This is a genomic window from Nocardiopsis codii, from assembly GCF_036327455.1.
In the GTDB taxonomy this organism is placed as follows: domain Bacteria; phylum Actinomycetota; class Actinomycetes; order Streptosporangiales; family Streptosporangiaceae; genus Nocardiopsis; species Nocardiopsis codii.
Genome location: NZ_JAUZMY010000020.1, coordinates 57672 through 115342 on the forward strand (window position 1 = coordinate 57672; position 57671 = coordinate 115342).

The 57671-nt window shown below is 71.5% G+C and carries 49 protein-coding genes (2 of these 49 cut by a window edge); 28 read left to right on the forward strand and 21 right to left on the reverse strand.

The window, feature by feature from the left end; genetic code table 11:
* From Q8791_RS19865 to Q8791_RS19890, 6 genes are all read right to left on the reverse strand, one after another.
* Positions 1 to 973: the beginning of a transglutaminase-like domain-containing protein gene (locus Q8791_RS19865; protein WP_330093254.1), read on the reverse strand. It extends 1292 nt beyond the left edge of the window; the window shows 973 of its 2265 coding nt (coding positions 1-973); it begins with the start codon at positions 971 to 973; the stop codon falls past the left edge of the window.
* On the reverse strand, positions 961 to 2088 hold the full coding sequence (locus tag Q8791_RS19870) for a DUF58 domain-containing protein (RefSeq protein WP_330093255.1): 1128 nt from the start codon (positions 2086 to 2088) through the stop codon (positions 961 to 963). Before Q8791_RS19870 ends, Q8791_RS19865 begins: the two co-directional genes overlap by 13 nt.
* Complete coding sequence (locus Q8791_RS19875; protein ID WP_330093256.1) at positions 2088 to 3101, reverse strand: AAA family ATPase; 1014 nt, start codon at positions 3099 to 3101, stop codon at positions 2088 to 2090. Before Q8791_RS19875 ends, Q8791_RS19870 begins: the two co-directional genes overlap by 1 nt.
* Before the next feature lie 194 nt (positions 3102 to 3295).
* Positions 3296 to 3697, reverse strand: coding sequence for a hypothetical protein (locus tag Q8791_RS19880; RefSeq protein ID WP_330093257.1), 402 nt, complete (start codon positions 3695 to 3697; stop codon positions 3296 to 3298).
* A 46-nt stretch (positions 3698 to 3743) separates the two neighbouring features.
* Positions 3744 to 5285, reverse strand: coding sequence for a C40 family peptidase (locus Q8791_RS19885; RefSeq protein ID WP_330093258.1), 1542 nt, complete (start codon positions 5283 to 5285; stop codon positions 3744 to 3746).
* Positions 5282 to 5890 carry a hypothetical protein gene (locus Q8791_RS19890; RefSeq protein ID WP_330093259.1) on the reverse strand — a complete coding sequence of 203 codons (609 nt, stop codon included), beginning with the start codon at positions 5888 to 5890 and terminating at the stop codon, positions 5282 to 5284. Before Q8791_RS19890 ends, Q8791_RS19885 begins: the two co-directional genes overlap by 4 nt.
* Positions 5891 to 6495: 605 nt before the next feature.
* Between Q8791_RS19890 and Q8791_RS19895 the strand changes: the two genes are divergently transcribed.
* The 12 genes from Q8791_RS19895 to Q8791_RS19950 all read left to right on the forward strand — a co-directional run bounded on the left by Q8791_RS19895 (position 6496) and on the right by Q8791_RS19950 (position 19472).
* Positions 6496 to 7029 carry a hypothetical protein gene (locus Q8791_RS19895; RefSeq protein WP_330093260.1) on the forward strand — a complete coding sequence of 178 codons (534 nt, stop codon included), beginning with the start codon at positions 6496 to 6498 and terminating at the stop codon, positions 7027 to 7029.
* A gap of 16 nt (positions 7030 to 7045) precedes the next feature.
* Positions 7046 to 7381: a hypothetical protein gene (locus Q8791_RS19900; protein ID WP_330093261.1), complete on the forward strand. Its 336-nt coding sequence runs from the start codon at positions 7046 to 7048 to the stop codon at positions 7379 to 7381.
* A gap of 2 nt (positions 7382 to 7383) precedes the next feature.
* The gene (locus Q8791_RS19905; protein WP_330093262.1) at positions 7384 to 7728 is read left to right on the forward strand and encodes a hypothetical protein; all 345 of its coding nucleotides are present in this window, start codon (positions 7384 to 7386) and stop codon (positions 7726 to 7728) included.
* A 32-nt stretch (positions 7729 to 7760) separates the two neighbouring features.
* Positions 7761 to 8603: a hypothetical protein gene (locus Q8791_RS19910; protein WP_330093263.1), complete on the forward strand. Its 843-nt coding sequence runs from the start codon at positions 7761 to 7763 to the stop codon at positions 8601 to 8603.
* Positions 8604 to 8657: 54 nt separating this feature from the next.
* Positions 8658 to 10229 (forward strand): hypothetical protein, encoded by a 1572-nt coding sequence (locus tag Q8791_RS19915; RefSeq protein WP_330093264.1) that lies wholly within the window; start codon positions 8658 to 8660, stop codon positions 10227 to 10229.
* Positions 10230 to 11699: an SCO6880 family protein gene (locus tag Q8791_RS19920; RefSeq protein ID WP_330093265.1), complete on the forward strand. Its 1470-nt coding sequence runs from the start codon at positions 10230 to 10232 to the stop codon at positions 11697 to 11699.
* A 12-nt stretch (positions 11700 to 11711) separates the two neighbouring features.
* Entirely contained in the window at positions 11712 to 13265 is a 1554-nt protein-coding gene (locus Q8791_RS19925; protein ID WP_330093266.1) for a hypothetical protein, read from the forward strand.
* 8 nt (positions 13266 to 13273) lie between these two features.
* On the forward strand, positions 13274 to 15088 hold the full coding sequence (locus Q8791_RS19930) for a type IV secretory system conjugative DNA transfer family protein (protein ID WP_330093267.1): 1815 nt from the start codon (positions 13274 to 13276) through the stop codon (positions 15086 to 15088).
* A 59-nt stretch (positions 15089 to 15147) separates the two neighbouring features.
* Positions 15148 to 15810, forward strand: coding sequence for a hypothetical protein (locus tag Q8791_RS19935; protein ID WP_330093268.1), 663 nt, complete (start codon positions 15148 to 15150; stop codon positions 15808 to 15810).
* Positions 15811 to 15870: 60 nt separating this feature from the next.
* On the forward strand, positions 15871 to 17256 hold the full coding sequence (locus Q8791_RS19940) for a hypothetical protein (RefSeq protein ID WP_330093269.1): 1386 nt from the start codon (positions 15871 to 15873) through the stop codon (positions 17254 to 17256).
* A 22-nt stretch (positions 17257 to 17278) separates the two neighbouring features.
* Positions 17279 to 18889 (forward strand): hypothetical protein, encoded by a 1611-nt coding sequence (locus tag Q8791_RS19945; protein WP_330093270.1) that lies wholly within the window; start codon positions 17279 to 17281, stop codon positions 18887 to 18889.
* Positions 18890 to 18977: 88 nt separating this feature from the next.
* Complete coding sequence (locus Q8791_RS19950; protein ID WP_330093271.1) at positions 18978 to 19472, forward strand: DUF4913 domain-containing protein; 495 nt, start codon at positions 18978 to 18980, stop codon at positions 19470 to 19472.
* A gap of 421 nt (positions 19473 to 19893) precedes the next feature.
* Here the strand turns inward: Q8791_RS19950 and Q8791_RS19955 are convergent, their stop codons facing one another.
* From Q8791_RS19955 to Q8791_RS19965, 3 genes are all read right to left on the reverse strand, one after another.
* A complete protein-coding gene (locus Q8791_RS19955) occupies positions 19894 to 21576 on the reverse strand; it encodes an alpha/beta fold hydrolase (protein ID WP_330093272.1) in 1683 nt (560 codons plus the stop codon).
* A gap of 241 nt (positions 21577 to 21817) precedes the next feature.
* On the reverse strand, positions 21818 to 22351 hold the full coding sequence (locus Q8791_RS19960; RefSeq protein ID WP_330093273.1) for a hypothetical protein: 534 nt from the start codon (positions 22349 to 22351) through the stop codon (positions 21818 to 21820).
* A gap of 256 nt (positions 22352 to 22607) precedes the next feature.
* Positions 22608 to 23198 carry a TetR/AcrR family transcriptional regulator gene (locus Q8791_RS19965; RefSeq protein ID WP_330093274.1) on the reverse strand — a complete coding sequence of 197 codons (591 nt, stop codon included), beginning with the start codon at positions 23196 to 23198 and terminating at the stop codon, positions 22608 to 22610.
* Positions 23199 to 23282: 84 nt separating this feature from the next.
* On the opposite strand from Q8791_RS19965, the gene Q8791_RS19970 reads away from it, so the two are divergent.
* Positions 23283 to 24296 (forward strand): Rossmann-fold NAD(P)-binding domain-containing protein, encoded by a 1014-nt coding sequence (locus Q8791_RS19970; RefSeq protein ID WP_330093275.1) that lies wholly within the window; start codon positions 23283 to 23285, stop codon positions 24294 to 24296.
* A 1192-nt stretch (positions 24297 to 25488) separates the two neighbouring features.
* Here the strand turns inward: Q8791_RS19970 and Q8791_RS19975 are convergent.
* Together Q8791_RS19975 and Q8791_RS19980 are read right to left on the reverse strand one after the other, a co-directional pair.
* Positions 25489 to 26298, reverse strand: coding sequence for a VanZ family protein (locus tag Q8791_RS19975; protein ID WP_330093276.1), 810 nt, complete (start codon positions 26296 to 26298; stop codon positions 25489 to 25491).
* A 272-nt stretch (positions 26299 to 26570) separates the two neighbouring features.
* Entirely contained in the window at positions 26571 to 28145 is a 1575-nt protein-coding gene (locus tag Q8791_RS19980; protein WP_330093277.1) for an MFS transporter, read from the reverse strand.
* Between the two features lie 114 nt (positions 28146 to 28259).
* Here Q8791_RS19980 and Q8791_RS19985 point away from each other — a divergent pair, with 114 nt between their 5' ends.
* Entirely contained in the window at positions 28260 to 28904 is a 645-nt protein-coding gene (locus tag Q8791_RS19985; protein WP_330093278.1) for a TetR/AcrR family transcriptional regulator, read from the forward strand.
* Positions 28905 to 29335: 431 nt separating this feature from the next.
* Positions 29336 to 30073 carry an SDR family NAD(P)-dependent oxidoreductase gene (locus tag Q8791_RS19990; protein WP_330093279.1) on the forward strand — a complete coding sequence of 246 codons (738 nt, stop codon included), beginning with the start codon at positions 29336 to 29338 and terminating at the stop codon, positions 30071 to 30073.
* Between the two features lie 304 nt (positions 30074 to 30377).
* Here the strand turns inward: Q8791_RS19990 and Q8791_RS19995 are convergent, their stop codons facing one another.
* A complete protein-coding gene (locus Q8791_RS19995) occupies positions 30378 to 30833 on the reverse strand; it encodes a hypothetical protein (RefSeq protein ID WP_330093280.1) in 456 nt (151 codons plus the stop codon).
* Positions 30834 to 31441: 608 nt separating this feature from the next.
* On the opposite strand from Q8791_RS19995, the gene Q8791_RS20000 reads away from it, so the two are divergent.
* Positions 31442 to 31657, forward strand: coding sequence for a hypothetical protein (locus tag Q8791_RS20000; protein WP_330093281.1), 216 nt, complete (start codon positions 31442 to 31444; stop codon positions 31655 to 31657).
* A 146-nt stretch (positions 31658 to 31803) separates the two neighbouring features.
* Here the strand turns inward: Q8791_RS20000 and Q8791_RS20005 are convergent, their stop codons facing one another.
* Positions 31804 to 32373 carry a TetR/AcrR family transcriptional regulator gene (locus Q8791_RS20005; protein WP_330093282.1) on the reverse strand — a complete coding sequence of 190 codons (570 nt, stop codon included), beginning with the start codon at positions 32371 to 32373 and terminating at the stop codon, positions 31804 to 31806.
* 106 nt (positions 32374 to 32479) lie between these two features.
* On the opposite strand from Q8791_RS20005, the gene Q8791_RS20010 reads away from it, so the two are divergent.
* Both Q8791_RS20010 and Q8791_RS20015 read left to right on the forward strand, forming a co-directional pair.
* Positions 32480 to 33313, forward strand: a complete 834-nt coding sequence (locus Q8791_RS20010) for an SDR family NAD(P)-dependent oxidoreductase (RefSeq protein ID WP_330093283.1) — start codon at positions 32480 to 32482, stop codon at positions 33311 to 33313.
* Between the two features lie 60 nt (positions 33314 to 33373).
* A complete protein-coding gene (locus tag Q8791_RS20015) occupies positions 33374 to 33529 on the forward strand; it encodes a hypothetical protein (protein ID WP_330093284.1) in 156 nt (51 codons plus the stop codon).
* 671 nt (positions 33530 to 34200) lie between these two features.
* On the opposite strand, the gene Q8791_RS20020 is transcribed toward Q8791_RS20015, so the two are convergent.
* The 5 genes from Q8791_RS20020 to Q8791_RS20040 all read right to left on the reverse strand — a co-directional run bounded on the left by Q8791_RS20020 (position 34201) and on the right by Q8791_RS20040 (position 39755).
* Positions 34201 to 34638 (reverse strand): hypothetical protein, encoded by a 438-nt coding sequence (locus Q8791_RS20020; RefSeq protein ID WP_330093285.1) that lies wholly within the window; start codon positions 34636 to 34638, stop codon positions 34201 to 34203.
* A gap of 12 nt (positions 34639 to 34650) precedes the next feature.
* A complete protein-coding gene (locus Q8791_RS20025) occupies positions 34651 to 35520 on the reverse strand; it encodes a hypothetical protein (protein WP_330093286.1) in 870 nt (289 codons plus the stop codon).
* Between the two features lie 18 nt (positions 35521 to 35538).
* Complete coding sequence (locus Q8791_RS20030) at positions 35539 to 35961, reverse strand: hypothetical protein (protein WP_330093287.1); 423 nt, start codon at positions 35959 to 35961, stop codon at positions 35539 to 35541.
* A 42-nt stretch (positions 35962 to 36003) separates the two neighbouring features.
* Complete coding sequence (locus Q8791_RS20035; protein WP_330093288.1) at positions 36004 to 36624, reverse strand: hypothetical protein; 621 nt, start codon at positions 36622 to 36624, stop codon at positions 36004 to 36006.
* Between the two features lie 758 nt (positions 36625 to 37382).
* On the reverse strand, positions 37383 to 39755 hold the full coding sequence (locus tag Q8791_RS20040) for a protein kinase domain-containing protein (RefSeq protein ID WP_330093289.1): 2373 nt from the start codon (positions 39753 to 39755) through the stop codon (positions 37383 to 37385).
* Positions 39756 to 40634: 879 nt separating this feature from the next.
* Between Q8791_RS20040 and Q8791_RS20045 the strand changes: the two genes are divergently transcribed.
* From Q8791_RS20045 to Q8791_RS20055, 3 genes are all read left to right on the forward strand, one after another.
* Positions 40635 to 40868 carry a hypothetical protein gene (locus Q8791_RS20045; protein ID WP_330093290.1) on the forward strand — a complete coding sequence of 78 codons (234 nt, stop codon included), beginning with the start codon at positions 40635 to 40637 and terminating at the stop codon, positions 40866 to 40868.
* 299 nt (positions 40869 to 41167) lie between these two features.
* On the forward strand, positions 41168 to 42814 hold the full coding sequence (locus tag Q8791_RS20050; protein WP_330093291.1) for a serine/threonine-protein kinase: 1647 nt from the start codon (positions 41168 to 41170) through the stop codon (positions 42812 to 42814).
* Between the two features lie 29 nt (positions 42815 to 42843).
* Complete coding sequence (locus tag Q8791_RS20055; protein WP_330093292.1) at positions 42844 to 43242, forward strand: spore-associated protein A; 399 nt, start codon at positions 42844 to 42846, stop codon at positions 43240 to 43242.
* 196 nt (positions 43243 to 43438) lie between these two features.
* Here Q8791_RS20055 and Q8791_RS20060 read toward each other — a convergent pair whose 3' ends face one another.
* Positions 43439 to 44185, reverse strand: coding sequence for a hypothetical protein (locus tag Q8791_RS20060; RefSeq protein ID WP_330093293.1), 747 nt, complete (start codon positions 44183 to 44185; stop codon positions 43439 to 43441).
* Positions 44186 to 44340: 155 nt separating this feature from the next.
* A complete protein-coding gene (locus Q8791_RS20065) occupies positions 44341 to 45177 on the reverse strand; it encodes a transporter substrate-binding domain-containing protein (RefSeq protein WP_330093294.1) in 837 nt (278 codons plus the stop codon).
* 325 nt (positions 45178 to 45502) lie between these two features.
* On the opposite strand from Q8791_RS20065, the gene Q8791_RS20070 reads away from it, so the two are divergent.
* The 7 genes from Q8791_RS20070 to Q8791_RS20100 all read left to right on the forward strand — a co-directional run bounded on the left by Q8791_RS20070 (position 45503) and on the right by Q8791_RS20100 (position 57167).
* Positions 45503 to 47392, forward strand: coding sequence for a S9 family peptidase (locus tag Q8791_RS20070; protein ID WP_330093295.1), 1890 nt, complete (start codon positions 45503 to 45505; stop codon positions 47390 to 47392).
* Positions 47393 to 47515: 123 nt separating this feature from the next.
* Complete coding sequence (locus Q8791_RS20075) at positions 47516 to 49441, forward strand: methylmalonyl-CoA mutase family protein (RefSeq protein WP_330093296.1); 1926 nt, start codon at positions 47516 to 47518, stop codon at positions 49439 to 49441.
* Entirely contained in the window at positions 49438 to 51672 is a 2235-nt protein-coding gene (gene scpA / locus Q8791_RS20080; RefSeq protein ID WP_330093297.1) for a methylmalonyl-CoA mutase, read from the forward strand. The genes Q8791_RS20075 and scpA overlap by 4 nt, the downstream gene beginning before the upstream one ends.
* Before the next feature lie 34 nt (positions 51673 to 51706).
* Entirely contained in the window at positions 51707 to 52750 is a 1044-nt protein-coding gene (gene meaB / locus Q8791_RS20085; RefSeq protein WP_330093298.1) for a methylmalonyl Co-A mutase-associated GTPase MeaB, read from the forward strand.
* A gap of 349 nt (positions 52751 to 53099) precedes the next feature.
* Positions 53100 to 53471, forward strand: a complete 372-nt coding sequence (locus Q8791_RS20090) for an STAS domain-containing protein (protein WP_330093299.1) — start codon at positions 53100 to 53102, stop codon at positions 53469 to 53471.
* Positions 53472 to 53482: 11 nt separating this feature from the next.
* Positions 53483 to 54214: a class I SAM-dependent methyltransferase gene (locus Q8791_RS20095; RefSeq protein ID WP_330093300.1), complete on the forward strand. Its 732-nt coding sequence runs from the start codon at positions 53483 to 53485 to the stop codon at positions 54212 to 54214.
* Between the two features lie 499 nt (positions 54215 to 54713).
* On the forward strand, positions 54714 to 57167 hold the full coding sequence (locus tag Q8791_RS20100) for a PEP/pyruvate-binding domain-containing protein (protein ID WP_330093301.1): 2454 nt from the start codon (positions 54714 to 54716) through the stop codon (positions 57165 to 57167).
* Between the two features lie 215 nt (positions 57168 to 57382).
* Here Q8791_RS20100 and Q8791_RS20105 read toward each other — a convergent pair whose 3' ends face one another.
* Positions 57383 to 57671 carry the 3' portion of a MerR family transcriptional regulator gene (locus Q8791_RS20105; protein WP_330093302.1) on the reverse strand. 464 nt of this gene lie beyond the right edge of the window, so only the last 289 of its 753 coding nucleotides appear in the window; the start codon falls outside the window, past its right edge; the stop codon is at positions 57383 to 57385.

Sequence of the window (57671 nt, forward strand, 5' to 3'; positions counted from 1 at the left end):
GCAGCCAGGTGGTCCCGGTGAACTCCGCGAGGGCGACCCACCGCAGGTCGACCGGTTCCTCGGACCGGACCGTGAGCAGCGGACCGTCCGGCTCGGCGGCCCAGGCCGAGAGGTAGCCGAGCGGGTTGAGGGCGGCCTCCGGCGCGAGGGGAGGCCGCACGGCCTCGCGGGGATCGCCCGGAGCCGCCTCCCAGGAGGCGAGCAGGACGGGACCGCCGAACACCGTGGCGGTGGCCGCCAGCGCCGCCGCGAGCGCGGTCACCAGGACCCGTCCGACCCGCCCGAGCGGGTGCGCGTCCGGGGTGTCGACCTCGACCCGCAGGTCCTCCGACCCGGCGCGCGCGTTCGCGGCCGACCGGTCGTCGGAGGAGGCGGCCATGAGCAGGATCGCGGCGACCGCGACCAGGCCGATGGAGGGGAACCCCGGCGGGGCGACCGGGCCGTTCAGGACGACGGCGCCGACGAGCGCCAGGAGGCCGGGGAGGACGGCCAGCGCCGGCCGGCTCCCCTGCCAGAGCAGCACCGAGGCGACACCGGTGATCCAGGTGGCCAGGAGCGGCAGCGTCAGGGTGTCCACGTTCAGGGGGGTGGGCGCCGCGCTGGTCAGGATGCGCGCCCCGGAGTGGAGGAGGGCCTCCGCCGTCCCCCCCAGCACACCCGTCCCCTGACCGGGCAGCCGGACCGCGCACACCACCACGCCCGCCAGGGGCAGGGGCAGCCCGACGAGGATCCCGGCGAGCGGCGACAGGCGGGCCCGCGCCGCCAGGGTCACGACGACGGAGAGCAGGGCGCAGAGCGGCAGCACCGCGTAGACCGGCCCAGGTACGGCGTAGCCGGGCGCGAGGGCCACGCCCCCCGCCGCGGCGGCCATGACGAGTCCGACGGGGGCCAGGACGGCGCGGAGCGGTGTGCCGGGCCCCCTCCCGTGGGCGGGCGCGGTCTCCGGGGGGCGCGGCGGGGTCAGCGTGACCATGGCGTCTCGTTCCAGCGTTCGACGAACCCCGCCGCGTCGCCTGCGGCGAGCAGGGTGACCGACGCGGGGGCGTTCGGCCGGTCCTCCGCGCCGACGGTCACCGCGATCAGGGCCGAGTAGTGGTGTCCGAGCTCGCCGAAGGACCGCAGGTCGGTGGTGGTGAGCGCACCGCTGATCAGGACGGCGGTGTCCCCGGCGGGTCGGGTCCGGGCCATGCGGAAGGCCCGTGCGAGGTCGGCGTCCGGGGTCGGCCGCGCCTCGGACAGGAGGTCGAGCAGCGGGGGCAGCCCTCCGCTGCTGTCGCGCCCCCGGCCGCTCACCAGGCTCGTCTCGCAGTGGAGCGACGCCTGCACACCGGTCGCCAGGACCGAGGCGGCCGCGCTCGCCACCTCGTCCAGGCGCTCCTCGCCCCCGGCGGTGGGCCGGTCGTCGACGATGACGTGGAGGCGAGGCTGCGAGGTGTCGATGTACTCGCGGACGACGAGCCTGTCCAACCGTGCGGAGCTGCGCCAGTGGACCAGCCGCAGGTCGTCGCCGGGCACGTAGTCCCGCAGCGAGTGGAAGGTCTGCGCACCCGCCGGGGCGCCGTCGGCCGTGCCCTCCGGGTCGGCCACCCGGCCGACCGGGACGGTGCGCAGCCGCTCCCAGCGCGGATGGACCCACACCTGGTCGGTGCCGCCGCACTCCCGGTACACCGCGGCGAGCCCCAGCGGGTCCGCGCGCCCGGCCCGGAGGGGGCCGAGGGTGACCACCCCGCGCCGGGTCGCCCGGACGCGGTACTCGGTCCCGCCCTCGGCGCGCGCTCCCAGCGACGGCAGCCGGACCGGCCGCTCGCCCCCGTGGCCGCGCACGGGTTCGACCACGCGGACGGAGCGCCGGCCCGGGTTGCGCGTCTCCACGCGGACGCGCAGGGCGGAGCCCGGCGAGGTGCGGGGGGAGGGGAGCGAACGCCGGACCGACACGGCGGCGGGACGCCCCACCACGAGCGAGGCCACGGCGACGGCGGTCACGGCCACGCCGCCGAGAAGCGCCAGCTCCTGGTACTGGGACACCACGCCCACCGCGAGGAGGACGAGGCCCGCCCCGACGACGAGCCATCCCCTGACGGTCGGCATCAGCGGCCCGCCGGGGCCCCGGACGCGCCCGGGGACGGCGCGGGGGTCTCGCGGAGGATCCCGTCCAGGACGTCGGCCCCGGTGCGGCCCCCGACCGAGGCCTCGGGGGACAGCACCAGGCGGTGGGCCCACACCGGCTGGGCCAGGAGCTTGACGTCCTCGGGCTCCACGAAGGGGCGGCCCGAGACGAGCGCGAGCATGCGGGCCGTCCTCGCCATGGCCACCGTCGACCTGGTCGACAGGCCCACGCTCAGCTCCCGGTGGTCGCGCGTGGCGTGGGCGACGCGGAGCACGTACTCGTAGATGGAGTCGTGGACGAACACCCGCCGTGCGTCGCCCCGCATGGTGGCCATCCGCTCGGCGTCGACGGTCGGCTTCAGGTCCTCGGGCGTGACCAGCCGGTCGCCCCGGATGATGGCGAGTTCGGACGCCGGATCGGCGTAGCCGAGGGTGAGGCGCACCAAGAACCGGTCCAGCTGGGCCTCGGGCAGCCGGTACGTCCCCGACATCTCCACGGGGTTCTGCGTCGCCACGACGAGGAACGGGGAGGGGACGCCGTGCTGGACGCCGTCCACGGTGACCGCCCGCTCCTCCATGACCTCCAGCAGGGCCGACTGGGTCTTGGGCGATGCCCGGTTGATCTCGTCGGCGATGACGACGTTGGCGAACACGGGGCCGGGGCGGAACTCGAACTCGCGGGTCCCCTGGTTGAAGATCGTGACGCCGCTGATGTCGGAGGGCAGGAGGTCCGGGGTGAACTGGATGCGACGCCAGTCGCCGTTCGCGCTCGCGGCGATGGCGCGGGCCAGGGTGGTCTTGCCCGTGCCGGGGACGTCCTCCAGCAGGATGTGGCCCTGGGTGAGCATCGCGACCAGCGCGAGCCGTACGACGTCGGACTTGCCCAGGACCGCGGCCTCGACGGAGGCGGCGATGCCGTCGAACTCGTCGGCGCGGATGACCGCGTCGTCGGAGGAGAGGGGGGCGTCCGAGGGGGGAGAGACGTGGGTGTTCATGGAGAGGGCGTCTTTCCGGGTGAAGTGCTGAGGGTGGAGCGCCGCCGCCGTTCCCGGCGGCGGAGGGGTGTGTCGTGGGAGCGCTCGGGGCAGGCGCTCACCGGCGTGGGGGCGGCGCGCTCGCGGCGAAGCCGCGCGAGTCGGCGCCGACGGGACGGACCGCTCCCGAGGGAGCGGTCCGGGGGGAGACGGGGTCAGGCGTGGAGCGGAGCGGCGCCTCTGCCCTTCCCCCGCAGCATCGGTCCGGACATACCGTAGCTCTGACCGGACCCCGCGGTCTCGAAGGCCCCCGCCAGGGCGGAGAGCAGGCCGGTGGCGCCGCCCACCGCGGCGCCGGCGGCTCCCAGGATGTCCGAGCCGGCGCTCATGGCCAGGCCGCCGAGAGCCCCGAGGCCCTTGAGCCCGGCCTTCGCGCCGAACTTGAGGGCGCCCAGGGAGAGGGCTCCGGCGCCCTTGGTCGCCCCCCAGGCGAGGCCCTTCCAGCCGCCCTTTCCGGCGAGCCAGGCCGCGCCCCGGCCGGCGACGGCACCGCCGAACCGCTGAATTCCCGCACGGAGCGCGGTGCCCCCGAGGGCAACGACGATAGGTGCGACCATGGTGGATCATCCTCCCGGGTTGGGTCTGGAGTACGGAGACGGGCGGTCACACCTGCGCGGTGCCCCCGCCGCCGGAGGAGTCGGGGGTGATCCGGACCGCTCCCACGAAGACGGTCTGGTAGTGGCTGCTCTCGATCGACACCTCGATGATGTGCTTGCCCGGAGCCGGAGCATGGATCATCTGCCCTCCACCGCTGTACATTCCGACATGGGAAGGGAACGGTGAACCTCCCGGATAGTGGAAGAAGACGAAGTCGCCCGGCTGTAGCACCGAGACGTCCAGGGCGTCGCCCTGAGCCTGGTCGAGTACCGTCTGCGCCGTCCCGTTGCCGTACCCGGGGCCCGGTTCGCCCAGGTTCCACTGGCTGTCCGTCACCCTGGGGACGGTGACCCCCATGGAGTTCCACGCGGCCAGGAGCAGGCCGGAGCAGTCGTAGCCGGACGGCCCCGTCCCACCCCAGATGTACGGCATCCCGATCTTGCTCCGCGCGAACTCCACCACGGTCCGGTGCTCCTCGCTGGCGTTTCCCAGGAACGCGGCCCGGGTCGCGTTGCCTCCCTGCTCTTCGCAGTCCTTCGCCCCGTCGGACACCATGGAGGCGGTCTGGATGTTCGCGGGGGGAGAGGTCGGGGCGATGTCGGAGTTGTTGTAGTACTCGATCACGTCCATGACCTGCGCGACGTACCAGCTCGCGTTGTTGTGGATGTAGAGCGTGCACTCCAGCGGGCTCACGTTCGGCCGGCTCGGACAGGCGGAGCCCGTCCCTTCCTTCCGGGCCTTCTCCGCGTAGTAGGCGAGCCGGAACGCCCCGGAGGTGATGTTGTCGTGCGGGTCCCAGACGTTGACCTGCCCGTCGTTGTTCCCATCGACGCCGAAGTAGGGGACGAGCGTCCCGGGATGCTTCGAATCCGGCCCCCTCCCCGGATTCGGATCGCCCAGTCTGTACGCGGGGCGCTCCGAGACGGCCTGGAGCGGTTCCCCGCCCCACGCGTTCGCCGCGGCGCCCATCCTGGCACCGGGTGACCGGTCGTCGCCCCGGCCGCGAAGGGGTTCGAGTACTCCGAACTGGACGATTCCGGCCGCGCCGTAGGGGTTGCGCTCCCCAGAGGTCAGACCGGAAGGCCAGGACGAGGTCCCGGGACCGTACTGGCCGTTCTGGGTCTCGATCGCGCCGACGGCGGCGACGACCTCCCACGGGATGTCATAGGTCTCGGCCGCGGTGCGGTGCATCCGAAGGATGTCCTCGGGGATGTCCACCCGTACGGTTTTCTCGCCAGAGGCCCCGCTCTCCCCGTGTGAGCTGATGGTGATCGTCGTGCCGGAGGACGAGGAGGACGCGGAAGCCTGGACGATGCCGGACGACGAGGGCGAGGAGTTGAACCCGCTCGCGGTGACGCCGCTGTCGGGGCCGCACATGGTGGCCGCGTACGCGATCCCCCCCATGACCGCGAGCGCTGTGGCCCCGCCCCCGACCCGCGCGGTCGCGCTACCACTGTCACCGGCGCGCCCGGGCTCGGACAGAAGGCGGTCGCGCACTCGCCGCAGGCCATCCCGCACGGTGAGGAGGACGTCGTTCGGGCTGCTCATACGCCTTCCCCGTCGTTTCCGAGGGACGCGTCCTGGAAGGCGTAGACGGCCCAGGCATCGTTCTCCAAGACCATGGTGACCGCGTAGGCGAGGGGCTCGTCGTCTCCCTCTTCGCCGGTATCGCTCAGGGTCCGCGCCTCCACCTCGAAGATGACCGCCGAGGTGCCGATGTTGCGAATCCCCGTGACGGACGCCGACGCGCTGGTCCGCTGTGCGTCCCTCGATGTCGCGCTGTTCGGCGCCGTGAGGATGAGGGCCTCCATGGTGCCGAAGAACTCCTCGGCCAGCATCGGGGAGAGGCGGGCGATGCGTTCTTCGCCGTTCTCCTCGGGGCGGACCTCGCTGTAGGCCGCGACGAAGGCCCGTGCGGTCTCCGCGCCGGCCTCCAGTTCGGCCTCCGAGTAGGGCATGAGCGCCATGACGTCGCCGACCCCCTCGCCCCCGCTCCCACCCGACTCGACGGACGCGTCCGGCGGGGGCGCGGCCTCCTCGTCGTCCGGGCCGGACAGCAGCTGCTGGGCCAGGACCACCAGGGCGACGACCAGGGCGGCGAGGATCCCGAACACGATCGTCTTCTCCCGCGAACCGCCGGTGAAGTCGCTCATGACGGACACGCTGTTCTGATCATGGGTACCCACTAGACGGGAGGGCGGACAGATTCACCCATGCGTACAGGGAGGGGACCGGAAGCGCAATGGGGCCGAGGAAACAAGCGTGTCACGAAGAGTGATATTCGGTAACGTTTCGGTTGACGACCTGCGGGTTCTGTTCCGGGAAAAGGCGTGGGGTCGGATGGTGGTCGTGCGCCGCAATGGCATTGATCAAGGCTTATCACGCAGGAGAGTGGAGTGGCTCTTTTGTGTTCGTGAAATCATCTCGGCCTCGTTCACTTTCCAGTGTTTCCAATCTCCGATCGGTCACGCAAAGTAGTGGTGATGAAAACGGTCACTTGATCGGATTCGTTCCTGTGCGGTATATATAGCCTGCTGTTCGGCCCCCGAACCCGGTTCGACGGCGCCACCGCATTCTCGCGTTCGCAGCGCGACACCCCCCACGGTGCGGAGAGGCCCGGGGCCTCCGGGGGCGGACGACCGCCCTCCGGACTCCCCCGGATCCCAGCCCTGCGCGGCACTCCACAGCCAGGCCGCGCGGGGAGCGCCCGACCCCGGCAGGGGGACGGCGCCTTCACGACACGGACGAGGGGACCCTTATGAGGAGGCGACAGACCGGCGGTGCGGACCAGGGCGAACCGGCGGGGCCGCCTCTGCCCGACTGGGCCAGGGAGATGGTCGTGCTCGGATGCCACGGCGGAGCGGGCACCACCACGCTGCGCGTACTGCTGAACACCCCCTGGGACCTCGGCGCCTACTCGTCCGACAGGGGCGGGATCGGCGCCTTCGGACGCCCCCTGGTCCTCGTCTCCCGGAACAGCGTCGCATCGACCGCGCGCGCCGCGGAGGTCATCAACGTCCTGGAGGGCGACGGCATCCGGCCCGCCGCGCTGGTGGTCGCGGCGGACGGCGCCGGCCCCGAGCCCGCGGAGTCCGCGGCCCGCCTGGGCCTGGTCCGCGACCGGGTCGGCCTCCTCGTCCGCTTCCCGTTCGTCCCGGCCCTGCGCTACGTGGACGCCGTCGAGGCGGACCGGGTGAAACTCCCCACGAGGGCGCGGCGGGCCCTGGACCAGATCAGGAACGCGTGCCACACGGCGGCGAGCGAGACCCTGACGCGGCAGGCCTCAGGGTAAGGAGAACTGGAAACGCATGGACGTTCTGAACGCCACCAACGACCTGGTCACCCACATGGCAGCCGTCCCGATGGACGGTACCTTCGGCTGGACCACCGACCCCGACCTGCCCGCCTTCGAGGACGGGCACGACCCCATCCAGCAGGTGCTCAACTGGGGTCAGGGCATCATCGTCGTCATCGGCATCATCGGCATCCTCTTCGCCGCCGGCAAGATGGCCATCGGCAAGTTCGGCCGCTCCGACCTCGCCGCCGACGGTGTCGGCGGACTGGTGTGGACGGTCATGGGCATCTCCCTGATGCTCGTCGCCGTCCCGATCATCCGGGCCGTCGCCAACGTCGCGGGCGGCTGACGGTGCCGCCGGAACTCCTGCCGGCCCTCGCGGACGCGGCGCACCTGGCCGCGGTCCTGCCCGCGGAGGTCACCTGGGACGTCCGGCCCCGGATGCCGGACTGGGGGGTCGGGGGGACACAGGACCCCGACGGGGACCCCGTCGGCCGGTTCCTCAACCTCGCCCAGGGCGTCGTCGTCGTGATCGGGGTCATCGGCATCCTGTACTCGGCGGCCAAGATGGCGATCGGCAAGCTGGGCCGCTCCGAGGTGGCCGCCGACGGTATCGGCGGAGTGGTGTGGACCGTGATGGGCGTCTCGCTGATGCTGGTCGCCATCCCCGTGGTCACCACACTCGTCGGATCGTGAACGGATCGTGAGAGGTCGGGGGGCGGAGCGCAATGGCGTACGAGCCGATCCACGTCGCTGACGCGGCGCGGACGCCGCTGGCGATGGCGCAGTTCCAGCAGTCCGGGAACGAGGTGCTGGGCTACGTCGCCTGGGGAGGGGCCGTCATCGGCGTCCTCGCGCTCATCATCATCGGCGGGCGCATGATCCACGCCAACTTCACCGGCGACCCCTGGATCGCCGCGCGCGGTATGGCCGAACTCCCCTGGGTGGTCCTCGGCGTCGTCCTGCTGATCGCGTCCGGATCCCTCGCCGGGATGCTGCTCCAGGGCTCGTACCACGAGACGGAGGACGACCTCGGGTCCCTCATCGCGGGGGTCGCGGCCGAGCAGAACGACGTCGAGCGGGAGAGCGCCGGTTGTGAGGGCGCGCTCCAGGACCCCGACTCCCGCGAGTTCGTCTGCCCCGACGACGACGGGTGGGAGCGCCTCTCGCACTCCGTTCCGCTGACCGGCCCCGACGACGAGCGGTGCACCCGCGACGGCAAGGCCGACTGCTACGACTACTGCTTCGTCTCCGGATTCCATGACGGGAACACCGCCTACACGCGTTCCCCCTGCACCCCGAGCGGGGACGACTTCGCGCTCCTGAAGGGCGACAACTGGATCTGGGCCGACTACCACTGCCCCAATCTTCCCTCGAATTTGTGGAACGAAAGCGGATCGTGCCCGGACAATCCGGTGGACCACTTCGACGACGTTCCCCGGGAGTACGCGCGCGCAGGGCGCGGTGAACCCGCGATGCACAAGTACTACATCTGCACCGAATTCCCGGAGTGGGCGAACGGAAACAAGCGCGAGGACCAAGTCGGGAACGGTTACTGCGACGTCGGATAAAACAGGTTTCCGTCAAAGGAGAACGGTCGGATGATGAACCGGGGAGGTGGATAGATGGAGAACGACGCGACGGCGAGCTGGATCACGGAGAGCCTTCAGGGCATCATCGAGCGGATGTTCGGCCTGCTCATCTCCAGCGGCAGCGGGGCGCCCCTCCAACGGGAGTACGGCAGCAACCAGCTCGTCGTCGACCAGGGCGTGCTGCAGCTCCAGAACGTCTTCAACCCGCTGATCCTCTTCCTCGCGACCCTGGGCATCCTGGTGGCGGCCATCCGCCTGCTCTGGACACGCAGGCTCGATCCCATGATGGACCTGGTCCGGGGCCTGCTGACGGTCATCATCACCACGTTCGCCGGGCTCTTCTTCGTCTACGTCCTGGCGGGCTTCAGCGGCGGCCTCACCCAGATGATCCTGGACACCGGGACGTATTCGGCCCCCTACGAGAACGGCAACGGGTCGCGGCAGGTCAGCTTCCTCGTCGCGGCACAGGAGGTCTACCCGAGCATCATGCGGGTGGGCGCCGACGAGAACGACCTGGGCTTCGCGGAGGACTCCGCGCGCGAGGCGGTCACCTATCTGATCAGCCTCGCGGTGATCCTCGGGCTCATCGCGCAGATGATCGTCCTGGCGATGCTCAAGTCGATCGTCTACCTGCTCGCGTGCCTCCTGCCGCTGGCCGCGGCGAGTTCGCTGGTCCCCGGGCTGAAGATCTTCCCGAAGGTCATCGGCTGGCTCTTCGCCTGCCTCCTGTACAAGCCCTTCCTGTTGTTGATCTACCTGTCCGGCCTCGTCCTCATCGCGACCACCGACACCAGTGACGAGGAGGGCCTGTCCAGGTACCTCCTGGGAGCGGCGATCATGCTCATGGCCACCGGCGCCCTCCCCGTCCTGATGAAGCTCATGAGCTCGGGCAGCGTCTGGATGATGGCCCTCGCCGCGGGCGGCGTCAGCTCCCTGGGAGGGGGCGGCGGAGGAGGCGGCGGAGGTGGTGGAGGCGGGAACGGCAGCGGTGCCGACGCGTCCCCCTCGTCCGCGGCAGGTTCCCCACCCGCGAGCGGCTCCTCGTCCGCCAACGGCGGGGCACAGGCCGCCGCGGCCGGAGCCAACGAGCGCGCCGCCGGAGTGGCGCGCAACCTCGACGAGGGCGGTGGAGGACAGCCCGCCGGGGACGGGGCCTCCGCGGTGGCGGCGAGCGCGGCCGGCACGGGCGCCGTCGAGACCGGCACCATGGGCACACAGGGCGGACCCACCTCCGGTGGCGGCGGCCCCCTGGGCGGTGCGGACGGGACCGGGAGCGTGGACGGCGCGATGGGCGGAGGCCCGGAGGGCGGTGCGCAGGACGGCGCCGCGACGGCCGCCGCCGGCGCGACGGAGTCGGTCAGCTCGACGTCGGTCAGCGGTTCGGAACAGGGATACAGCCAGACGGTGGCGTCGGGGGCGGACGGTGGCGGCGGCTCCGAGCCCGGGGCGGTCGGAGACGCCCCCGCGGGCGCCGGAGCGGCCGACACCGGAGCCGTCTCGGGAGGCGCCTCGGGCGGCGGGTACTCGGGCGGTGCCGGAGAGGTGGCGCCGGAGGGAGCCTCCGGGGCGCAGTTCGCCGACGGAGCCGACGGAAGGATGGTCTAAGTGGTCCGCACGTACGGAGGGTGGCGCCGCCGCCGCAGCATCGGGCTGTTCGGCCTCGGCCTGACCGCGACCCTCGTCCTCCTCGGAGGCCTGGTCGTCCTGATGCTGTCGGGCATGTTCGCGCCCGGCTTCGCCCTCTACCTCCTGCCGGTCATGGCGGTGGCGTTCGTGTTCGCCGCGGTGCCGGTCCAGGGGGAGTCCCTGCTGAGCTTCCTGCTCACCCGTCTGCGGTGGTGGTGGGCCAAGGTCCTCGGCCACACACGCTACCGGGCGGGCGTCATGGTGGAGCACCCGCGGGCCTTCCAGCTGCCCGGCATCCTCGCCCCCGTCACCCTCCTCTCCTGCGAGGACGGCAAGGGCGGGCGGTTCGGCCTCGCCTGGAACCGGAGGCTGGGGCACATGACCGCGACGGTCCTGGTCTCGTCCAACTCGGTGTGGCTCGCGGAGCCGGCCGACGTCGACACCTGGGTGGCGAGCTGGCACCAGTGGCTCGCGTCCCTCGGCTACATGCCGTGGGTCCAGTGGGTCACGGTCACCGTCGAGTCGCGCCCCGACCCCGGGAGCGCGCTGCGGACCAACGTCGAGGCGGACATCGACCCGCAGTCCCCCGCGGCGGCCCGCAAGATCATGCGCGACCTCGTCCTCAACGCCCCCACCGTGAGCGCCCAGGTCGAGACCCGGATCAGCATCACCTACGACCCCCGCAAGTTCCCGGTGGCCCCCAAGGACCGCATGCAGGCGGCCGTGGAGATCAGCGGCTACCTCAACCAGATCGAGTCGAGCCTCGCCACCACGGGGGTGTCCGTGCTGGGGCGCGCGACGCCCGAACAGCTCGTCGCCATGGTGCGCACCGCCTACGACCCGACGGCGCTCAACGACCTCAGCTCCCTGCTGCACACGACGCCCGAGGACATCGGGACGCTCGACTGGACGGACGCGACCCCCGTCGAGGCCGAGGCGCACCACGACCGCTACACCCACGACAGCGGCACCAGCGTCTCCTGGATCTGGCAGGAGGCGCCGAGGACCCACGTCACGAGCACGGTGCTCGCCGAACTCCTCTCCCCGACCCGCTGGGCCAAGCGCACCACGCTGCTGTTCCGCCCCTGGCCCGCCGCCGCGGCGGCGCGCGCGCTGGAGTCCCAGAACTCGGCGGCCCAGTACAAGAGCGAGCTGTCCTGGCGGGTCCGGCACCGGGTCAGCGCGAGGGACAGCCAGGACCTCGCCTACGCACGGCAGGCGGCCCAGGAGGAGACGCGCGGAGCCGGCCTGGTGCAGGTGAGCCTGTACACGACGGCCACCGTCGACGACGAGCAGAGGCTCAAGCAGGCCGTCGCGCACACGGAGTCGGCGGCCGAGACCTCCCGGATCCGGCTGCGCCGGGCCTGGGGCAGCCAGGACGTCGCCTTCGCCACGACCCTGCCCCTCGGCGTGTGCCCGCCGTTCCTCGTCCAGCGCGGTATGGGTTAGAAGGGGGCACCGATGGCCATCGTGGACCGGCAGAGCCGGCGGGAGGAGCGCCGCCAGCAGCGGGCGGAGCGCAAACGCCTCAAGCAGAGGCAGGAGCAGAAGGAGAGGGCGGAGCGGCCGGACCGGTCGGCGGAGCGGGACAGGGAGGTCATCGCCCCCCTGCTCGGCTGGCGGCACAAGGGCGGCGGGGCCTCGCCGAACATCCCCAACGCGGTCGAGTACCAGGCCACCACCGCCCAGGCGTGCGGCCTCTTCCCGTTCGTCACCAGCAGCAAGCCGCCGTCGATCGGCACCCCGATCGGACGGGACCTGCTGTCCGGCGAGGTCGTCTGCCTCGACCCCATGGCGTGGCTGCGCGCCGGGCTGATCACGAACCCCGGCTGCTTCGTGCTGGGGCAGCCGGGCACGGGCAAGTCGACGTTCGTCAAGCGGCTCGTCACCGGGGCGGTGGCCTTCGGTTCGCAGGCCATCATCCTCGGCGACACCAAACCCGACTACACCGACCTGATCGGCCACCTCGGCGGACAGGTCGTGCGGATCGGCCGCGGGCTGGACCGCATCAACCCGCTCGACGCGGGCCCTCTGGGCGGGGTCATGGACCGGCTCACCGAGGTGGAGCGGGAGAAACTGCGCTGGGAGGTGCGCTCCCGCCGGATCTCCCTGCTGATGGCCCTGTGCACGCTGGTCCGCGAGGACCGGATCGCCAACGCCGAGGAGGTCGTCCTCGGCGCCGCGGTCGACCTCCTCGACGAGCGGCTGGCCGGCACGCGCCAGCCCAACGTCATCGACGTCCTCAAGGTCGTCGAGGAGGGCCCCGAGTCGCTGCGGTCGTTCGCCCGCGCCGACACCAGGGACCAGTACGACAAGCGCGTGGACGACCTCGTCTTCACCCTCCGCCTGCTGTGCACCGGCTCCCTGGCCGGGGTGTTCGACGGCGAGACCACGAGCCCGCTCGACATGGAGGCGCCGGGCATCAGCGTCGACATCTCCCGTGTGGGGGCCGCCGGCGACAAGCTGCTGACCGCGGCGATGCTGTGCACGTGGAGCTACGGCTTCGGGATGGTCGACGCCGCGGCCGTGCTCTCCGAACACGGCCTCATCCGGCGCCGCTCCTACATCGGCGTGATGGACGAGCTGTGGCGGGCCCTGCGCGGGGCCCCCGGCCTGGTGGAGTTCGCCGACTCCCTCACCCGGCTCAACCGTTCCAAGGGCATGGCGTCCGTCATGGTGACGCACTCCCTCAGCGACCTGGAGGCGCTGGCCACCGAGGAGGACCGGGCCAAGGCCCGGGGCTTCGTGGACCGCTCCGCGATCACCGTCCTCGCCGGACTGCCGCCGCGCGAACTGGCCTCCGTCAACCGGATCACCCCGATGACCGGTCCCGAACAGGGGCTGGTCGCGTCGTGGTCCTCGCCGGACTCCTGGCAGCCCGGCGCGCGCCACCCCGGACGCGGCAAGTACCTGATCAAGACGGGGGCCGAGCGGCTCGGCATCCCGGTGCAGATGACGCTCACCCGTGACGAACTCACCCTGTACGACACGGACCAGGCCATCCGGCGGGAGTGAGGACGACCATGTCACGTGAACGCCCGAAGTACCAGGTGAAGGGCGGGGCCGCAGCCGCGGGGGCGCCGCCCCTGCTGGTGTTGATCGCCCTCTGGGGCACGGTGGGGCTGTTCTTCCTCTTCTGGCTGGCGGCGCGGATCGTCGCCTCCCTGACCGGGGGGACCGTCGGCGGATTCGGCATGGCATGGGTCGTCTCGCTGGTGATCTGGGACACCGGGACGGTCTGGCCGGGTACCCCGACCCTCCCCGTCGTCCTGCTGTTCAGCCTCTTCGCCGCGCTGTCGGTGGCGCTCCTCTGGTGGGTCCTCCACCGGGTCCGGAACGCCCTGTACGGGCAGCCGGGCGCGGTCAGCGCCCTGAACAAGGACAACGAGACGGTGGCCGAGCTGGCCCGGCCCGAGGCCGCCGAGAAGGCGGTGCGGCTGCGCAGGAGCTCGCTGTCCGGCCGGAAGGGCAGGGGGCTCAAGGACGCGGACGTCGGCCTGACCATCGGCGACATGCGCGGTGACGGGAACCGGACGGGCGCCCGGCTGTTCGCGTCGTGGGAGGACACCGTCCTCGCCTTCATGGCCCCCCGCGCGGGCAAGACCACCGCGATGGCGATCCCCTACGTCCTGGACGCGCCCGGACCCGCGCTGGCCACGAGCAACAAGGCCGACGTGTGGTCGGCCACCGCGCGGATCCGCGAGCACACGACGGGCGAGCGCGTGTGGCTGTTCGACCCCCAGCACGTCACACACCAGGGCCAGGAGTTCTGGTGGAACCCGCTCACCGACGTCCGCGGCGTCGAGGACGCCTACCGCCTCGCCGGACACTTCGTCCTCACCATCGACGACGACTCGAAGAAGGACATGTGGGGCCCCGCGGCCCGGGCGCTGCTCTCCCAGCTCATCCTCGCCGCGGCACTCGCGGGGAAGTCGCTGTCCACCGTCGGGGAGTGGCTGCACGACACCAAGCTCCCGCAGCCGGTGGACGTCCTCTTCGAGCACGGCTTCACCGCCTACGCCGAGGCCCTTCGCGAGACCCAGAACATCGTCGCGGAGACCCGCGACGGCATCTACACCACCGCCCGCACGGCCGCACGCTGTCTCGACGACCCCCAGATCATGCAGTGGGTGACCCCTCCCGGGGTCCGCCCGCTCCCCGAGTTCGAGCCGCGGTCGTTCGTGACCAGCAAGCAGACGCTCCACCTGCTCAGCAAGTCCCGGGCCGCCTCCGCGCCGCTCATCGCGGCCCTGACCGACGCGATCTTCCTGGCGGGGGAGCAGGCCTCCGAGGCGCAGGGCGGGCGGCTCGACCCGCCCCTCGTGGCCGTCCTGGACGAGGCCGCGAACATCTGCAAGATCGCCGACCTCCCCGACATGTACTCCCACCTGGGGTCCCGCGGGATCGTCCCGGTCACCATCCTCCAGAGCTACCGGCAGGGCGTGCGCGTCTGGACCGAGAACGGCATGGAGGCGATGTGGTCCGCGGCCACGGTGAAGGTGTTCGGCGCCGGGCTCGACGACCACAAGATCGTGGACGCCCTGTCCAAGCTGATCGGCCAGCACGACGTCTCCACCACGTCGTTCAGCTACGGGGAGGGCAAGGGCAACCACTCCGTGCAGCTCCGCAGGCAGGAGATCATGCAGGGATCCGACATCCGCCAGATCGACAAGGGCGAGTGCCTGCTCTTCGCCACGGCGGCCCAGCCCACGATCCTGCGCATGCGCCCCTGGTACAGGACCGACAAGGCCAGGCTGGTCACCGCGGCGATCAAGGACGCCGAGGAGCAGATCACCACCGGCGCCCGCGCGAGCTACAACGCCTCCGGGGGCGCGTGAACGGGCGTCGACGACCGACGCACCCCACCACCCGGCCGGCGAGGACGAGGAGAAGGACCATGGCGGACACCAGTCGCGGGACGAGAGTGCTGAACACGCTGTTACCGCACTCCCTCACCCCCCTCCAGAGGGACATCGCGAACCGGTTCGACGAGATCGACGCCCACCGGGAGACGGCGAAGCGGCGGTGCGCCGAGGTCTGCGCCGCCGCCGTGCGGTACCAGAGCCACACAGGGGCGAAGGACGGGGCCGTCACGGAGGCCGCCAGGGGCCTGAGCGTCCGGGTGATCGCGGAGGTCGAGAAGGCGCACACCTTCTTCGCACTGGAGCTCTCCAGGAACCGCAACAGGATCACCGCCCTCGAACTCGGGTGGAGGACCGGCCGACGGGGCGCCGCGGCGGACCACCACGCCGCCCTGCGAACCGACAGGGCCGAGGGGGAGAGGGCCCTCACGGATTTCCTCACCCTCCTCGACCAGAAGGAGGGGCTCGTGCGCCCGGTCGCCGGCCGGAGCACGGGGGACCCCCTCGTGTCCCGCGCCGCCGACGTCCCGGGAACGCGGGCCCCGGCCACCCCCGCACCGCGCCCCCGCACCGCGCTGCACGACCGGCCCGGCCGGACATCCCCGGGAACCGTCGGCAGGGCCACCGTCCAGCCCGCCGCCCGGCGGGACCCGCGGGCCCCGGGCCGCCCCCGGCGCGGGAGCGCGCCGAGCGCCTGAGCACGCCCTCCGCTTCGTGAACCGCTGACCCAGCAGACCTGACCGGCAAGGAACGGGACCATGGCCTCCCAGACAGCTACCGCCGAACCCCCGCCCCCGCCACAGGTGGGGGGTGAGACCGTCGCCAAGCAGCCCAACGCGCACGCGCGGCGCAACCTGCAGGGTGCGCCGGGCGCGCCCCAGAGCGCGAGCGGAGCCGGCGACGTGGCGTCGGAGACCCAGGCCGCGCTCTCCTCCATCACGAGGTTCGCCGCGTGGATCCTCGACTACCTGGTGCGGATCCTCCAGGCACTCCTCCAAGCGGTCCTGGGGCTCGCGATGATGGTGCTCCGCCCGGTGGCGAGGCTCGCAGGCGCCTTCCTCCGGTGGCGCATCCGCAAGGGCCGCATCCCGATCCGCACACGGGTCGCGGCGCGCCGGGCGAGGGCCGTGCTCGCGAAGAGAAGCGCAGGGCGGGCGTTGGAGAGGGCCCGCCGGCGAGCGGAGGCGCACGTGGCGAGCGAGCGGGCGCGCGGAGAGGGCATGGTGCGGGCCGCGGAGGCGGCCCGCGCGCAGACGGTCGACCGGGCGAGGACACGGGCCGGGGCGGACCTGCGGGCAGCCCGGGACAGGAGGACCGCGCGGATCACCGGTGCCCGCCAACGGGTCGACCGCGTGACGTCGCGGGTCAGGGCCTCCGCGGACGCCGACGTCGAGCGGGCGGAGAGGACGCGGCGAGCACTGGTCGACGCCGCCTCCGGAAAGGGCGCCGTCGCCGAGAGGGACGCCGAGCGCCGGGGAGACGCGCTCGTCGCCGCGGCCGGGGACCGGCGCACGAGCCGGGTGGCCAGGGCGAGGACCCGGGGCAACCGGGTGGTCGCCGCGGCGGTGAGAGCGGGCGACGCGGACGTCCGCAGGACGGACGCGGAGGGAGCGGCACGGGTCGCGGACGCGCGGCGACAGGGCGACTCCCTGGTACGAACGGCCGAGCAGCGGCGCGACGGGGTGGTGAGCAGGGCCGAGGACCGGGGACACCGCGCCGTCGACGCGGCGCAGGCCGCGCACGACACCTACGTCAAGCAGGTCGACGACCGGGTGGACGACCTCAGGGGCCACGCCAAGAGGGGCGTTCCGAAGGAGGACGCCAAGCAGCTCCTCCGCTGGAACGCGGCCAAGGCGACCGTCCAGCGGCGCGGGTTCAACGAGCGCATGGCCGCGGCCGACCCCGCGAGTCGGAACCTGCCCCAGGCCCCGGCGGCGGCCCCGGCCAGGCACGCGCCCGCGGCCCCAGCGGCACCCTCCACCGGACCGCAGAACGCCAGGGCGGCTCTGCGTGCCCGCGGGCTCAGGCGCGCAAGAACCGGACAGGGCACCGCCGTCGCCGCGGCTTCCCCCCTCCACGTACAGAGGGGGCGCGGGGCCGTACAGAGGGGCGCGGCCGGACGGAACGGCGGGCCGACCCCGTGACCTCACCCGACAGGAGGGGCGTATGAGCCCGAACCGGCCGAAGGGCCAGATCAGCGGCAAGAAGGCCGACGAGCTGCGCCGCAACCGCGCACGACTCGCCGAACTCCTCACACCCTCGGGCCCGGAGTCCGGCGGGGGCGGCGACCAGGAGATCCGCGAGGCCCTGTTCCTCGCCGCGATCAGCTCCTCCGTCGGCCAGGGCGGCCTCAGCAACTCGGGCGCCCTCGCCAGGGGCTCCCTGTACCACTCGCTGCGGAAGCGGAGCAGGCAGAGCAGGGGAGAGCAGTTCTACACGGAGGAGCACGTCGGCTACTCGCCCGAGGTCGCGATGGGCGGTCTCGGCCTCATCCGCCGGGCCGACGCGCGCGTGGTCGCCGACGTCCTGGGGGCGGACGTCCAGCGCGTCCGCGAGGTACAGCAGAACCTGAAGCTCGAGGACGTGGACCAGGTGCTCCGCGCCGACTACGGCACCGGGCGGATCGAGCAGGCCGCCCGCCTCAGCATGCAGAGCCAGGGACCGGACCCGGACACGCCCCCGGAGCACCTGTGGAGGCGCGGGCTCGACGAGACCCTGGACACGGGCCGCATGAACCCCCGTGAGCTCGCGCTGCACTGGCTGAGCGCCGCCAACGCCAACGAGCCCGGGGCGCGGGACGCCCAGGAGAGGTTCTTCGGCGAACTGGCCGAAAAGCACCCGCAGCTCGCGGAGTCCATGGAACGCCACATGCTGCGCGACCAGAACTACACGGGCAGCGCCGCCTCCTCCAGGATCGACGCCAACTCCGTCATGGCGGGCGCCTCACCGCAGGCCGACGGCCGTCCGCTGGAGACCATGGAGGAGTACTGGGCCAAGGCGGTCCCCTGGTTCAAGGACAACAGGGCCGACCTGAACAAGCTCCGCGACGACGCCGAGTCGCTGTCCGCGGCCGTCCTGAACGGCCGCGTCCCGGGCACCGTCCTGGTCGACGTACGCGCCAACGCGGTCGCCAACAGGAACCTCCCCGGGTTCGGCGAGGACCACGACAGGAACCTGGAGGCGGCGCGGGCGCGCGCGTCCGGGGGCGCGGCGAACGCCTTCCCGCAGGGGGAGGCCCTGCTCGACACCTTCGACCGGGCGCGCGGCTACCCGTCGAACGGCCTCCCCGACCGGGCCGGGTCCGTCGCCGCGGGCAACGCGGTCAAGGCGGACCTGCGCGCGCACGACGCCACCAGAGCCCTGGGGCCGAACCTGGTCCTGGGCGACTCCCGGCTCCCCGTGACCACCGCCCAGCTGGGCAGGGCACAGGACACCAACGGGCGGGCCGTCCTCCGCCCCGACGAGGCGCGCGCACTCGGGGAGCAGGACCGGGAGGGGGCTGTGCGGGGACGGGGCTCCGACGCCCGGGATCCCGTGGCCCGCGTGGCCGAGCAGCGCGAGCGCCGGGAGAAGCGCACCGCGATCGCCCGGACCCGGGCGCAGGCCGCGCTGTACAGGAGGGGGGAGGCGGCCCGTGCCGCCGCGGGCGACTCGCCGCGCGGACTCCCCACCGACCGCCGCCGCCAGAGGAGCGCGGCGGGGAGGCTGACCGCCGTGCACGAGGGACAGCGCAGATCGGTCACCACCACGCACACCCGGACGGCCCGCGCCAGGTGACCCGGGGAGCGGCGCTTCCGCTCCCGGAGACCCCCGGGCCCCGACGGCCCCGACACGACCACGAACGCGAAGAGGAACGACACCGAGCATGAGCACCGAACCGAACGAGCACGCCGCGGACCTCCTGGAGGAGGAGACCCGGGAGACCGCGACCGTCGGCGGGGGCCTCACCGCCGAGGCCCCGGACGTCACCTCGGCCGTCGCCGGCGTCGACGGCGGGGAGGCCGACGACGGGGAGCCGGCCCCGGAACCGGTGTTCAAGAACGTCGAGGAGTTCGTGCGGCTGCGCTTCCTCCCGGTCTACGTCCGCCCCGAGGGCGGCCAGTTCCGCTGGTGCAAGGAGTGGTGGCGGCACGCCGAGGCGGTGTCGCGCTTCCAGGCGCTGTGGCACGCCTGGGAGGTCCTGCGGTGGGAGGCGGGCACCGGGATGGCGGTCTGGTACCGGGACCACCTCGACTTCCAGTTGGGCATCATCCTCGGCGACAACGGGCCGTTCCGCGAGTGCACCTCCCGGCGCCACCAGGACCCGCGCCCGCTTCCGGCCGACCCGGCCCCCGAGGGCTGGTTCGAGGACGAGTGGTGACCCCGTGACCACCCTCGGGACCCGCTGACGGAACACCGGACCGCCGCACGCCCGTCAGCCCCCTCCTCCCTGCCCGGGGAGTGTTCACCGCGCGGACGGGCCCACGGGCCGGGCCCGCCCGTCCGCGCCGGTGAACGGGTCCCGCCCCCGTCCGGCTCGTGCTCCTCGACCGGCCGGGGCGCGGGATGTCGTGGAGCGTGCGGAGCGGCCGTTCCGGGGCCGCTACAGGACCGTGGAGATACCGAGAACCGGGCTGACGGCCATCAGCACCGCCCCGAACACCACGAACACGACGTCCGCCACCCGCACGAAGGACCTCGACCGTTCTTCGCGCGGAAGCTCCGACCAGATGGCTTCGGCTGTCCGTGCGACCTCGTCCAGCAGCTCCTCCAGGCTGGTGCGGGCCTGGGCATGCGGTAGGTCAATCCGGCCGTTCGGAGTGGTCCAGCGGACCGGCGTGGGTCGTCCCCCCTGAGAGGGGACCGGCCCACAACGGGTCACGGAGGGGGGCGGTGTCCGGGGCCCGGGCCGCACCCCCCATCTCCTCCGGGGCGAAGGGATCCTCGGAGCGGGGACGCCCGGCGCACAGGGTGTCCCGGGGCGGGGCGCCGTCCACCAGGTAGGCGTCCACCGCCGCCGTCACGCAGTCCATCCCCTCGCGTCCGTAGAAGGTGTGGTTCCCCTCGTCGGCGATGGTGACGAGCGCGTTGTCCAGCCGGCCGGCCATGAGCTCGGCAGCCTCGTAGACGGTGTTCGCGTCGTACTCGGCCCCGATGACCAGGCCGCGCGGGTAGCCCTCGCGCTCCAGTTCCACCAGCGGGGCGGGGGTGTGCGAGGCGAAGGTGCAGGGCTGGGGCACGTGCCAGGCCGCCCCGACCCCGTACGGGCTGCGCTCGCGGACCTCCCTGACGCCGGCGTAGTAGTCCGACAGGCGCGTGGGCCACGGCGCCTCGCACAGCACCGCCATCATCAGGGAGACGTTGGTGAACTCGATCCCGGGGTCGGGCCACTCGGGCCACTCGGGCTCCTCCGGGTCCTCGGGCCACTCGGTTTCGGGGTAGGGCAGGTCGTTGACGATGTACCAGAGACCGGAGGTCAAGATGCTCCACTCATGCTGCGAACGCGCCGCGTTGCCGATGTCCTCGTCGAAGAAGTCCGCCGTGTAGATCCACGGTTCCGGCGAGTCCGGCCACTGGTCGTAGCGGGGGTGCTCCACCAGCCGCGCGCGGGTCTCCTCGAAGACGGCCAGCACCTCCTCGGGCGTGGACCCCAGGCCGTAGACGTCGTCGTGCTCGGCCACCCAGGCGGTGTAGCGCTCCACGTTGGCCCGGAAGCCCTCGCTCTGCTGGGTGAAGACCCCGCGCCACAGGCCCTCGGGCGAGACGGAGGAGTCCAGGACGCTGCGGTCCAGGCGTTCGGGGAACAGGCTGCCGTACACGGCGCCGAGGTAGGTGCCGTAGGAGCGGCCGAGGTAGGAGATCTCGTCCTCGCCCAGGGCGGCACGGATCACGTCCATGTCCCGGGCGGTGTTCGCGGTGGTCATGTGCGGTATCAGGTCGCCGTGGGCGCTCTCGCAGGACCGCTGGGCGGCGATCACCGCGCGGGTGTGGGCGGAGAGCGAGTCGTCGGTGGGGCGGGGGACCGAGACCGGGTAGCCCGTGCCGCAGTCCAGGTAGGGGGTGGAGCCGCCGCTGCCGCGCGGGTCCATCCCGATCACGTCGTAGACCTCGGCGACGCGCTGCGCTCCCAGGGAGGAGTAGGCATGGTCGGGGCGGTCGCCAACGGCCATCTGGCGGCCCGTGCTGCCGGGGCCGCCGGGGTTGGTGAGCAGGATGCCGCGGCGCCGTCCGGGGTCCGAGGCGCGGTTGCGGCTGACGGCGATGGAGGCGCGCTCGCCGCCGGGGTCGGCGTAGTCCAGGGGGACGTCGATCCAGGCGCACTCCACATCGCGCAGGAGGTGCTCCTCGCAGGGGGCCCAGGCGACCTCCTGCTCGTGGAACACCCGAAGGGGGTCGTCGGCGGCGGCCGGGGCGGCCGCCGCCAGGGATGCCACCAGCGCGAGCACGAGGGTGCCCGCGCTGGTGAGAAGGGGGGCTGTGCGCACGGGGGGATCGTTCCTTCGCTTCTCCGGCCGGGGCCGCGGGGGCGACGCCGGGGCGTGCATCGGCCCGGCCACCGTACGTACCGCGCCGCGGCCGACAACACGGGCAAAGGTCACGAATCACCCGCGCTGACCGGAAGCGGCCACCCTCCCGCCCAGGAGTCGACCCCGCACGCGGGCGGCCCGCTGTGCACCGCTCCCCGGAGGTCGGGCGGAGGAATCGGTACAGGCCGGTCAGGGATCGTCAGGGTCTCGGCATGAGGCCGAGGGCGGCCAGCAGCGTTGGGACGGCCAGCAGGACAAGGCCCAGCACGGCAGGTGCGCCGAGCACCCCGAGGACAGCGGAGCCCTTCCGGAGGCCGTTCCGCCGTGAGTGGGAGACCGCCAGGATCCCGAAACCAGCCGCGGCCAGCAGGAAGAGGAGCACGTAGCCGACACCGGCGGTGTCGATCTGTTCGACCCCGCCCGCCAGGCCGGAAACCATGCCGACCGCCTGTACGACGCTGCCCGCGGCGTACAGGCCGAGCGTCGCGAAAACCCCCCACACCAACACGGCCAAGAGAGCCGGGGGAACGAACGTCGGGCGTTTGGCGACCGACAGCAGCGCCACGGCCGCCCCCAGCGCCTTCAGCCCGACGACCAGCCAGTTCATCACGGTGATCGCGGAGCTGTAGTCGGCATAGGCGCCGTCGGCGAAACGGTCGGTGGCCTCGAAGACGATGTTGAACACCGCGAACCCGACGCACCACAGGGCCATCAGCAAGCCGATCGCGGTCACGGCAGGACCGGGTGGTGGAGGGGCCGGGGAACGGTGAGCTGCGGACGCAGCGGAGGAGGTCATCCCAGCAGCCAACGCGAGTCCCGTCATCGACGCCTCCCCCGCGAGGGGGAGAACCGCGGCCCGGCCTCACACTTGCGAAGGAGCCACGGCCGGGGGCCGGGTTCACGGGCGACCACGAAGCACAGTTCTCGGGGACCTGACCGGAGCACTGCATCGCGGACTCGCCCGTGTGGGAGGGGTGCTTCGGGGCGACCTAGCGGTCGGCCTCGGCGGCCAGGCCTCCCACGATCAGGTCGGCCAGTGCGGTGACCGCATCGTCGGCGGCGACCCGCTCCCGGTTCAGCTCGGCGGCGATCGCTTCGGCCGCACCCAGCACGCCGACGCAGCGCAACCGAAGGGCCTCGGGCGTCAGGCCGGAGTGGGGCCGCAGTGCGGCGGCCATCAGGTCCGCGTAGCTGTCGAGCATATCGTGCTGGATCGCCTCCATCTCCGGATTCCCCTTCACCGCGGCGGAAACAGCGGCGAACTCGGGCATGTCGGTGGCGCAGGCGAAGTAGGCAGCGCTGATGACGCGGGCGACCTCGTCAGCGGTGGGCGCGGCAGCCTCCAACGCCTGCGCGACCACGGCTCGGTGGCGGTCGTCGAGTCGTCGATAGAGCGCGAGCAGGAGGCCGGGGCGGGTGCCGAAGTGGTCGTACGTGATCGGCCTGCTCACCCCGGCCGCCTCCGCGAGGGTGACCAGGGTCAGGCCGTCGGCGCCTTGTGTGCGCACGATCGCCACGGCGACGTCGAGCAGTTGCTCCCGCCTCGCCTGCTTGGACAGGCGGGTCGGTGTGGTGGTCATTGCCCTCCCTTGCGTCGTGCCATAGATTAGGCTACAAAATGTAAGTTACAAAATGTAGGTTCATGGATGCGAGAGGAACCCACAATGGAGCAGTCGAAACCGGTACTGATCTTGGGCGGTTCGGGCCAGGCGGGCGGGGACGCCGCAGCCCTCCTGCGCCGATGGCACCCGGCGCTGCCGCTGACGATCGCGGGCCGCGACATCGACCGCGCGCAGCGGATGGCCGACGAACTCGGCGCCGCGACGGCCGTGACCATCGACCTGCGGCGCAGCGATCTCGGTCTCCCGGCCGATCACCGCTACTCGGCGGTGGTCGCCGCGCTGTGGGACGACCACCTGAACGGGCTGCACTACGCGCAGCACCACGGGTTGCCCTACCTCAGCATCTCCAGCGGTCTGGTGGAGATCGCACCGGAGGTCGTCGCGAGCGCCCAGCGACCAAGCGCAGCGCCGGTCCTGCTGGCCAGCCACTACTGCGCCGGTGCCACCCTCCTCGCGACACTGGACGCGGCCCGGGAGCTCGACCGGATCGACACCGTCCGGGTCAGCGCCGTCCTGGACGAATCGGACACCGGCGGCCCCGCGGGAAGAGCGGATCTGGAGCGGTGGTCCACCGCCACTTCGGCGGGACTGGTGCGCCGTGACGGCGTCTTCACCTGGATCGACGGCTCCGACGCCCAGACGGAGGTGATGAGCGCCGACGGAACCGTCCTGCCCGGCCAGAGCATCGCCGTCCTCGACGTACCGAGCCTCGCCCACGCCACGGGCGCACCGAACGTCCGCTTCGACTTCGCGGTCGGTGCATCCGCAGGCCGGCGCCGCGGCGAACCCGCGTCCTTCGAGGTCCGGATCGACCTCGAAGGAGCCGGTCCAACCGGTGCACCGTTCAGCACGAGTCGCCACCTCACCCACCCGGCAGGGCAGCGCCCCTTGACAGCACTCGGCATCGCCCTCGGTGTCGAGCGACTGCTGGGTCTGCGCGGCGAAGCCGTCCCGCCGGGTCTCCACACCCCTGAAGCATTGGTCGACCCGGCCTACGCGGTCGAGCGGCTGGGGGAGATCGGCGCCGTCTTCGTCGACGCACAGATCAACAGCTGATCACCGCGGTCAAGAACGAGCACGGAAGACTCGATGAGACACGCACCCCGATCGGTGCGGTCGTCCTGGACGAGCGCGGCTACCGGGTCGCCGGCCAGCGGGCCGCGCCGTCGACCAAGCCGGTGAACCACGCCGAGGACGAATGTCGAGGGCCCCAGCGCCGTTCGGCGCTGGGGCCCGAGAGTTCAATACCACCTACCGGCCTGAGCCGGTCTTCCGCTGCCCGAGGTCAAGCCGGGTCGGGATCGCGGGGATCGCGGTTGTGTGACCGGGGACCACCTTCTTCCAAAGCAGGGTCCTGCGGTACCCGAGCGGTACTTCCCTCGCCCGGGCGATCCTGATGGCATCTACTCCTCTCGCTTCTCACTTCGTGCACTGCTTTCGACTGCGTCCTGCCGGCTCCCGACGCCGTACAACCGTGCGCCGGTCGAGCCCTACCGCGTCCTTCTTCCTGCTCCGGCATTCCCTGTGCGAGCGGAAGGCCGGTCCTGCTACCACGGAGTTACTGCTCGATTCCTGTACTGCTGTCCTACCGGCCCCGGTGTCGTGAAGCATGTGCACACCGTCGAGCCGTCCTGCTCCACATCCTGCTCCGGCACCCCCGAACGGGCGGGACGCCGGTACCGCGGTCCTACCGGCCCCCGGCGCCGTACAGCCAAGCGCGCCGGTCGGGCCGTCCTGCTCTCCACCGGCGTATCCGGTGGTCCAGCCGTGTATCTCGGTGGCTACGACAGAAAATGTAGCAGCGCCATGAGGCAATGTCTACTCCGGCCGATGCAAGTTTTCGAGCCTTGTCGGAGAAGGTTTGCTGGCTGGTACCCGAGGTGCCGCTGCCCTACTGCGGACCGTAACCGCGGTGCACGCACATCACCTGCCGCACGGTCTCGCCGTCACGGACGAACTCGCCCACGTGCAGCCCCGGCCGTCGCCGCTGAAGTGGCACGCCCTCGGTCTGCAGGGTGTGGAAGGCGTGCCGGTTGAGGTTGACGTGGAAGCCCCACTACAGGGGGTTGAAGGTGATCTTCTCCTTGCCGTTGGTGGCTTCGACCGGCCCGGCTGCGACCAGGTGCCCCGGCCGAGCCATCGCAGCCACTTCAGCCGCACCTGCCCCCGGTGAAGGGCCGCGTAGGAACTCGCCTTCCGGGCCCGTGCGCGTTCACCACCGACTCGGTTCACATGTCAGAGGTGGTGTTCAGGAAAAACTCTCGGGTTGGCCTCTCAGATCAGGGGAGCGCAGGGCGAACAGTCCGGACGCCGCCGCGGCGAGGCCGACGCCCACGACATGCCCCGAAGAGTTGGCGAGGACGTCTGCGGTGTCGGCGACATTGCCCATACCCGTCGTCCATTGAATGGCTTCGATGGCGACAGAAACAGCCGGACCGAACGAGGCGCGCGCCCACCAGGATGAGAAGGAGAAGTACGACAAGATCCCCAGGGGGACGAACAGCAGCGCGTTCAGAGCCTTCTCTTCAAGGATCATGCTCTGGTACTGGATGGGTTTGCCCGCTGCTTCTATTCCTACGGAGAGTTCCGAGATCACGTATCGCCCCTGGTTCTCCGCCACGGGGTTCCCGTCGCTGTCAACGACTGTTATCTCTTGATCAGGATCGCCGTAGGCGAAGAAGTCGGTCGGGGTGGCCTGCTGTATGTCCGCCCTCTCCTGCTCGGAGAGCTCCTCGATGCTGTAGTGAGCAGTGCCGCCGTCTGTCAGGTACTGGCCGAAACTCTCCTCGATCTCTCCCTGCGCCGCAAGCTCATCCATGAAATGAAGAGGGTTCCAGTGGACGAGACGGCTGGTGCTGAACTGAATTTCACCAGAAGGTGGCATTGCCAAAACAAGCATGTACGCGGCTGTCGCTGCGGCAAGGAACTTCCACATATGACGCGGAGGCGATTCCGTGGAATGTCTCGCCATGGAGGCGATGATAAGAGCGAAGACGAAGAGCAGTAGTATTGCCACAGATATGGTGACCGGCGTGACATAGAAGAGGACTCTCCACATGGGATGCCGCTCCAATTGACTTAGTGTCTGAGGGGGTGCGGGGGTTCGCTATTGGGGGCGTGAATTGCCTCGGAGGCTGCTTCGGGACGACGGTTGTGTTTCCAGACGTAGTATGCCCAGCCACAGGGGGCCGTGTCCCCAGCGCGGGTTCTCGTTCCGATGTTCCTCGACCCTCTGTCTCGAAGCGCTGAAGAGAACGGTCGGTCCCCGCAGTGCCGTGTCGCGGGGACCGACCTCGAGGAACTTCGGGAAGCCCGCGCTGTCCGGACTGGTCAGTGCATGACGACGGTGTCTTCGGAGGAGTGTTCACCACGGCGCACCAGGAGGGCGGCCGCCATGCCGATGAGCGCCATGACCACGGCCACCGACATCGCCTGGGTCATGCCCGCGACGAAGGTGGTGTGTCCGGCCTCCACCATGGCGTCGACGGTCGCGGAATCAGCCCCCGCGGGTACGGGAACCTCTCCCTGGGAGACGCGTTCGGCACGGTCCAGGACGAACTGGGCCTGATCCGGAGCGACCTCCCGAGCGGTGAGTTCGTCGGCGAGCCCGGCGGTGACCGAGGTCGAGAGCAGGGTGGTGAGCACCGCGGTGCCCATGACCCCGCCCAGTTGGGAGGAGGTCTGCTGCAAGCCGCCCGCGACGCTGCTCAACTCGGGTCGCACGTTACTGACCAGGGCATCGGTGCTGGCGACCGAGACCATGCCGATGCCCAGGCCCATGCCGATGAGCCAGGGCCACAGCGCGTGGTAGGTGCTCTCGACCTGGAGTTGGGAGAGGCCGAAGGCCGAGACCGCCACGATCGCCATGCCGATGAGCAGCGCCGGCCGCGGACCCCAACGGGCGTTGAGCCGGCCCACCAGGGCCGAGGCCAGGGCCAGGGCGGCGGTCAGCGGCATGACCTGCATTCCTGCCTCGAAGGCGCTGGCTCCCTGGACGCGCTGCATGTACAGGGTCAGGAAGAACAGGGTGCCGTAGAGGGTGAAGAAGGCGAGGACGACCAGCAGCGCCGCGGCCGGGACGGTCCGGTTGGCGAAGACGGACAGGTCCAGCAGGGGCTCGGCGGCCCGGCGCTGGCGCCACACGAACAGCGCACCCAGGACCACGGCCGAACCGAGGTAGAGGAGCATGTCGGCCCCGAGGTGGCCGTGCTCGGCCTGGAGCACGCCCCAAGCGAGGCTGACCATGGTCAGTGCCAGCAGGAGCGCGCCCAGGGTGTCCAGGCGTCCGGTTCGCGTGGAACTCGGTTGTTCGCGCAGGTGAAGGGCGCCCAAGGTCAGGGCCAGGGCGCCGATGGGCACGTTGATGAGGAACACCGACTGCCACCCCTGAACCTGGACGAGCAGTCCGGCGACCACGGGGCCCGCCGCGGCGGCGATGGCCGTGCACCCACTCCAGAGCGCCAGCGCCCGGCTCAGGGCGGGCCCGGAGAAGGTGGCCCGGAGCAGGCCCACCCCTGCGGGCATGATGAGCGCGCCCGCCAAGCCTTGGACCACGCGCCACAGGATGAGCATGTCGATGCTGGTGGACAGGGCGATCATCAGTGAGGAGAGCGTGAACAGGCCGATCCCGGTGAGCCAGAACCCCTTGCGGGAGTAGCGGTCGGCGGCGCGGCCGAAGACGACCAGGGTCGAGGCGATCGCCAACAGGTAGGCGTTGGTGACCCATTGCAGGCCGGACAGGCTCGGTTGCAGGTCGGCGGCGATGTCGGGGTTGGCCACGGAGATGACGGTGCCGTCCAGGGCGACGATGGCGGCGCCCAGGCTCACCACGGTCAGAACGATTCCGGGCCGGGTGGATCGTGGTGCGACCGATCCGGTGTCCTCTGTCGAGGAGGGGTGGGGCATGAGAACTCGCAATGCTTGCTACTGCCTATATGGCAGTCACTGTCATGAAGGATCTGTCTGCCATCATGGCACGAGCAAGGACGGACGGACCGCCGCCATCATCGAGAGGCAGTCATGACCAAGGACGCACCGGATGCGGCGCCGAGCCGACCCAACCTGCGCGAACGGCAGAAATGGCGAACGCGGGCGGACATCAGCCAGGTGGCACTCGAACTCTTCGAGGAACGAGGGGTGGAGCACACCACGGTGGACGACATCGTGGACCGGGCCGAAGTCTCCCCCAGGACCTTCTTCCGGCACTTCGCCACCAAGGAGGACGCGGCGCTACTCATCCACCACGACTTCGACGTAGCGTTGCGCCGCCATCTCCACCGGGGGGACCGGAACTCTCCGCTGTCCACGCTCTGCGGGGTCTACTCCCGGGTACTGGCGGACTACGGCCGGGGCGAGGGTGAGGCGGCCCAGCAGATGCTGCGGGTCAGGGCACTGATGCTGAACAGCCCGGCCCTGCACACCGCGGGCCTGCGCCTGGACACCCGAAGAGCCCAGGAGCTACTGGAACACTTCCTGGCCGAGGGCGAGTGGACCGCACACCGGGAACTCCAGGTCCGCATGGCGGTGGAGACCACCGCGGCCGCGGTGCGGGTGACGCTGAAAATCTGGAACGACCTGTACAACAGCGCCACCCCGGCCGACGCCGCAGAGCTGTTCGACCAGGCACTGAACAGCGCGGGAATCGTCCCGGGAGCGAACGGGTGAGTGGGCCTGGGAAGATCACCGAGGAGGCCTGGGCGCCCCTCGTTCATCACGAAACGTGATCTGTTCGGGACATGGCCTGCGCCGCACCTTCGGCGCCAACCGCACCCGAATCGCCGCAGGCGCGGGTGGCCCCTGGAGCCGCTGCGCCCCTGGCCGCGACTCTCCGTGATCACTCAGCAGGAGCCCGGCCTCGCACGAGCGCTACTCGGATACGCGAGCATGCCGGTCTCAACCCCTACTCGTGCTGATCGGAGCCACGCAGATCAACGAGGTCTACGAGCGGGTCCTGGCCGCGGATGTGTGGTACCGGTTCGTCATCGACGCCTCGACGCCTCGACGCCTCGACGCCTCGACGCCTCGACGCCTCGACGCCTCGACGCCTCGACGCCTCGACGTTCGCCTGAGCCACATCCACCACCAGGAGGGACCACATGTCCGCCATCCTCGTCACCGGCTCGACCGAGGGCCTGGGCCGCCATACGGCCGAGGCACTCCTGGACCAAGGCCACCGCGTGGTCGTGCACGCCCGCACGACCACGCGGCTGACCGCCCTCCAGGACCTGCTCGACCGGGGGGTGCAGGCCGTGGTCGGAGACCTCGCCGACCACGAACAGGTGCTCGACCTCGCACACCAGGCCGACGAGTTGGGCCCCTTCGACGTGGTGATCCACAACGCCGGCGTCATCCGCGGTCCCTCCGTGCTACCGGTCAACGTCGTTGCCCCCTACGAACTGACCGCCCGTATGGAACGCCCCGGCCGACTGGTGTACCTCAGCAGCGACATGCACTACCGCGGACGCGCTGACCTCGCCGGCGTGGACTGGAGCGGGTCAGGACAGAGCCGCTCCTACTCCGACAGCAAGCTCTACGTCACCGCGTTCGCGGCCGCCCTGGCCCGTCTCTGGCCCGCCGTACTCGTCCACGCCGTCGACCCCGGGTGGGTGCCCACCCGCATGGGCGGGCCCGGCGCGACCGACGATCTGCGGGAGGGACACCTCACCCAGGCGTGGCTGGCCACCACCGACGACCCGCATGCCCTGGTCAGCGGGCGGTATTGGCACCACCAGCACACCCAGGAGCCGCACCTGGCGGTACACGACGAAGGGTTCCAGGAGGAGCTCCTGGAGTCCTTGGCCGCCCATACCGGGGTCACGCTCGCACCGCGCTGAAGTACGGGGGCGAGGAACGGAACAGGATCCGGCGGTGAGGCCGCCGGGGCGGCCTCACCGCCGGACCCCGGACCTCGGCTGACATGGCTTGGCCATGGCCAGAGGCGTCGCCACGGGGATGACGTCCCGGGGGTGCGCCGAAGGGGCCGCCAGGCAACCCCGGTTGACGTAGGCGGGTACGAGGCGACCCCCGCGCAGCGGCGCGTCGCGCGGGGGTCGTCGTGATATTGCCGTGGCTTCTCTGCCGCCCTGGCCGCGTCCTCGGTTCCTGCTTGGCGGCTCGTCGTAGCTTCAGAAGTGGCGCCTACGACAGCGGGCTGCTCCAGTCGGAGTCCCTGTCGACGCAGTCCTCGGTGTACACGTCGACCAGCGCGTTCGCGGGGGCGCTGCCCTCTGCCAAATAGGTGGTGTCGTCCATTGTCAGGACGTCGCCGCCGTCGTTCGCGGTGATCGCTTTGGTGCCCTCGTAGTGGACATCGGTGGTCCACGCCACGATGCTCCTGTCCTCGGTGAGGACACCCATGCTGGCGTAGTCCTCGTCGGGGCCGTCGCACTCGAAGAGATCGAAGGTGACGTTCTCACCGTCGATGATGAGACGGGCGAGTTCGTCCTCCGCGTTGCACAGCCTGACGCCCGCGTCACACACATACGAACCGTAGAAGGTGCCGCTGGGGCCTCCGGAGCACCCGGTGAGGGCGAGCAGGAAGACCCCCGCGCCGGCGGTGACAAAAGAGTTCTGGACGATCTTCCTGGTGCGCATGCGGGGGGATACCTTTTGTTCTATGGCCAGATGTCGCGACACATTCAAGCAGGCCGAACCGGTCGGCTGCGGGGCCGATGCACACGCTCCCAGGACGGGGAGGGCGGGCCGCCCCGGAGAACGCGAGAGCCCCTGTAACCGGTGGTTACATCCGAACGGCCGGTTTGGCCCACCTCCTGACCTGGGGAAACGTTGGGCCCTTGCCCTTTTCTGGCGTACTTGGATCGCCCCCAAGACGGGGTACGGGGCGCCACCGAGCATGCCCCGTCCCCCGGCACGCGGGGCCGGTGTGTGGCCGACCCTGGCCGCACCGTGTCCGGAAACGGCCACACGCCGGACAGCCTCGGCGCAGAGAAGCACCCCACCTCACCGTCTACGCCGTGGACTCCGAAACCGACGACGCCGAACACGTCTACGACTCCGCCGTCAATATGGGGGTCCCCACCATCGTCAAGGGATCTGCGTCAGGGCGGCGGCCGGGTCCTCGATCGTGGTCAGCGGCCATCAGGCCGCGTCCTCGGCGGTGGTGGCCGGATGGGGACACTTCTGCGCCGTGCGGCCGCCGGGTGCGTAGCGTGGTGTCCCCCTTGACGGCCGGAGGTCCCCCTATGGACAAGGAGTTCTTTCAGCTCTATACCGCGGTCGCGGCCGCGTTGGTCGGCGGGCTCGTTCTCATGTACGCGGTCGTGCAGGCGAGCGGGCCGGGGCCCTTCGTCCTGATTCTGGTCATCGTGGGGATCGCCGCCGCGGTCGGCGGCTCGGGGAAGAAGGGCTCCGGCGGCGGAGGCGGAGCCGAGGACTACCCCTTCGGTCCAGGGGACTGACCGGCCGCGCCGCTCCCGGGGCCGTCGCGGGGCGATGCCTGCGCCCTTGAGCGCGACGGCCAGGCCCGCGTCGAAGTCCTTCGCGTTGGATTCTCCGCGAGGGCTACCGGGTCCCAGTGACCGGTCGGGGAGGGCAGGACGCGGGGTCAGTGTCGGGCGATGAGTTCGGCGACCACGCGCCGCACAGCTTCGCCCCGGACCCGGTGGTCCTCGATCGGGTCCAGGGCCAGGGCCACTGCGCGCGGCTGTATCAGCCAGGAGCGGGCGATCGTTTGGATCGCCAGGACCAGTTCGGCGGCGCCGAGGCGGTCGGGCAGCAGGCCTTCGCGCTGGGCGGCGGCGACCTTGTCGACCTTCTCCTGGGTGGCTGCGGTCACGTTCTGGTCGACGAGTCCTTCGCGTTCGAGCTGGTACCAGGCGACGAACCGTTCGATCTCGGGGTGGGCTGCACTGGCCTCGTACAGGCGCACGGCGTATCCGGGCAGGTCATCGACGGTGATGGGGGCCTGGTCGACGGTGCGTGCCGTGATGTCGGCCAGCACCGAGTCGAACAGCACCTCCTTGCTGCCGAAGTAGGTGTAGACGAGTCCGGTGCTGCACCCGGCGCGGGCCGAGACCGCGTCGATGCGCGTGCCGGCCAGCCCGTTCGCGGCGAACTCGGTCAGTGCCGCGTCGAGCAGCCGACGCTTCTTGTCCTCGGGGTCTCGTGCTCTCACGACAAGCAGGCTATTTAATGAACGGTCATTTGACAACTGGGGAAGGGGGCGCCTACTGTCACGACCAGCACTATTGAATGAGCGTTCATTTAAAGGAGGGTCACTCATGCCCGTCTGGTTCGTCACCGGAAGTTCGCGCGGCCTGGGCCGCAGTATCGTCGTCAGGGCTCTGGAGGCCGGCCACCAGGTCGCGGCCACCGCCCGCAGGCCCGAACAGCTCCAGGACCTGGTCCGCGAGTACGGTGACCGGGTGCTGCCGCTGGCGCTGGACGTCAGCGACGACGAGGCCGCACAGAACGCGATCGCCGCTGCCGCCGAAGAGTTCGGGCGCCTGGACGTGGTGGTCAACAACGCCGGCTACGGCGACACCGCCGCGGTGGAGGACATGCCCATGGACATGTTCCGCGCCCAGATCGACACCAACTTCTACGGCGTCGTCAACGTCTCCAAGGCCGCCCTGCCCGTGCTGCGCGAGCAGGGCTCGGGCCACATCGTGCAGGTCTCCTCGCTGGGCGGGCGCCTGGCCAGCCCGGGGCTGGGCGCCTACCAGGCGGCCAAGTGGGCCGTGGGCGGCTTCTCCGAGGTGCTCGCCCAAGAGGTGGCTCCGCTCGGGGTCAAAGTCACCGTCCTGGAGCCGGGCGGGATGCGTACCGACTGGGCCGGGTCCTCCATGACCATCCCCGAGGTCAGCGAGCCCTACCGGCAGACCGTGGGGGCGATGGTTGCGGTGGTGCGCGAGGGCAGCGGAATCGAGCTGGCGGACCCTGACAAGGTCGCCGAACTGGTACTGACCGTCACTGGGCTGGAGGAGCCGCCGGTACGGCTGCTCGTGGGTTCGGACGCCGTGCGGTACGCCGCAGCCGTGGAGGACGCGCGTCGCGCCACCGACGCCAAGTGGCGCGAACTGAGCGAGTCGGTGACCTTCGAGTCCGCCCGGTGAGGCTCGGCGGGACGTTGCCGGGGCTCCGAGGGCATCGGCTGCGCTGCGACCGACTACCTGATGGCCCCTGGCGCCGATGTCGTGATCACCTCCCGCGACGGAGCGCAGATCGCCGAGGTCGCCAAGACGCTGACCGAAGCCCACGAGGGGCGGCGCGCGGTGGGGTGGCGGCCGGTGCCGCTCAGGCGGGTGACGTGGCCCGGGTGTTCGAGGTGATCCGCCTCCACCCCCAAGGACTCCGCGCCACCAAGCACGATAAGCAGCCCCTGGGCGGGAGAACCGCGGAACAGGCCCCGCAACCACTGGTCGCGGGCCGCCCTCGTGTTCGCCGAGGACCTGCTCCCCTGATTCGGTTTCCAGGAACACACCGCGCTCACGCCCGAGAACGTCTCCGGTGGCATGCGCCTGTGTACTGGGCGAAGGCCCAGTCGGTGCGCCGGAGCTGGAACCGCGCACGCGCCCTCGCCAGGTCGGGCCCGCGTCGGTGTCACCGAGGCTGCGTAGCCACCCGCCTCGGCGAACTCTCCGGCGTCCCTCTCCTGTGCGGGTCTGTTCTGGTCACCGGGTGAGTCGCTGCCGCTGCGGCTGATCGAAGGGTGTCCTCGTCGGCCAGAGCCTCATGAAGAACACGTGGGCGGCACGGTGGGCCTCCGGGCGGCGCGCGGCCAGGGCCTCAACCGCACCGGCGCCTGTGCGCCGCGTTCGCGGGGGCCGCCGTGCTCCCCGCGGGGGCTGCGGGAACAGCCGTCGCGACGCTGCTCTGATGTCCTGTGCCGACCCCTCCGCCTTCCCGGCCGAACGGTCGGTTCACGACCGGAGCCCCACGGTCACTGTTTCCCCGCGTGGGGGTCCCGGCCGGGTTGCCCCGAGGCGGGGCCCCGGGGGCGCTACAGGACCATGGAGATACCCAGAACCGGGCTGACGGCCATCAGCACCGCTCCGATCACGACGAACACGACATCCGCCACTCGCGCGATCGAGCGCATGCGCTCCAGTCGCGGGAGTTTCTCCAACTCGGCGTCCGCGGCTCTGTCCGCGTCGGCCCGGCCGGCCGACAGCTGTGACTCGAACTTTCTCCGCACCCCCTCCGTGTCCGGGGACCGGTGCTCGGGTCCGGTGCCGCTGCCTTGTCCCTCCCGCTGGGCGTCCCACGCGTCCAAGAGGCTTTCCGCGCGTTCCACCCCTTCCAGACGGACCCGTGCCCGCTCCCGCTCGGCGGAGATGCGTACCGTGGTCCGGGGTACATCCAGCTTGTGCTCCATGAGTCGTTGGAAGGATCCCGTGAACAAGAGGATCCCGGCGACGAAGCAGATGATGAGAGTCACGGCGGTGCAGGCCTATCTTGAAGTCGTGTTCGAGCTGTTCGCGGTCCCGTTCGCGTTGCCGACGGGCAGTGACGGGGATCTGCTCGTCGGCACCTCCCCGGATGTCGCGCTGGACTGGACGGCCTGCTGGATTCCGACCGGCGACCCCAGGGCGCCGCCGAGGTCGGGCCTGGGAGCGGGCGAGATGAACTTCGCGTCGTCGAAACCGCGCTTCAGCCCGGCTGCGGCGATCTCGCTCGGGCTTTCGTAGAAAGCCTTTTCCAGAACTTCGCTCGAATGCGCGGACAGTTCGTTGAACTCGTCTATTGCGTGCCGCAAATGATAGAGCACGTCGAATGGTTGCTCTTTCGCATGTTCAGTCAGCTCGTAGCGCTCGGTCACGAGGCCCGAGGCGACGAAGTGCCGAAGAGAGTCGCTCGGTTCCCGGTTGCCTTGGGGCTGGTTCGCGTACTCGTCGACGACGCTCTGGATGTTCTCGCTCGTCAGATTTGGTGCGGGGTTCGCCGACTTGCCCTTTTCGCTCAGCTCGTAGTGGTCTGTGATGAGCCCTTCCGCTCTTGCCGGGCTGAGATGGTTGACCCTTATGGCCTGCAGGCCTCGGCGTAGTTTGTGCGCCTCTCTCCGGATCTCACTGCCGTGGGTAACCGCGAGTTTGTACTGTTGTTCTCGTTTTTGTTGGAGTTCTTTCGGTCTTTGTTCGAGGTCTTCCCTTTCGTTGTCGATTTCCATGTTCTTTCTCTGGCTGTCCTTTGCTGTCATCAGGTAGCTGTGGCGATCGATCTTCGCCTCCCTGATGAACTGCCGGAACATGAAGAAGAGTCCTCCGAAGAGGATCGTCAAGCCGGTGCCGATGATGCTGAGGGCTATGAGATTAAGTCCCACGTCTGCTCCCTGTTTCGATTACCAGCCGAGGATAAGTGAGATGACCAACAAGATGGAAATGGCCAGCCAGGGCACAACTCTGCTCTCGAGAACGTGCTTCATGGGGTTTCTGAACTCTTTATTGGGCGATGTGTTCTGCCAGTGGCGATCTTGGTTGTTTCGGCCAGGGGGGCGGTCTTCTCTGCGGGCAAGGCTTCCTGTGGATCGGAGGTCTTCCTGGATTTCTGTGCTTTCGAAGAATCGGTCTCGGACTCGGTTCTCGGCTTCGAATGAGTTTGCGACTTCCGAGTATGCCTTCTGCAGTGCTGTCGACTGTTTTTCGGTCCCGTCTCGGTCGGCAAGATAAACGCCGAGGGACATGAGTCTGATGTGGAGTGCGGCCTGTGCGACGACGGCGGCGAGAGTGAATGCAGCGACAATGGGGATGACGGAGTCAGGCATTTCTCATTGCTTTCCTGCTGGTTGGGTCACGCCTTCTGTGTGCTAGGCGGATCGGCGATTTCTTCGAGGATTCCTGGGTTGGGATCGATTTGATTTGGTGGCCTTGCGGGGCAGTGGCTTCTTTTCTTCTCCCTTCTTTGCTCCCTGGTTGTTGGAACTCATGGGGTCCGATTGTGTGGGGGGTGAAGGTGTAAGTTGGCTGGCACCGTTTCTCTCCGGAAGTACTGCTGCCTTGGTCTCTCTGTAGGCGGCAAGGGCTTGACTGAATTCGGAGTCCACGCCCTCCACTCTGCCGTTGAAGCTCTTGAGGCGGTCTGCAGTGTCCTTTGCATCCTTTGTGTGGATCTCGGCTTTTTCTAATCTCTTCTCCTCCTCCCTGTTGTTTGTTCTCAACTGCTCATTGTGTTTCTCTTTTTCTTTCAGCACCTCCTCGGGGGTGATGTTGAGTTCTCCGACCGTTTGGTCGGAGCCTGGGAAGGTTTTTTTCAACTCATCTTCGGTGGCGAGCCTCTGGACCATGGCGCGAGCGAAGTCAGTGTTCGTCTTGACCGCCGCGTAGCCGGCGAACCTCATGGTGAGCGCGTAGCCGGTGATGGTGGTCGCGGCCCACATGATGACTTGCACCGCGATGGATACCGAAGTCATGAAGGAGACGGAGTTCATGAGTGCCGTCGTTTCCTGGAGGTTTGGGTGTCTGTACGGCTAGCCAGGCTAGGGTTCGGATAGTGTACTTTATATGTGATATAAATCACCAGGTTTGCATGTTTGTCCGAGAGGGAGAAGTCGGGCGCGATTCAGTCGAGATAATGAATCGGTGTTGCATATATTCGCGTTCCATTCTTCTCGCCTGGTCGCGTCCAGTGACGATGACACGCCCGACAGTCATTCACTGCCGTTGTTCGCATTCTGGGCCGAGGCGCGGAGGAGGCGGGGCCACGCCGCCGAACCCCGAACCGCGCGTCCCGGAAGGGGGTCGGGAGCGCACTGCTCCCGGAGTCCCCTGCGCTGTTCCTGCTGAGCGACAAGCGGCTCCACTCGCTGCTCTCGGAGCGGGCGGGCGGATCCGACACGGCCGACGTCGCCCGGCCCCACCTGGAGAAGGAGCGGCGCCGGAGGGAGCAGGTCCCCGCCCCGCAGGCCGAACGCGAGGAGCGCCTGCGCGCACGGCTCGCGCGCGGCCCGGCGGTCCCCGCCCCGCGCGGCCCGGGCCGCGCGGGGCGGGGACCCGCGCTCCGCGGACCGCGTGCGGCGGTCCCGGCGGCGCGCGCCACGATCAGGGCGGCTCTCGGCCGGACCCGGGGCCGGGGAGTGTGAGGGGCGGCCCGTTCCCCGCGGAGCGGGCCGCCCCGGCGGCGGGTCCCGGAAGGCACCCGACCGTGGCACGGTGCCGGGGCCGCCCTCGGCGAGAGCCGGCCCGGAGGTCAGCCGCCCGTCGCGCCCCGGTCCGTGCAGACCTCCTCGGAGGGCGCCATGACGTCCGTGGACTGGACGGCGACGATCCGGAAGCAGTACTCGACCTCGGGGTTGAGACCGCTGACATCGACGGTGGAGGACCCGGCCGGGACGTTCGCCATCGACGAGGTGCGGGCGCCGACCGGTCCGCCGACCACGAAGTGCGGGGCGGCGCCGCCGGTGTTGTCCGTCCAGGACAGCGAGACGCCGACGAGGTCGTCGGAGACCTCGACTCCCGTCGGAGCGATGGCCGGAGCCGCCTCCTCGGGAGGACCGTCACCGCCCGCGCCCGCCGTGCCCCCGGGAACCTCCGGAGCGCCCTCCCCGCCCGCCACCGGACCCGGTGTCTGCGCGGAGGGGGCCTCGGAGCCCCGGCCGGTGATCAGGAGGGCGCCGACGGCAACGACCGTGACGAGGACGAGGCCGATCAGGACGGGGAGGAGCACCGCCGTCCTGTTGCGTTCCACCGGAGGGGGCGGGGCCCACGCCGTGGCGTTGGGTGGCGCGTGCCGCTCGTCGGTCCAGGCGGAGCCGACGTCGGCGGCCGGCGACGCCCAGGGCGCACTCCGGACACCGTGTGCCGACGGGGTGCTTCTCGCGTGGGGCGGGCTCGAAGGGTGGTTGGTGAGCGGCGGCGCACCCCGGGTGATGGCCTCGAACGAGAAGGGGGAGGGGGTGGCCCGCTCCACCGACGGTGGCCGGTTCGCCAGGGGGGTGGCCCCGGTCCTGGCGGCGTCGTCTCCGACGCGTCCGGGGCCGAGGGCCGGAGTGGGCGTGGAGAAGGCCGTCGAGTCGACGGGCACGGAGGCCGAACGCGCTGTCTCCGTGTCCGAGGGGAAAGCGAGACGGTCGGAAACCGGTGCGGAGGGTGTGTGGGGCTCGGGCTCGGGGGAGGCGACCGGCGCCGGGAGCCCGGCCGAGGCCGCCTCGAGCGGCCCGGAGCCGTCGGAGCGTCTGTCGTCGGAGTCGGAGTCGGAGTCGGAGTCGGTGGAGGCGGCCGCGGCGACCGGCTCGACCGCCCTGGCAGCCTCGACCGCCTCCGCCGGAGCGCCCGCCCCGGACGGGATGTCCTCGGGGGCGGGTGCGTTCGACGCGGATCCGCCGTCCGCCGCCACCGGTTCGCCGGATGCGGCCGGGGCGTCGCCGTCCTCGTGTCCGGCCCGGTCGTCGTCGACCTCGTACCAGGCGTTGTCCTCATCGTCCTGGTCGTACCAGGCGCCGTCGGTGTACCCGTCGTCGTCCGGTTCGTGGCGGGTGCCCTCGTCGAGTTCGGTGGTCTCCCCGACGGACGCCTCCGGCTCAGGCCGGGGCTCCTCCGCTTCCTCCCCGGGCTCCGGCTCGGGCCCCTCGGCATCGGCCTCCTCCGAGGTCGAGCCCGGAGCCGCTCCGGTGTCCGCCTCCGCGGAGGCCGGCGCCGCCAGGACGGTCACGGGCCCGACGGCCGACGGCTCCGGCTCGTCGTCCCCGGATTCCAGCGGTGCGGCGACCCGGTCGCGGTCCGCGTCGGGTGTTTCCAGCGGTGCCGACTCCGCCTCGAGCGCCCCGCCGAAGTCCGCCGCGGTCGGTGTCCGTTGCTCGGGATCCGCGGCCAGCGCGCGGAGGAGGACGGCGAGCAACCAGTCGGGCACGTCCTCCCGGGGCATCTCCGGCGGCGTTCCCGCCAGCAGGCGGGAGCGGTATTCGCCCAGGCCGACCTGCCCGTTCTCCTGATCGGCGAACGGGGCATGCCCGGCGAGGAGGGTCCAGAGGGTCGAGGCCAGCCGGTACACGTCCGACGCGGGGGTGGGGTGGGAACCGCGGACCTCCTCGGGAGGAGCGTGGTCCAGGGTCGCCCGCGTGTAGTACACGGGCGGGAACGGGTGGTCCACGGGCAGGGTCGAGCCGAAGTCCGTGAGCGTCGGCCCGGACTCCCCGCGGAGGATGTTGGCCGGGGTCACCGCGTGGTGGAGCAGGCCGAGCTCGTGCATGCCCTCCAGGGCCCGCGCCACGGTCCTGCCGACGGTGACGACCTCGTCCACCGTGAGTGGCTCGTCCTCGGTGAGGGCCCGGGCGTAGTCGCCCTCGTCGCGGTACTCCGTCACGGCGAACGCGCGGCCCGCTTCGGTGACGCCGACGGACAGGAGCGGCTGGATACCGGTCACGGGGGTGAGCCGGTCCCAGAGCCCGGCCTCGTCGGGCCCGGCTGTTCCGGGGGCCCGCCCCAGCAGCTTGACCACCACCGGAGCACGGTCGGACTCGCGTTCGGCGCGGTAGAGGAGCGCGCTCCTGCCGCAGTAGAGCGTCGTCAGGTCGCGCATGCCGGGGAACGGCGGCGGTGGTTCGCGGCGGCTGGTCTTTCTCATGGCGTCCCTCCTGATGGAGCCCGTGCCCTCCGGTCTCCGTCCGGCGGCTCGGCTCTTCGGCATCCGGGGCAGGGGCCTTCGCGGATCGGGGAACGCGAGTCCCGGGCCGGTGGCCCTCGGCGACCGGCCTGCCGCCGGGTGTGCGGTGGCACCGCGTCCGAGGGGGACGGGCTGCGGCGGAGCGTCCCGATCTGACGCCGTCCCGCACGCGGCGGAACCAGGGGGTTCTCCAGATCTGACGCGACCGCGCCAGCCTGAGGACAGCGACGATTCCTGAGTGGTCCCGGGAGCGTAGCGCATACGGGGGACGGCTGGAAGGGCCGGGGACTCGGGCCCTCCGCGCTCGCGCCGAACACCGGGAACGAGGCGCGTCATGCGCCGGGCCGGGACTGCCGGCCCTCAGGCGTTCAGCGACGTCTCGTGTCCTTCATGCCGTCACCCATCTCGCGGCCCTTCACCGGGGGCGTGGCGACGGGCGTGGGGTTGGTGGGCATCTTGCCCTGAAGCTTGGCCCTCAGTCTCCCGGAGGTCTTGTCCGGGTCGCTCGTACCGGAACTCTGACCCGACGATTCCGGCGTCGGGTTCTGGGGGGGGCTTGGGCCTGAAACGGTTCGCCATGCGGTGATTCCTCCGTGCTTCTCGGCGTACTGGAGGGGGATTCCAAGGCGCTCGCGCCTCGAGTTGGGCGGGATGCTAACACGGCCACTGATCTTCCTGGGGAGGGCACGGGCCGAGCGGGGTGTGACCGCCGCACGGTGCCCGGACGGACACCCGCCGTGCGCGGAACCGCCGCTCCCTTGAGAGGGCCGCCGCCCTCCCGTACCCTTCTCCGCCTGACCCCCGTCCGAAGGGGCGGGGCGCGATGATCGGGGCAGGACCATGGCAGAAACGCACAGGGAACCGGAGTCGGGCGCAGGCGCCGGAGACCTGGACTCCCCGCCGACGACCGTCACCTATCCGCGGTCGGGCCGACAGGTCCTCGACGCTGACTTTCCGCTGAGGGAATTCACGAAGCACGCGACCGCCGAAGTCGACCCGAACGCCCGTCGGAACGCCGAGCGGAGCAACGCCTGGAGGGCGAAGGAGCGGAGGAAGGGCAACAGCCCGAGCTGATGACCCGTCCGCGCGGCCCCCTGCCCCGGGGCGCGCGGGGACGAGCCCTCCATGCGGGTCGCCTGCGCCGACGTGCGGCCCGCGCCGCGACGGCGCGACCGCGGCGGTTCCGTAGCGCTGACCGCCGCTCCCGCACGCCTGGCCGGTTCCGGCCACGGGGCCCTCTTCGCAGGTGGAAGCGCCCTGCCGCACAGCCTCGCCGGGCACGGCGCTAGGATGCGTTGTCCGGTTGATTCTCCGATGCTCCCTGTCTCCGAAGCGTCGATCCCGGTCCCACGCACCCTCACCTGTGAGTCCCCATGTCTCCTGTACGCCCCTCCGCGTCGCTTCCCGCGACGGCCACGAACCTGATGCCCCAGGACCCCGCCGCGGTCGGTCCCTACAAGCCGCTCAAGAGGTTGGGCGCCGGGGGCATGGGCGTGGTGTACGCGGCCCGTGCCAAGGACGGGAGCCTCGTCGCGGTCAAGGTCGTCCACCCCGAGTTCGCGGTGGACCCCGAGTTCCGGGACCGCTTCGCCCGCGAGGTGGAGATGCTCTCGCGGGTCGGCGGCGCCTGCGCGGTCCCCCTGCTCGCCGCGGACACGCAGGGGGAGCAGCCGTGGCTGGCCACGCCCCTCATCCGCGGGCTCACCCTCTCCGCGTACCTGAGGGAGAACAGGGGGCCGCTGCCGGAGGGCCTCCAGTACGGCCTGGCCGTCGGCATCGCCGAGGCGCTCGCGCAGATCCACGCCTCCGGGGTGGTGCACCGCGACCTCAAGCCCGCCAACATCATCCTGTCCCCGGAGGGGCCGAGGGTGCTGGACTTCGGTATCGCCCGGGCCCTGGACCAGACGGCGCTCACCCGCACCGGTTCGCTCCTGGGGTCGGCCGGGTGGATCAGCCCCGCCCACTACCGGGGCGAGCCGATCAGCACCGCCGACGACATCTTCGCCTGGGGTGCGCTGGTGGCGTACGCGGCGACCGGCCGTCCCCCGTTCGGCGGCGGCGACCCGGCCGCCGTCGCGCACCGGGTGCTGAGCGGGGAACCCGACATGGAGGGCTTCACGGGACCGCTCGCGGACCTGGCACGGAGGGCCCTCTCCAAGGACGCCGAGCGGAGGCCCAGCGCTCTGGCCCTGGTGACCGGGGTGATGGCGGCGGCGAACCCGGGCGGCACCCCGATCACCCGGCCCCAGGGGGCGGGTGACGCGGTGGCCTCCACGCTCCACGCCGGCTGGCACGGGGTGCACATGCCGAGCGAGCGCGAGGTCACTGTCCCCCACGGGGTCTTCCGGGAGCGGCGATCCAAGGCGTGGACCGTGCTCGCCGTCGCCGCAGCCCTGACCCTGCTCGCCGGTGCGGGCCTCGGGGGCGCCGCCGTGGCGGGCAACTGGGACTCGCTGCCCGTCGCCGCCTGGTTCGGCGTCGACGCGGCCGAGGGGGACGGTGGCGGGGCCGAGCCCTCCGGCGGTGAGCACAGCGCCGGACCGGCGGACGAGGAGGGCGAGGAGGGACTGCCGCCCTCCGAGGACCCCGCCACGGGGGCTTCGGACGACGCGGGGGGCGCCGGAGAGGGCGAGGACGAGGGCGAGGGGGACGACGCCGCGGGCGAGCCCGCCACCGCGTCCGCCGTGGTCGGCGCCGGGGTGAGCGCGGGCGGGTCGCGGCCCTCCGGTGACCACGTCGTGGCCTTCCAGCCGTCCGGCGGCTCCGGCCGGTACGCGGTCCTCGACGGCGCGACCGTGCTGTGCGCGTGGAGCTTCTGCCAGGGCAGCGCGGGGGCGGTCGGTGACGGCGCCGCCGGAACCGTGTCCTCCAGCCCGTCGGCCCTCACCGCCTACGTGAACCAGGGCAGCCGCACCGTCCGGGCGGAGGTCGCCTACACGACCGCCGACGACGGCACCATCACCATCACCAGCCTGGTGGAGCAGCACCGGGCCAGTGGATCCGGGACCCCGCCGTGGTAGCCGAGGGGATCGCAACCGTGAGGAGAGACATGTCGAGGACCCTCGTGCGCAGGGCCGCCGCAGGACTGGGCCTGGCGCTGGCAGCGACCGCCCTCAGCGCCGCACCCGCCTCCGCCGCGTACGGCGGCCAGTGCGGGAGCGGCTACAGCGAGGTCAACAAGACCTCCGTCAGCGGGGGGACGGTCTTCCTCACGTACAACAACTCCAACGGCAGGAACTGCGTCGTGGTGGAACGGTCCTCCCCGGGCGCCGCGATGAACATGGACGCCGCCCTCAAGCGCAGCGACTCCGAGGCGTGGCAGACCGACCCGGGGAACTTCACGCAGTACGCCGGCCCCGTCTACCTGGACGCTGCCGGCCGGTGCGTGGACTGGGGCGGCGTGATCGGCGGGGAGTGGGTCGTCCGCACCGGTACCAACTGCGGCTGACCCCGGACGCGCCCGCCCGGGGGATCGTCGGGCGGCCGTGGACGGGTCGAGCGGCCGGATCCGGTGGCGCACGGTACTCCGCGGGCCCGGAACGGCCCGGCGGTACGTCGCCGGGCCGTTGCCGTGTCAGGGGCCCGGCGCGCGCACCGCAACGGCGTGGCCGAGGGCGAGGGGCCGCCGGCCGTCGCACCGACTCCTAGTCCACGCCCAGGTACTGGTACGTGTACACCGAACCCCCGTCGAGGACGTACACCTCGTACGCCGAGACCGTGTCCTCGGGGGAGTCGACCCAGGGGATGCCCCCGTCCCTGGCGTAACAGAAGTAGGGCGCCGGGTCCTCTCCCGGTTCGACGGCCACGACGTCCTCCATGGCGCAGTGGACCGCCTCGACGTCGTGCTCGAAGCGGATGGTGTCCTCCACGACCTCGCGGACGCTGGGCAGTTCCGGGTACTCGAACCGGAAGGCGATGTCGCCGTACTCGTCCTCGCTCTCGACCGGGAACTCCATGGGGAGGCCGCCGTAGGTCAGGGTGCAGGTGCCGCTCTGGCCGGGTTCGTTCCGGAGATCCTCGGGGCATGCGGCGACCGCGTCCGGGTCGATGTGGGCCGCCTTCGTGGACACGTCCGTCAGCAGGAACCAGGCGACCCGCTCGGAGACGGGTGCGGAGTTGTCGGGTTCGGCGGGAAGGGCGGACGCGTCCACCTCCGGCTTGTTCGCGGGGACGGGGCCGTCGACGACGAGGGCGGAGAGCTCCTCCTGGGAGAGCTCCTCCCCGGAGGCGTCGCCTGCCGCCTCCCCGCCGGCCGCCGCGTTCGCGCCCGGGCCGGCGGCGTCGGAGGAACAGGCGGTGAGGGCGAGCGCGAGGGCGGACCAGGCGGCGACCAGGCCGAGGGGGGCGCGGGGGAGTGGGTGGTGGGAGAGCTGCACGGGGTTCCTCGACATGCTGGGGGAAGGGGACAGGCTTCGCCCGAAACAGGCGAAGCCTCACATTCTGTGCCCCTGTGTGCACGTTTGGTGCTGGTTTCGGGTTCTGTGTGTCTCAGGTCACAAAAGCGGGCCGTGCCCCGACGCTCCAGCCCTGCCCCGGGCGGTCGCGGTCACAGCTCCACGTCCTCGCCGAACCACGGCTCGACGATCCCGTCCCAGGTGCCGTCGTTGAGGGCGATGTTCAGCCACTGGTCGACGTAGTGCTTGAGGACCTCGTCGCCGAGGGGCAGCATGAAGGCCTTCTCGAAGTAGTCGAAGGGCTCGTCCGGGTGGACCGCGCACAGCTCCTCGTGCTCGTTGGCGACCCAGAGCGTCTCCGACGCGTCGGTGGTCATGACGTCGGCGTTGCCCGCGATGATCTCGTCGAAGATGGTGTTGTTGTCGTGGCGGATGAGCTCCCCCTCGGGGTAGTGCTCCTCGGCGAAGATCTCGTTGGTCCCCCCGCTGGGCATGATCGACCGCACGCCCGGCTGGTTGATCTGCTCGATCGTCCGGTAGTCGTCGACGTTCTCGCACAGGGTGATGGGCGTCTTGCCGTCCTCCATGAGTGCCGCGGAGAAGTAGACCTGCTCTGAGCGTGCCGTGCTGATCGAGATGCCGCCCGCCGCGATGTCGCAGCCGGCGAGGAAGTCCTCCATCAGGTCGTCCCAGCTGGTCTGCACCCACTCGATCTCCACGCCCATGTCGTCGGCGAGGTCGCGTGCCATGTCGACGTCGATCCCGGTGAACTCGTCGGTCCCGGGGTCGAGGTAGGTGAAGGGCCGGTAGTCGCCGGTGGTGCACACGCGCAGCGTGCCGCTGTCGAGGATCGCGCCGAGCCGGCTGCCGGCGAGGGGGTTCCCGTCGGGGGAGGCGGCGTCGGCCCCGTCGCCGGAGTCCGCGTCCGTACAGCCCGTGGCGAGGGCCAGGGCGGAGAGGGCGATGAGGGCGGTGGCGCGGGTCTTCACTGGGGGTTCTCCACTGGGGGTTCTCGGTGTCGCGTCCCGTCGCCCGCCGGGTGTCGCCCGGGCGAGGGAGCCTGTGTGACGCGCGTCATGTTACCGAGGGCGGTTTCCGCCCGTTCGGCCGCCCACGGCCTCGCACGAGGGGTCCGGCCCCAGGGGCCCGGTCGGAGGAGCGGCCTCCGGTCCCGGCGCCTGCCGGTCGAGTTTCCCCTCGGCTCGGAGGAGTGACCCGCGTCACTCATGCGGGGGCTTGAGTGTGCCGTGGCGGCACGGCTTCTCCTGGTGCACAGCCCACCCGCCACCACCGGACACGAACGAGAGGGACGAGATGGCACTGCCCGACATGATCTCCGTGGAGGACCTCTTCGACCCGCCGGAGCGCTCCGGCGCCTCGATCTCGCGCGACGGCGCCCGGATCGCCTTCCTGGCCCCGTGGAAGAACCGGCTCAACATCTGGGTCCAAGACCTCGACGGCGCCGACGAGCCCCGCTGCGTGACCGCCGACGAGACCCGCAGCGTGCAGAACTACGAGTGGACCGACGACCCGCGCTGGCTCCTCTACACCCAGGACAGCGGCGGCGACGAGAACTGGCACCTGTTCCGGGTCGACCTGGACACCCCGGGAAGCGAGGCGGTCGACCTCACCCCGTTCCCCGGCGCCAGGGTCGCGGGCTTCGAGCCCTCCAGAGGGCGGCCGGGGAAGGTGAACGTGTGGCTCAACGCCAGGTCCGCCGCGCATTTCGACGTCCACGAGCTCGACGTGGCCACAGGTGAGCTGACGCCCCTGGTGGAGAGCCCCGGCCCCGGTCAGGGGCTGTTCCAGGCAGGGGGCGCGTGGTTCGCCTCCGGGACGACCGCCGACGGCGACCTCGAGGTCTTCCGCATCGACCCGGAGACGGGGACGTCGAGTTCTGCTCTGGTGTTCGACGGCGCCGACTACCCGCTCGGGGTCCTGCCCACGCAGGCCACGCCGGACGGCACCGGTCTGTGGATCGGCTCGAACCGGGGCAGCGACCGCACCCGGCTGGCCCGGGTCGACCTGGCCACGGGTGAGGAGACCGAGGTCGACAGCCACCCGGTCCTCGACCTCGACGGTGCGCGCCGCGCCGTGGTCGACGGCTCGTCGCCGTTGATCCACAGCAGGCGGACCGGTGAGCTGATCGGGGTGCGCTACCTCGGGGAACGCCAGGTCGTCCACGCCCTGGACCCCGGTTTCGCCGAGGTCCTGGCGAACCTGGAGAAGCTGTCCGAGGGCGACGTCGGCGCACTGTCCTGCGACGACAGCGGGCGGCGCTGGATCGTCAGCTTCACGCACGACCGCGACCCCGGGGCCACCTACCTCTACGACCACGCCACCGGGGAGCACCGTCTGCTGTTCCGGCCGCACCCGCACCTGGACCCGGAGTCGCTGGCCCCGATGCGGCCGGTCACCGTCACCGCCCGCGACGGGCTGGAACTGCCCTCCTATCTGACGCTGCCCGTGGGCGTCGAGCCCTCCGGGCTGCCGATGGTGCTGATGGTCCACGGCGGGCCCTGGGCCCGCGACGCCTGGGGGTTCAACCCGGCCGTCCAACTGTTCGCCAACCGCGGGTACGCGGTGCTCCAGGTCAACTTCCGGGGGTCCACCGGTTACGGCAAGGCCCACACCCGGGCCGCGATCGGCGAGTTCGCGGGCAAGATGCACGACGACCTCATCGACGCCGTCGACTGGGCGGTCGAGCAGGGCTACGTCGATCCTGACCGGGTCGGGATCTTCGGCGGCTCCTACGGCGGCTACGCCGCGCTGGTGGGGGCCGCGTTCACCCCGGACCGCTTCGCCGCGGCCGTCGACGTCGTCGGCATCTCGAACCTCGCCACCTTCATGAGGGCCCTGCCGCCGTTCGTCCGGCCCTCGATGACCAACAGCTGGTACCGCTACGTCGGCGACCCGGACGTCCCCGAGCAGGAGGCCGACATGCTGGCCCGCTCCCCGATTTCCCGGGTGGACGACATCACCGCCCCGCTGATGGTCGTGCAGGGAGCCAACGACACCCGTGTCGTGCAGGCCGAGTCCGACCGGATCGTCGACGCACTCCGCACACGCGGCGTGGAGGTCGAGTACCTGGTCTTCCCCGACGAGGGCCACCGCTTCACCAACCCCGAGAACAAGATCGCCTTCCACCGACAGGCCGAGCGCTTCCTCGCCCGGCACCTCGGCGGACGCGAGCACCGCGGCTGACGGGGCCCGGGCGCACGGCGGGCGGGACGGGCCACGGGCCCGCCCCGTCCGCCGCGCTGACACGCCCGGCCCGGACCACCCCCGGAGCCCCACAACCGAACGCGATTCTCTACCATCCGATGTATGGACGTCCCTGAGAGCGGGGCCGCCGGAACCGGCGCCCCGAACCTGGCCGAAGGGTTTCCCGAGGCCACCCCACAAAGGTGGCGGGAACTCGTCGAGGGGGTGCTGCGCAAGAGCGGTGTCCCCGAGGAGAAGCTCGCCGACACACCCGAGTCGGCGCTGGCCACGCACACGTACGACGGGTTCGACATCGAACCCCTCTACACGGCGGAGCCCCCTGCGGCGGACCCGGGCTTCCCGGGGCTGCCCCCGTTCACCCGCGGCTACCGGCCGGGCGGGGGTGTCACCGACGGCTGGGACATCCGCGCCCGCCACACCGACGCCGACCCGGCCGCCCTGCGGCGCCGTCTGCACGCCGACCTCATGAACGGCGTGGGCTCGCTGTGGATCGCCGTCGGAGGAGCGGGCCTGCCCCCCTCCTCCCTCGGTGAGGCCCTCACCGACGTCTACCTCGACCTCGCACCGGTGGTCCTGGACCCCGGCGCCGACCACGCCGACGCCGCCACCGCGCTGCTCCGAGCCCACGCGGACGCGGGGGTCCCCGACGGCCGGGTCGTCTCCCACCTCGGCATCGACCCGCTCACCACCGCCGCGCGCGCGGGTGAGCGGCCCGACGTCATGGACCCGGCCCGGTTCGCCGCCGGACTGGCCGAGGGCCGCCCCGGTCTGGGGCTGTTCGTCGCGGACGGCACCCTCGTCCACAACGCGGGCGGCTCCGAGGCGCAGGAGCTGGGGTTCGCGATCGCCGCCGGGACCGCCTACCTGAGGGCCCTGCACGCCGCCGGCCTGGACGTCGCCGGCGCGGCGTCCAGGATCGGGTTCCGCCTGGCCGCGAACGCCGACCAGTTCAGCGTGATCGCCAAACTGCGGGCCGTCCGCGGCATGTGGAACCAGGTGCTCGCCGCCGCCGGGGTACCCGGCGACCAGCGGCGCATGAGCCTGCACGCCGCCACCTCCGAGGCGATGATGACCCGCCGGGACGCGCACGTGAACATGCTGCGCACCACCGTGGCGTGTTTCGCGGCGGGGGTCGGCGGCGCGGACGCCGTCACCGTCGCCCCGTTCGACTCGGCGGTGGGCCTGCCCGACGACTTCGCGCGCCGTATCGCCCGCAACACCCAGTCGCTCCTGATCGAGGAGTCGCACCTGGCGCGGGTCATCGACCCGGCCGGGGGGTCGTTCTACGTGGAGGCCCTGACCCGCGACCTGTACCGGACGGGTTGGGAGTTCTTCCAGGAGTTGGAGGCCGCGGGCGGAGCGGCCGAAGCCGTGGGGGACGGGCTGCTGCGCGAGCGGGTCGACCAGGTGTGGGAGCGCCGCCGCCGCGACCTGGCCCACCGGGCGTCACCGCTGACCGGGGTCAGCGAGTACCCCGCCCTGGCCGAGAAACGCCTGGTCCGCGAGGCCGACCCGGCCGCGGTGACCGGGACCTGGTTCCCGGTGCGCCGGTACGCCGGGGACTTCGAGGCCCTGCGGGACCGCGGTGACGCCCGGGAGGACGCGACGGGGTCGCGTCCGACGGCGTTCCTGGCCACCCTCGGACCGGTCGCGGCGCACACCGCGCGCGCGTCGTTCGCCGCCAACCTCCTCGCCGCGGGCGGGGTGGCGGTGGAGGAACCGGGGCCGCTGGCCGACGCCCACGACGCCGCCGTGGCGTTCGCGGCCTCCGGGTGCGGGGTCGCGGTGATCTGCTCCTCGGACAGGGTCTACGCCGAGCACGCCGAGAGCGTCGCACGGGCGCTGCGTGGGGCCGGGGCACGCCGGGTGCTGCTCGCGGGCCCGCCGCGCGACGCCTACCGCGAGGCCGGGGTGGACGCCTTCGCCCACCGGGGCTGCGACGCGGTCGCCCTGCTGACGGACCTGGTCGACGTCCTGGCCAGCGAGCCGCCGGCCCCACCCACGACTGCCCAGGGGGCGCACACATGATCCCCGACTTCTCCACCGTCGCCCCGCAACCGCCCGGGGCCGACACCGCGGCTCCCGCCGGCGCCGCCTCCTGGCGGGCCGCCGTCGAGGCCGCCACGGGCAAGGCCGCGGATGCCCTGGAGTGGGAGACCCCCGAGGGCATCTCCGTCAAACCCCTCTACACGTCCGCCGACCGTGCGGGCCTGGACTTCGTGGACGGCCTCCCGGGCATCCCGCCGTACCTGCGCGGCCCCTACCCGACCATGTACGTCAACCAGCCCTGGACGATCCGCCAGTACGCCGGGTTCTCCACGGCACAGGAGTCCAACGCCTTCTACCGGCGCAACCTCGCCGCCGGCCAGAAGGGGCTCTCCGTCGCCTTCGACCTGGCCACCCACCGCGGCTACGACTCCGACCACCCGCGGGTGGCGGGCGACGTCGGCATGGCCGGCGTGGCCATCGACTCCATCTACGACATGCGCCAGCTGTTCGACGGCATCCCGCTGGACCGGATGAGCGTGTCCATGACCATGAACGGGGCGGTTCTGCCCGTCCTGGCGCTGTACATCGTCGCCGCCGAGGAGCAGGGTGTCCCCCCGGAGAAGCTGTCCGGGACCATCCAGAACGACATCCTCAAGGAGTTCATGGTCCGCAACACCTACATCTACCCGCCGCAGCCGTCGATGCGGATCATCTCCGACATCTTCGCGTTCACCTCGCAGCGGATGCCGCGCTTCAACTCCATCTCCATCTCCGGGTACCACATGCAGGAGGCCGGGGCCACGGCCGACCTGGAACTGGCGTACACCCTGGCGGACGGCGTCGAGTACATCCGTGCGGGTCGGAAGTCCGGACTGGAGGTCGACGCGTTCGCGCCGCGCCTGTCGTTCTTCTGGGCCATCGGCATGAACTTCTTCATGGAGGTCGCCAAGCTCCGCGCCGCCCGGCTGCTCTGGGCGCGACTGGTCAAGGACCTCGGTGCGACCAGGGACAAGTCGTTGAGCCTGCGCACCCACTCCCAGACCTCGGGCTGGTCGCTCACCGCCCAGGACGTGTTCAACAACGTGGCCCGCACCTGCGTGGAGGCGATGGCCGCCACGCAGGGGCACACCCAGTCGCTGCACACCAACGCCCTGGACGAGGCCCTGGCCCTGCCCACGGACTTCTCCGCGCGTATCGCCCGCAACACCCAGCTGCTCCTCCAGCAGGAGTCCGGGACGACACGGGTCGTCGACCCGTGGGGCGGCAGCTACTACGTCGAGCGCCTCACCCAGGAGCTGGCCGCGAAGGCGTGGGAGCACATCCGGGAGGTGGAGAGGGCGGGCGGCATGGCCGCCGCGATCGACGCCGGGCTGCCCAAGATGCGCATCGAGGAGGCCGCGGCACGCACCCAGGCGCGCATCGACTCCGGCCGCCAGCCGGTGATCGGCGTCAACAAGTACCGCCCCGACTCGGCCGACGAGATCGACGTCCTCAAGGTCGACAACTCCAGTGTGCGGACCCAGCAGCTGGACAAGCTGCGCCGCCTGCGCGAGGAGAGGGACGGGGGGGAGGTGCGCCGCGCGCTCGCCGCCCTCACGGAGGCCGCGGGGCGCGAGTCCAAGGCGGACGAGGGGCTGACGAACAACCTCCTCGCCGCGGCCGTGGACGCGGCCCGGGCCAAGGCCACCGTCGGCGAGATCTCCGACGCCATGGAGAAGGTCTTCGACCGCCACTCTGGTCAGATCCGTACGATTCAGGGTGTGTACAGGAACGAGGCGGCGGGCAGCGCCGACGCGGCCGGGCTCATGGAACGCGTCAACCAGCGCGTGGACGACTTCACGGAGGCGGAGGGCCGACGCCCCCGCATCCTGGTCGCCAAGATGGGGCAGGACGGCCACGACCGGGGCCAGAAGGTCATCGCCACCGCGTTCGCCGACCTGGGCTTCGACGTCGACGTCGGCCCGCTGTTCCAGACCCCGGCGGAGGTCGCCGTCCAGGCCGTGGAGGCGGACGTGCACGTGGTCGGGGTGTCGTCGCTGGCGGCCGGGCACCTCACCCTGGTGCCCGCCCTCCGCGAGGAGCTGGCCGGGCTGGACAGGGAGGACATCATGATCGTGGTCGGCGGTGTCGTCCCCCCGCAGGACTTCGACGCCCTGCGGGCGGCGGGGGCGGCGGCGATCTTCCCCCCGGGGACGGTCATCGCCGAGGCCGCCGTCGATCTGCTCGACCAGTTGGAGGAGCGGCTGGGCGTTCACGGGGAAGGGCTGTAGCGGCACGGGCCGAGAGACCGGAAGGGGAGCAGGAGTGGGCGACGAGGGTTCCGTACCGAGGACGCGGGCCGGCGGGAGGCGTCCGGTCGACGTGGGCGCCCTCGCCGAAGGGGTCCTGTCCGGACACCGCCCGACGCTGGCGCGGGCGATCACACTGGTGGAGTCCCGCCGGCCGGACCACGCCGAGGCCGCCCAGGAACTCCTCGTCCGCCTGCTCCCGCACACCGGGAAGGCCCACCGTGTGGGGATCACGGGGGTGCCGGGCGTCGGCAAGTCCACGTTCGTCGACACGCTGGGCACGCGCCTGACCGGCGCCGGGCACCGTGTCGCGGTCCTGGCCGTGGACCCGTCGTCCACGCGCACCGGCGGGAGCATCCTGGGGGACAAGACCCGGATGGCCCGCCTGGCGGTCGACCCGAACGCCTTCATCAGGCCCTCGCCCACCGCCGGGACCCTGGGCGGGGTCGCGCGGGCCACCCGGGAGACCATGCTGCTGATGGAGGCGGCCGGGTTCGACGTGGTGCTGGTCGAGACGGTGGGCGTCGGCCAGTCGGAGGTGACCGTGGCCGCCATGGTGGACTGCTTCCTGTTCCTCACCCTGGCCCGCACGGGAGACCAGCTCCAGGGCATCAAGAAGGGCGTGCTCGAACTGGTCGACGTGGTCGCGGTCAACAAGGCCGACGGCTCCCACGCCGACGACGCCCGCAAGGCGGCCCGCGAGCTGTCGCGGGCGCTGCGGCTGCTCCAGCCGGTGCACCCGGAGTGGCGCCCGCCGGTGCTCACGTGCAGCGGGCTCACCGGTGACGGGTTGGACGAGGTGTGGGACGCGGTCCTTCGGCACCGCGGTGTGCTGGAGGCCGACGGGGCCTTCGCCGAGCGCCGCCGGAGCCAGGGCGTCAGCTGGATGTGGGACCAGGTCCGGGACAGGCTGATGGACTCGTTCCTGCGCGACCCGGGAGTGAGTTCCCTCATTCCGGGGATGGAGGACGGGGTGCGTTCGGGGGAGACGACGGCGACCCTCGCAGCACGCACCCTGCTGGAGTCCTTCACGCAGGGTGACCCTCCCCAGGAGGGGTGAACACACCGTGACCGGACCCGGGGCGGAGCTCCGGTCTCTGTTGCGGGGGCGTTCACAGCGGGTTCCATGTCGTGAAATGACCCAACGTGAACGGGTGATATCACCTGCACAGAGGGAGGTTCGTGCCCACGAGGCGAAAATTTCTTGCCCTATGCCATTCCCGAACGGGCGGTTCGCTTATACCGTGTGTGTCCAACGACTTACCAGACTCGCGGACGCGTAGGCGTCTTCCCTTCGGTGGTCCGGTTCTGTGGGAGTGGTCCGGGCCAGGTGGGCGCGGCCCGCCTGTCTGCGTATGGTTAAGCGAGGGACCCCTCACCATCTCAATGTGGGGCCGGGAGGAGTGAACGTGCACAGGCTTGGGCTGAGCACGCGGGTAGAGAGCCGCAGCGTCATCGTCGCGATCGAGGGAGAACTCGACATCGCGACCGCCGCAGACCTCCAGGAACACGTCCAGTCCGCCGTCAAGGACCACGGTCCCTGGCTGATCCTGGACCTGTCCGGTCTGGACTTCATGGACTCGAGCGGTCTGAACGTCATCATCAACGCGTACCGAACCGTCCGTGACATGGGCGGATCGCTGGCGCTGGCCGCTCTCAACGAGCGCGTCACCAAGGTCGTCCGCCTGGTCGGCCTGCACCGCCAGGTCCCGGTCCACCAGACCGTGGCCACCGCCGTGGCGGCCATGGAGGCGCTGGAGGCCAAGCGGCAGGCCGGGTAGCCTCCGGTCGCATGAGCCGATTCCTCCCCCGTAGCCCCCTCGACGTGTCGTGGGACCACAACAGCCACTACCACGGCCACCTGCTGCGCCAGGTGCTCCCGCCCGGCCCGCCCGTCGACCGCAGGGGCCGCCCGGGGCCGTCGCGCGGGGGACCGGCGGACGCGCTCCCCGCGCGTTCCCGTGCTCTCGACGTCGGGTGCGGTGGCGGCAGGTTCGCCCGGGTTCTCGCGACCCGGGGCTTCAGGGTCGACGCCATCGATCCGGCGAGCCGGATGATCGACATGGCGCGGACACTGACACCGCCCCGGCTGCCGATCGACTACAGGGTGGCCTCCCTGGGGGAGGCCGAGCTGGACCCGGAGGGGTACGGGTTCGTCAGTGCGGTCTCCAGCATCCACCACATGCCGTTCGGGCCGTCCCTCGAACGGATGGCGTCCGCCCTCGCCCCCGGCGGAACCCTGGCCGTCCTCGGCCACTACCGGGAGCACAGCTGGTCCGACGCGGCCGTGAGCCTGGCCGCCCTCGGACCGCAGTGGACGATCGGGGCGGGGTTGCGCGTGGCGCGCACCCTCACCGGCACGCCCGACCTGCACAGGGTGGGCCCCACGGCGGAGATGCCCGTGTGCGAGCCCGGCATGGACCTGGACGAGATCGCCGGAGCCGTCCGCCGGCACCTGCCCGGCACCCGACTGCGCAGGCTGTTGTTCTGGCGGTACTCCCTGGTCTACACCCGCCCCGCCTAGGTCCTGTTCTCTGCCTCCTTCCGGGCCTCGCGTCCGCCAGGCTTCCTCTCGCCGCGCCTCTGCGCTCGTGAGGCACGACCAGGCTGCACCTCGCACGTCGTCGTGCGAGAGATCGCCCGGACGGCCGCTCGCGGACCCGAAGGCCTCCTGGAAAACACTCCCCGGATCCCGCCCCTCCACTCCCTGGACCCCGCCCTTCCCTGCCGCCCCGCGAGGTCTCTGCCCCTGCCCCTGCCCCTGCCCCGGCTCCCAGGCCCCCGGGCCCCTCGAACCCTCCGGGTGAACCTCTCCCCTCCCCGTGGGGCTCCGGCCTCTTCTCCCGTCTCCCCCGCGAGGCGCTGCCTCCGCTCCGGCCTCCCCGTCGCCCCGTGAGACGCCTGCCCCGCTCCGCGCGCCACCGCGACCAGCGGGAGCAGCCCGAATCTCCCCTGTGGACAACCCGGTGCGCCCCGCCCCGGCGGGGAAGTATGGAGGAGGACGGAAGACGGAGGTGACAGCCGTGCTGGTGATTCCACTGGATCGGATCCACCCGGACTCGGCCGCGCTGGTCGGCGGCAAGGCCGACGGGCTCGGCGAGGTGATCAGGGCGGGTGAGCGGGTTCCCCCGGGATTCTGCGTGACCACCGGGGCGCACCGCTCCGGGACGGTCCCCGAGGACGAGGTGGCCGCCGCGTACACGGCGCTCGGCGGCGGGCCCGTCGCCGTGCGGTCGAGCGCCACGGCCGAGGACCTGCCCGACGCCTCGTTCGCCGGCCAGCAGGACACCTACCTCGACGTCGAGGGGGTCGACGACCTGGTCGCCGCCGTCAGGCGGTGCTGGGACTCCCTCCGGACCGACCGGGCCGTCGCCTACCGGCGGGACCGGGGCATCGACGACGCGTCCGTGCACATGGCCGTCATCGTCCAGCGCATGGTCCGCCCCCGCGCGGCCGGGGTGCTGTTCACCGCCAACCCCGTCACCGGCACCCGGGAGGAGACCGTCGTGGACGCGGTGCGGGGGCTCGGCACCGCGGTCGTGGACGGCACCGTGCGGCCCGACCACTACGTGGTCCACCCCGACGGGAGCACCGACGGGCCCGTCGGCGGCTGCCTCTCCTCCGACGAGGTGGGCGCACTCCTCGCGGCGGGCACCCGGCTCCAGTCCCGCCTCGGCGCCCCGCAGGACGTCGAGTGGGCCCTCGACCGCGAGGGCACCCTCTGGATACTCCAGTCCCGTCCGATCACCACCCTGTTCCCCCTCCCCGCCCGACCCGGTGACGGTCCCCGCGCCTACGTCGAGACCGGCAACCTGCAGGGCATGCTCCGGCCCTTCACCCCCATGGGGATGTCCGGGGCCCGGGCCGCCGCCTCCGCGTGGTTCCGTGACGTGGCGAGGGCCGGGAGCGGCGGGTGGGACCGGATGATGGCCGACGTGGGCGGGCGGTTCTACCTCGACCTCACCCCGCTCCTGCGCAACCGTGTGCTCCGCGGCTCCCTGCCAGGCCTGATGCGGCTCTACGGCCCCCGTGTTTCCGCGTCGGTCCGCGCGCTCCTGGACGATCCCCGGTTCGCGCCCCGGCGGGGCGGTCGCGTCGACCCCCGGGCCGTGGCCAGGACCGTCGCCGCGGTGGCACCGCTCACCCGCGACCTTCTCGCGGAGGCCGTGACAGCGCTGGCCTTCCCCGACGACACCCGGCGCCGCGTCCTCCGGGCCGGTCCGGAGATCCGACGGCACATCACCGAGTCCGCCCGGGACGTCGACACGGCCGGCGAGCGGCTGTCGTACGCCGAGGAGGTCCAGACCCCGGTGATGACGGGCAGCATGACCCCGATGCTGGGGGCCCTGTACGTCGGCATCCTCTCCGCCAGGGCGCCCCTGCTGCTCCTCCGGGGCGTGGCCACCGCGGAGGAGGTCGCCACGGTCCTCGGGGGCATGCCGCACAACGTCACCACGGAGATGGACCTGGCGCTGTGGCACCTGGCCGAGGGGGCCCGGCCCCACCGCGACCTGCTCCAGGGGACGCCACCGGCCGAGCTGGCCCAGCGGTACCGTGCCGGGGAGCTTCCCGAGATCGGGCTCGGCGGCTTCCTCGAACGCTACGGGCACCGGGGCGCGGCGGAGATCGACGTCGGGGTGCCGCGCTGGGCGGAGGACCCCGCGCCGCTGTTCGGCGCCATCGCCAACTACCTGCGGGTGGAGGACCCGGAGCAGGCGCCCGACCGCCGTTTCGCCCGGGCCGTGGCGGAGGCGGAGCGCATGCGGGACGAGCTGGTGCGGCGGGCGAGGGAGTCCAGACCGGTGCGTGCGCGGTTGGCCGAGTTCTTCTTCGGTCGGGCCCGCGCGCTCTCCGGTCTGCGCGAGTACCCCAAGTTCGCGCTGCTGTTCGCGATCGCGGAGATGCGCCGCCAGCTCCTCCTGGTCGGGGAGGCGCTGGTGGCCGAAGGGCGGCTGGACGCCCCCGACGACATCATGTTCCTCGACCTCGGGGAGGCCCGGACCGCGGTCGACGGCACGGACCTGCGTCCGCTCGTCGCCCGGCGCCGGGCCGTGTACGCGCGGGAGCGCCGACGCCGCAGGGTGCCCCAGGTTCTGTTGTCCGACGGGACGGACGTGGAGACGACCCTGCCCGCGCTGTCCGCAGGGGAGGCCGGTGCCGGTGAGCTGGTCGGGGTCGCTGCGTCGGCGGGGACCGCGACGGGTGTGGCGAGGGTGGTCCACGATCCGGTCGGGGCCTCGCTGAGACCCGGGGAGATCCTGGTCGCGCAGACCACCGACCCGGGTTGGACGCCGCTGTTCATGACCGCCGGAGGGGTGGTGGTGGAGACCGGTTCGACGGTGGCGCACGGGCCGACCGTCGCCCGCGAGTACGGCATTCCCTGCGTGATCTGCGTGCCCGGCGTCACCGAGCTGATCCGCGACGGCCAGACCATCACGATCGACGGGGGTGCGGGCACGATCCAACTGGAGGATTGAGGGCTGAGGGCTGAGGGCTGAGGGCTGAGGGCTGAGGGCTGAGGGCTGAGAGCTGGGACCGGGGCTGAAGACTGGCGCTGGGACCGGGCTCGGGACCGGGCGCGGCGGGTTGGGACCGGGACCGGGACCGGGCGCGGCGGGTCGAGGACCGCGGACTGAGGACCGCGACCGAGGTCCGGGCACTGGGCGCCGGGGCCGGGTCGGGAACGGTCGGTTCACGCGTGTGGGTCCTCGGTGGTCCCGGGGCCCGGGTTCCCCACCGGTGAGAGCAGCGTGCTGAGGGCGACGGCGCTGTCGATGAGGGCTCGCGACCGGGTGTCGATGCTCGCGACCCGGGCGGCCAGCGCCGTCGCCACCTCCTCCCACCGGCGGCTACGCCGCAGTTCGGGCATCAGGGCCCGGAGCGTGGCGACCCGGTAGCCGGACAGGCGCAGCTGATGGACGATCCGCGCGTCCCGGACATCGTCGGGGAGGTACCGGCGCGGGCCCCGCGGAGAGGACCGC

Bases quoted from the DNA above. Each gene is read 5' to 3' on its own strand.
- Q8791_RS19870 (WP_330093255.1), bottom strand. From the start codon at position 2,088: ATGCCGACCGTCAGGGGATGGCTCGTCGTCGGGGCGGGCCTCGTCCTC.
- Q8791_RS19875 (WP_330093256.1), bottom strand. From the start codon at position 3,101: ATGAACACCCACGTCTCTCCCCCCTCGGACGCCCCCCTCTCCTCCGAC.
- Q8791_RS19880 (WP_330093257.1), bottom strand. From the start codon at position 3,697: ATGGTCGCACCTATCGTCGTTGCCCTCGGGGGCACCGCGCTCCGTGCG.
- Q8791_RS19885 (WP_330093258.1), bottom strand. From the start codon at position 5,285: ATGAGCAGCCCGAACGACGTCCTCCTCACCGTGCGGGATGGCCTGCGG.
- Q8791_RS19890 (WP_330093259.1), bottom strand. From the start codon at position 5,890: ATGAGCGACTTCACCGGCGGTTCGCGGGAGAAGACGATCGTGTTCGGG.
- Q8791_RS19895 (WP_330093260.1), top strand. From the start codon at position 6,496: ATGAGGAGGCGACAGACCGGCGGTGCGGACCAGGGCGAACCGGCGGGG.
- Q8791_RS19900 (WP_330093261.1), top strand. From the start codon at position 7,046: ATGGACGTTCTGAACGCCACCAACGACCTGGTCACCCACATGGCAGCC.
- Q8791_RS19910 (WP_330093263.1), top strand. From the start codon at position 7,761: ATGGCGTACGAGCCGATCCACGTCGCTGACGCGGCGCGGACGCCGCTG.
- Q8791_RS19915 (WP_330093264.1), top strand. From the start codon at position 8,658: ATGGAGAACGACGCGACGGCGAGCTGGATCACGGAGAGCCTTCAGGGC.
- Q8791_RS19925 (WP_330093266.1), top strand. From the start codon at position 11,712: ATGGCCATCGTGGACCGGCAGAGCCGGCGGGAGGAGCGCCGCCAGCAG.
- Q8791_RS19930 (WP_330093267.1), top strand. From the start codon at position 13,274: ATGTCACGTGAACGCCCGAAGTACCAGGTGAAGGGCGGGGCCGCAGCC.
- Q8791_RS19935 (WP_330093268.1), top strand. From the start codon at position 15,148: ATGGCGGACACCAGTCGCGGGACGAGAGTGCTGAACACGCTGTTACCG.
- Q8791_RS19940 (WP_330093269.1), top strand. From the start codon at position 15,871: ATGGCCTCCCAGACAGCTACCGCCGAACCCCCGCCCCCGCCACAGGTG.
- Q8791_RS19945 (WP_330093270.1), top strand. From the start codon at position 17,279: ATGAGCCCGAACCGGCCGAAGGGCCAGATCAGCGGCAAGAAGGCCGAC.
- Q8791_RS19950 (WP_330093271.1), top strand. From the start codon at position 18,978: ATGAGCACCGAACCGAACGAGCACGCCGCGGACCTCCTGGAGGAGGAG.
- Q8791_RS19965 (WP_330093274.1), bottom strand. From the start codon at position 23,198: ATGACCACCACACCGACCCGCCTGTCCAAGCAGGCGAGGCGGGAGCAA.
- Q8791_RS19970 (WP_330093275.1), top strand. From the start codon at position 23,283: ATGGAGCAGTCGAAACCGGTACTGATCTTGGGCGGTTCGGGCCAGGCG.
- Q8791_RS19975 (WP_330093276.1), bottom strand. From the start codon at position 26,298: ATGTGGAGAGTCCTCTTCTATGTCACGCCGGTCACCATATCTGTGGCA.
- Q8791_RS19980 (WP_330093277.1), bottom strand. From the start codon at position 28,145: ATGCCCCACCCCTCCTCGACAGAGGACACCGGATCGGTCGCACCACGA.
- Q8791_RS19985 (WP_330093278.1), top strand. From the start codon at position 28,260: ATGACCAAGGACGCACCGGATGCGGCGCCGAGCCGACCCAACCTGCGC.
- Q8791_RS19990 (WP_330093279.1), top strand. From the start codon at position 29,336: ATGTCCGCCATCCTCGTCACCGGCTCGACCGAGGGCCTGGGCCGCCAT.
- Q8791_RS19995 (WP_330093280.1), bottom strand. From the start codon at position 30,833: ATGCGCACCAGGAAGATCGTCCAGAACTCTTTTGTCACCGCCGGCGCG.
- Q8791_RS20000 (WP_330093281.1), top strand. From the start codon at position 31,442: ATGGACAAGGAGTTCTTTCAGCTCTATACCGCGGTCGCGGCCGCGTTG.
- Q8791_RS20010 (WP_330093283.1), top strand. From the start codon at position 32,480: ATGCCCGTCTGGTTCGTCACCGGAAGTTCGCGCGGCCTGGGCCGCAGT.
- Q8791_RS20015 (WP_330093284.1), top strand. From the start codon at position 33,374: ATGGCCCCTGGCGCCGATGTCGTGATCACCTCCCGCGACGGAGCGCAG.
- Q8791_RS20030 (WP_330093287.1), bottom strand. From the start codon at position 35,961: ATGCCTGACTCCGTCATCCCCATTGTCGCTGCATTCACTCTCGCCGCC.
- Q8791_RS20035 (WP_330093288.1), bottom strand. From the start codon at position 36,624: ATGAACTCCGTCTCCTTCATGACTTCGGTATCCATCGCGGTGCAAGTC.
- Q8791_RS20040 (WP_330093289.1), bottom strand. From the start codon at position 39,755: ATGAGAAAGACCAGCCGCCGCGAACCACCGCCGCCGTTCCCCGGCATG.
- Q8791_RS20045 (WP_330093290.1), top strand. From the start codon at position 40,635: ATGGCAGAAACGCACAGGGAACCGGAGTCGGGCGCAGGCGCCGGAGAC.
- Q8791_RS20050 (WP_330093291.1), top strand. From the start codon at position 41,168: ATGTCTCCTGTACGCCCCTCCGCGTCGCTTCCCGCGACGGCCACGAAC.
- Q8791_RS20055 (WP_330093292.1), top strand. From the start codon at position 42,844: ATGTCGAGGACCCTCGTGCGCAGGGCCGCCGCAGGACTGGGCCTGGCG.
- Q8791_RS20060 (WP_330093293.1), bottom strand. From the start codon at position 44,185: ATGTCGAGGAACCCCGTGCAGCTCTCCCACCACCCACTCCCCCGCGCC.
- Q8791_RS20070 (WP_330093295.1), top strand. From the start codon at position 45,503: ATGGCACTGCCCGACATGATCTCCGTGGAGGACCTCTTCGACCCGCCG.
- Q8791_RS20075 (WP_330093296.1), top strand. From the start codon at position 47,516: ATGGACGTCCCTGAGAGCGGGGCCGCCGGAACCGGCGCCCCGAACCTG.
- scpA (WP_330093297.1), top strand. From the start codon at position 49,438: ATGATCCCCGACTTCTCCACCGTCGCCCCGCAACCGCCCGGGGCCGAC.
- Q8791_RS20095 (WP_330093300.1), top strand. From the start codon at position 53,483: ATGAGCCGATTCCTCCCCCGTAGCCCCCTCGACGTGTCGTGGGACCAC.